Annotated in this window: 53 protein-coding genes (2 of these 53 cut by a window edge); 40 read left to right on the forward strand and 13 right to left on the reverse strand. The window is 67.6% G+C overall.

The window, feature by feature from the left end:
• Positions 1-376: the 5' end (the start) of a diguanylate cyclase gene (locus tag ASC95_RS03595; RefSeq protein WP_082567456.1), read on the reverse strand. It extends 629 nt beyond the left edge of the window; the window shows 376 of its 1,005 coding nt (coding positions 1-376); it begins with the start codon at positions 374-376; its stop codon lies beyond the left edge, outside the window.
• Positions 377-625: 249 nt separating this feature from the next.
• Between ASC95_RS03595 and ASC95_RS03600 the strand changes: the two genes are divergently transcribed.
• The 20 genes from ASC95_RS03600 to ASC95_RS03695 all read left to right on the forward strand — a co-directional run bounded on the left by ASC95_RS03600 (position 626) and on the right by ASC95_RS03695 (position 24,935).
• On the forward strand, positions 626-2,803 hold the full coding sequence (locus tag ASC95_RS03600) for a LamG-like jellyroll fold domain-containing protein (RefSeq protein WP_057297028.1): 2,178 nt from the start codon (positions 626-628) through the stop codon (positions 2,801-2,803).
• Positions 2,804-3,030: 227 nt separating this feature from the next.
• Positions 3,031-3,306 (forward strand): DUF2249 domain-containing protein, encoded by a 276-nt coding sequence (locus ASC95_RS32405; protein WP_057296389.1) that lies wholly within the window; start codon positions 3,031-3,033, stop codon positions 3,304-3,306.
• A 35-nt stretch (positions 3,307-3,341) separates the two neighbouring features.
• Positions 3,342-5,609, forward strand: coding sequence for a nitric-oxide reductase large subunit (locus tag ASC95_RS03610; RefSeq protein WP_057297029.1), 2,268 nt, complete (start codon positions 3,342-3,344; stop codon positions 5,607-5,609).
• A gap of 13 nt (positions 5,610-5,622) precedes the next feature.
• Entirely contained in the window at positions 5,623-6,078 is a 456-nt protein-coding gene (locus tag ASC95_RS03615; RefSeq protein ID WP_057296390.1) for an Rrf2 family transcriptional regulator, read from the forward strand.
• Complete coding sequence (locus ASC95_RS03620) at positions 6,075-6,407, forward strand: metal-sulfur cluster assembly factor (RefSeq protein ID WP_057296391.1); 333 nt, start codon at positions 6,075-6,077, stop codon at positions 6,405-6,407. The genes ASC95_RS03615 and ASC95_RS03620 overlap by 4 nt, the downstream gene beginning before the upstream one ends.
• A gap of 8 nt (positions 6,408-6,415) precedes the next feature.
• Positions 6,416-7,516, forward strand: coding sequence for a hypothetical protein (locus ASC95_RS03625; RefSeq protein WP_057296392.1), 1,101 nt, complete (start codon positions 6,416-6,418; stop codon positions 7,514-7,516).
• Positions 7,491-8,681, forward strand: coding sequence for an NnrS family protein (locus ASC95_RS03630; RefSeq protein ID WP_057296393.1), 1,191 nt, complete (start codon positions 7,491-7,493; stop codon positions 8,679-8,681). Before ASC95_RS03625 ends, ASC95_RS03630 begins: the two co-directional genes overlap by 26 nt.
• A gap of 17 nt (positions 8,682-8,698) precedes the next feature.
• Complete coding sequence (locus ASC95_RS03635; RefSeq protein ID WP_200960061.1) at positions 8,699-9,367, forward strand: hypothetical protein; 669 nt, start codon at positions 8,699-8,701, stop codon at positions 9,365-9,367.
• Positions 9,364-9,579 carry a DUF3079 domain-containing protein gene (locus ASC95_RS03640; RefSeq protein ID WP_057296394.1) on the forward strand — a complete coding sequence of 72 codons (216 nt, stop codon included), beginning with the start codon at positions 9,364-9,366 and terminating at the stop codon, positions 9,577-9,579. The genes ASC95_RS03635 and ASC95_RS03640 overlap by 4 nt, the downstream gene beginning before the upstream one ends.
• A 62-nt stretch (positions 9,580-9,641) precedes the next feature.
• Positions 9,642-11,510 (forward strand): type IV pili methyl-accepting chemotaxis transducer N-terminal domain-containing protein, encoded by a 1,869-nt coding sequence (locus ASC95_RS03645; RefSeq protein ID WP_057296395.1) that lies wholly within the window; start codon positions 9,642-9,644, stop codon positions 11,508-11,510.
• On the forward strand, positions 11,507-12,172 hold the full coding sequence (locus ASC95_RS03650; protein WP_057296396.1) for a response regulator: 666 nt from the start codon (positions 11,507-11,509) through the stop codon (positions 12,170-12,172). Before ASC95_RS03645 ends, ASC95_RS03650 begins: the two co-directional genes overlap by 4 nt.
• A 127-nt stretch (positions 12,173-12,299) precedes the next feature.
• Positions 12,300-13,565, forward strand: a complete 1,266-nt coding sequence (locus ASC95_RS32175; RefSeq protein WP_057296397.1) for a nitrate/nitrite transporter — start codon at positions 12,300-12,302, stop codon at positions 13,563-13,565.
• A gap of 19 nt (positions 13,566-13,584) precedes the next feature.
• Positions 13,585-15,234, forward strand: coding sequence for an MFS transporter (locus ASC95_RS32180; RefSeq protein WP_057296398.1), 1,650 nt, complete (start codon positions 13,585-13,587; stop codon positions 15,232-15,234).
• A 178-nt stretch (positions 15,235-15,412) separates the two neighbouring features.
• Complete coding sequence (locus ASC95_RS03665; RefSeq protein WP_057296399.1) at positions 15,413-16,750, forward strand: MFS transporter; 1,338 nt, start codon at positions 15,413-15,415, stop codon at positions 16,748-16,750.
• Positions 16,751-16,761: 11 nt separating this feature from the next.
• On the forward strand, positions 16,762-20,553 hold the full coding sequence (locus tag ASC95_RS03670; RefSeq protein ID WP_057296400.1) for a nitrate reductase subunit alpha: 3,792 nt from the start codon (positions 16,762-16,764) through the stop codon (positions 20,551-20,553).
• Positions 20,554-20,571: 18 nt separating this feature from the next.
• A complete protein-coding gene (gene narH / locus ASC95_RS03675) occupies positions 20,572-22,095 on the forward strand; it encodes a nitrate reductase subunit beta (RefSeq protein ID WP_057296401.1) in 1,524 nt (507 codons plus the stop codon).
• Between the two features lie 8 nt (positions 22,096-22,103).
• Positions 22,104-22,796: a nitrate reductase molybdenum cofactor assembly chaperone gene (gene narJ / locus ASC95_RS03680; protein ID WP_057296402.1), complete on the forward strand. Its 693-nt coding sequence runs from the start codon at positions 22,104-22,106 to the stop codon at positions 22,794-22,796.
• Entirely contained in the window at positions 22,793-23,488 is a 696-nt protein-coding gene (narI, locus tag ASC95_RS03685; RefSeq protein WP_057296403.1) for a respiratory nitrate reductase subunit gamma, read from the forward strand. The genes narJ and narI overlap by 4 nt, the downstream gene beginning before the upstream one ends.
• Positions 23,489-23,496: 8 nt before the next feature.
• A complete protein-coding gene (locus ASC95_RS03690) occupies positions 23,497-24,246 on the forward strand; it encodes a peptidylprolyl isomerase (RefSeq protein ID WP_082567457.1) in 750 nt (249 codons plus the stop codon).
• Positions 24,246-24,935, forward strand: a complete 690-nt coding sequence (locus ASC95_RS03695) for a carbonic anhydrase (RefSeq protein ID WP_057296405.1) — start codon at positions 24,246-24,248, stop codon at positions 24,933-24,935. The genes ASC95_RS03690 and ASC95_RS03695 overlap by 1 nt, the downstream gene beginning before the upstream one ends.
• Position 24,936: 1 nt before the next feature.
• Here the strand turns inward: ASC95_RS03695 and ASC95_RS03700 are convergent, their stop codons facing one another.
• Positions 24,937-25,473 carry a ribonucleotide reductase subunit alpha gene (locus tag ASC95_RS03700; RefSeq protein ID WP_235537676.1) on the reverse strand — a complete coding sequence of 179 codons (537 nt, stop codon included), beginning with the start codon at positions 25,471-25,473 and terminating at the stop codon, positions 24,937-24,939.
• On the opposite strand from ASC95_RS03700, the gene moaA reads away from it, so the two are divergent.
• The 4 genes from moaA to ASC95_RS03720 all read left to right on the forward strand — a co-directional run bounded on the left by moaA (position 25,472) and on the right by ASC95_RS03720 (position 29,887).
• Positions 25,472-26,572 (forward strand): GTP 3',8-cyclase MoaA, encoded by a 1,101-nt coding sequence (gene moaA / locus ASC95_RS03705; RefSeq protein ID WP_057297031.1) that lies wholly within the window; start codon positions 25,472-25,474, stop codon positions 26,570-26,572. The genes ASC95_RS03700 and moaA overlap by 2 nt on opposite strands.
• Positions 26,573-26,658: 86 nt before the next feature.
• Complete coding sequence (locus tag ASC95_RS03710) at positions 26,659-27,864, forward strand: nitronate monooxygenase family protein (protein WP_057296406.1); 1,206 nt, start codon at positions 26,659-26,661, stop codon at positions 27,862-27,864.
• A gap of 101 nt (positions 27,865-27,965) precedes the next feature.
• Entirely contained in the window at positions 27,966-29,408 is a 1,443-nt protein-coding gene (locus ASC95_RS03715) for a hypothetical protein (RefSeq protein WP_057296407.1), read from the forward strand.
• Between the two features lie 35 nt (positions 29,409-29,443).
• Positions 29,444-29,887 (forward strand): hypothetical protein, encoded by a 444-nt coding sequence (locus ASC95_RS03720; protein ID WP_057296408.1) that lies wholly within the window; start codon positions 29,444-29,446, stop codon positions 29,885-29,887.
• A gap of 3 nt (positions 29,888-29,890) precedes the next feature.
• Here ASC95_RS03720 and ASC95_RS03725 read toward each other — a convergent pair whose 3' ends face one another.
• From ASC95_RS03725 to nirK, 3 genes are read right to left on the reverse strand one after another with little or no spacing between them, the layout of a single operon-like run.
• Positions 29,891-30,454 (reverse strand): SCO family protein, encoded by a 564-nt coding sequence (locus ASC95_RS03725; protein ID WP_057296409.1) that lies wholly within the window; start codon positions 30,452-30,454, stop codon positions 29,891-29,893.
• On the reverse strand, positions 30,451-31,179 hold the full coding sequence (locus tag ASC95_RS03730) for a formylglycine-generating enzyme family protein (protein WP_057296410.1): 729 nt from the start codon (positions 31,177-31,179) through the stop codon (positions 30,451-30,453). The genes ASC95_RS03725 and ASC95_RS03730 overlap by 4 nt, the downstream gene beginning before the upstream one ends.
• On the reverse strand, positions 31,179-32,612 hold the full coding sequence (gene nirK, locus ASC95_RS03735; protein ID WP_057296411.1) for a copper-containing nitrite reductase: 1,434 nt from the start codon (positions 32,610-32,612) through the stop codon (positions 31,179-31,181). The genes ASC95_RS03730 and nirK overlap by 1 nt, the downstream gene beginning before the upstream one ends.
• 120 nt (positions 32,613-32,732) lie before the next feature.
• Here nirK and ASC95_RS30350 point away from each other — a divergent pair, with 120 nt between their 5' ends.
• The 3 genes from ASC95_RS30350 to ASC95_RS03750 are packed head-to-tail and all read left to right on the forward strand — an operon-like array spanning position 32,733 to position 33,777.
• Positions 32,733-32,948, forward strand: a complete 216-nt coding sequence (locus tag ASC95_RS30350; RefSeq protein WP_057296412.1) for a hypothetical protein — start codon at positions 32,733-32,735, stop codon at positions 32,946-32,948.
• Between the two features lie 4 nt (positions 32,949-32,952).
• Positions 32,953-33,495, forward strand: coding sequence for a 2'-5' RNA ligase family protein (locus tag ASC95_RS03745; RefSeq protein ID WP_162250708.1), 543 nt, complete (start codon positions 32,953-32,955; stop codon positions 33,493-33,495).
• Between the two features lie 60 nt (positions 33,496-33,555).
• The gene (locus tag ASC95_RS03750) at positions 33,556-33,777 is read left to right on the forward strand and encodes a hypothetical protein (RefSeq protein WP_057296413.1); all 222 of its coding nucleotides are present in this window, start codon (positions 33,556-33,558) and stop codon (positions 33,775-33,777) included.
• A gap of 1 nt (position 33,778) precedes the next feature.
• Here the strand turns inward: ASC95_RS03750 and ASC95_RS03755 are convergent, their stop codons facing one another.
• From ASC95_RS03755 to pxpB, 6 genes are read right to left on the reverse strand one after another with little or no spacing between them, the layout of a single operon-like run.
• Positions 33,779-34,762, reverse strand: coding sequence for a DUF72 domain-containing protein (locus ASC95_RS03755; RefSeq protein ID WP_057296414.1), 984 nt, complete (start codon positions 34,760-34,762; stop codon positions 33,779-33,781).
• Complete coding sequence (locus ASC95_RS03760) at positions 34,762-35,721, reverse strand: DUF979 domain-containing protein (protein ID WP_057296415.1); 960 nt, start codon at positions 35,719-35,721, stop codon at positions 34,762-34,764. The genes ASC95_RS03755 and ASC95_RS03760 overlap by 1 nt, the downstream gene beginning before the upstream one ends.
• Positions 35,718-36,434, reverse strand: a complete 717-nt coding sequence (locus ASC95_RS03765; protein ID WP_057296416.1) for a DUF969 domain-containing protein — start codon at positions 36,432-36,434, stop codon at positions 35,718-35,720. Before ASC95_RS03765 ends, ASC95_RS03760 begins: the two co-directional genes overlap by 4 nt.
• Positions 36,435-36,448: 14 nt before the next feature.
• Complete coding sequence (gene pxpA, locus ASC95_RS03770; RefSeq protein ID WP_057296417.1) at positions 36,449-37,183, reverse strand: 5-oxoprolinase subunit PxpA; 735 nt, start codon at positions 37,181-37,183, stop codon at positions 36,449-36,451.
• Complete coding sequence (locus ASC95_RS03775; RefSeq protein WP_057296418.1) at positions 37,168-38,100, reverse strand: biotin-dependent carboxyltransferase family protein; 933 nt, start codon at positions 38,098-38,100, stop codon at positions 37,168-37,170. Before ASC95_RS03775 ends, pxpA begins: the two co-directional genes overlap by 16 nt.
• Positions 38,097-38,756: a 5-oxoprolinase subunit PxpB gene (gene pxpB, locus ASC95_RS03780; protein WP_057296419.1), complete on the reverse strand. Its 660-nt coding sequence runs from the start codon at positions 38,754-38,756 to the stop codon at positions 38,097-38,099. Before pxpB ends, ASC95_RS03775 begins: the two co-directional genes overlap by 4 nt.
• A 57-nt stretch (positions 38,757-38,813) precedes the next feature.
• On the opposite strand from pxpB, the gene ASC95_RS03785 reads away from it, so the two are divergent.
• From ASC95_RS03785 to ASC95_RS03845, 13 genes are all read left to right on the forward strand, one after another.
• Complete coding sequence (locus ASC95_RS03785; RefSeq protein WP_235537677.1) at positions 38,814-39,317, forward strand: winged helix DNA-binding protein; 504 nt, start codon at positions 38,814-38,816, stop codon at positions 39,315-39,317.
• Positions 39,318-39,337: 20 nt separating this feature from the next.
• Positions 39,338-39,883 (forward strand): tRNA adenosine(34) deaminase TadA, encoded by a 546-nt coding sequence (tadA, locus tag ASC95_RS03790; protein ID WP_057296420.1) that lies wholly within the window; start codon positions 39,338-39,340, stop codon positions 39,881-39,883.
• Positions 39,883-40,872 (forward strand): LD-carboxypeptidase, encoded by a 990-nt coding sequence (locus ASC95_RS03795; protein ID WP_082567459.1) that lies wholly within the window; start codon positions 39,883-39,885, stop codon positions 40,870-40,872. The genes tadA and ASC95_RS03795 overlap by 1 nt, the downstream gene beginning before the upstream one ends.
• Before the next feature lie 150 nt (positions 40,873-41,022).
• On the forward strand, positions 41,023-43,212 hold the full coding sequence (locus ASC95_RS03800) for an ABC transporter substrate-binding protein (protein ID WP_057296421.1): 2,190 nt from the start codon (positions 41,023-41,025) through the stop codon (positions 43,210-43,212).
• A complete protein-coding gene (locus ASC95_RS03805) occupies positions 43,212-44,195 on the forward strand; it encodes an ABC transporter permease (protein ID WP_057296422.1) in 984 nt (327 codons plus the stop codon). Before ASC95_RS03800 ends, ASC95_RS03805 begins: the two co-directional genes overlap by 1 nt.
• The gene (locus ASC95_RS03810) at positions 44,192-45,631 is read left to right on the forward strand and encodes an ABC transporter permease (protein WP_057296423.1); all 1,440 of its coding nucleotides are present in this window, start codon (positions 44,192-44,194) and stop codon (positions 45,629-45,631) included. Before ASC95_RS03805 ends, ASC95_RS03810 begins: the two co-directional genes overlap by 4 nt.
• On the forward strand, positions 45,624-47,471 hold the full coding sequence (locus ASC95_RS03815) for a dipeptide ABC transporter ATP-binding protein (RefSeq protein WP_057296424.1): 1,848 nt from the start codon (positions 45,624-45,626) through the stop codon (positions 47,469-47,471). Before ASC95_RS03810 ends, ASC95_RS03815 begins: the two co-directional genes overlap by 8 nt.
• A gap of 224 nt (positions 47,472-47,695) precedes the next feature.
• Positions 47,696-50,530 carry a TonB-dependent siderophore receptor gene (locus ASC95_RS03820; RefSeq protein ID WP_057296425.1) on the forward strand — a complete coding sequence of 945 codons (2,835 nt, stop codon included), beginning with the start codon at positions 47,696-47,698 and terminating at the stop codon, positions 50,528-50,530.
• Between the two features lie 435 nt (positions 50,531-50,965).
• A complete protein-coding gene (locus ASC95_RS32295; protein ID WP_057296426.1) occupies positions 50,966-51,607 on the forward strand; it encodes a hypothetical protein in 642 nt (213 codons plus the stop codon).
• A gap of 79 nt (positions 51,608-51,686) precedes the next feature.
• Positions 51,687-52,511, forward strand: coding sequence for a MotA/TolQ/ExbB proton channel family protein (locus ASC95_RS03830; RefSeq protein ID WP_057296427.1), 825 nt, complete (start codon positions 51,687-51,689; stop codon positions 52,509-52,511).
• A 34-nt stretch (positions 52,512-52,545) separates the two neighbouring features.
• Positions 52,546-52,971, forward strand: coding sequence for a biopolymer transporter ExbD (locus ASC95_RS03835; RefSeq protein ID WP_057296428.1), 426 nt, complete (start codon positions 52,546-52,548; stop codon positions 52,969-52,971).
• A 14-nt stretch (positions 52,972-52,985) separates the two neighbouring features.
• The gene (locus ASC95_RS03840) at positions 52,986-53,423 is read left to right on the forward strand and encodes a biopolymer transporter ExbD (RefSeq protein WP_200960063.1); all 438 of its coding nucleotides are present in this window, start codon (positions 52,986-52,988) and stop codon (positions 53,421-53,423) included.
• 81 nt (positions 53,424-53,504) lie between these two features.
• Entirely contained in the window at positions 53,505-54,764 is a 1,260-nt protein-coding gene (locus ASC95_RS03845) for a hypothetical protein (protein WP_157255934.1), read from the forward strand.
• 219 nt (positions 54,765-54,983) lie between these two features.
• On the opposite strand, the gene ASC95_RS03850 is transcribed toward ASC95_RS03845, so the two are convergent.
• Positions 54,984-55,742, reverse strand: coding sequence for a 3-hydroxyacyl-CoA dehydrogenase (locus ASC95_RS03850; protein ID WP_057297033.1), 759 nt, complete (start codon positions 55,740-55,742; stop codon positions 54,984-54,986).
• Between the two features lie 95 nt (positions 55,743-55,837).
• Positions 55,838-55,904 carry the end of an adenylate kinase gene (adk, locus tag ASC95_RS03855; RefSeq protein ID WP_057296431.1) on the reverse strand. The gene runs 587 nt beyond the window's last position, so only the last 67 of its 654 coding nucleotides appear in the window; the start codon falls outside the window, past its right edge; the stop codon is at positions 55,838-55,840.

A 55,904-nucleotide genomic window follows, 5' to 3' on the forward strand; every position in this document is an offset into this window, starting at 1 on the left:
CAAGCGGTGGAACCGGCTTTATCAGGAAGTCAACCGCACCTGTTTCATAGCCTTGGAACGTTCGCTCGGTGTCGATGTTGGCCCCGGTCAGAAAAATGATGGGCACCTCATTTGTGCGTTCATCGCCGCGCATTGCCGCGGCGAGCTCGAAACCATCAACGCCAGGCATGTGCACATCGACCAGCGCCAAGGCGAACTCATATTGACGCAGGAGCTCCAGCGCCACCGCAGCGGACAGCGCAGAGACAACCTCAACGCCAGGACGATCCAAGATCAGCTTGGTCGTGGACAAGCTGTCAGGATGGTCATCGACATGGAGAACGAAGGCGATGTCGCGGGTAGGCAGCGCTAACTCCCGAAGGCGGTTTCTTTGCACGTTAGCAAGAGCCAGAGCCCACGATGTAGCTTGGGATAAGAATTTTTCAATGCGTTACTGATGACTGCCGTCGGATTCCGCAGCAAGAGCGAGAAGCGACGCAGGGCGGTGAAGCTCATCATCTGAAACGTTCCGTAAAAGAATCCCGTAGCGGGGTTCCTGCCACGATTTCTCGGGGCGCAGCCCCTACAAACGCGCGCTGACCGTGGTGCATGGGCCCGCGGCATTCAACGCAGTTTGAAGGACCTGATGACCGCTACGCACGACCCGCATCCCGCCCTCGCCAGGCGCTCCCTGCTTGCAGGCCTGGGCCTGCTGCCCGCCCTGCCGCTGCTGCGCAGCGCACCGGCGCACGCCCAGGCCCGCCCGGCGCCCGCCTCCGTCAGCGGCGTCTTCCGCCATGCCGGCCTGCTGGTCACCGAGGACGACTTCAAGCGCATTCGTGGTCATATCGCGGCCGGTGAGCAACCCTGGACGGGCTGGTGGAACAAGCTGTGCGCCGACCGCCTCACTTCACTGGACGCCTGGCCGAGCGCGCTGCCAGCGGTCTACCGCCAGGACAGAAGCAAGGCCTCGCTGTACCGGGACATCCAGCGCGCATGGTGCCTGGCGCTGCGCTGGAAGCTGTCGGACGACCCCCGCTATGCCGACAAGGCGGTGGAGACCCTGGATGCCTGGGCGCAAACGCTGAAATTGGTCGCGACCAAGGCCGAAGGCTCGACCGCCCCTGACGACCACACCTACATCCTGATGGCCGGCATGCAAGGCCACCAGTTTGCCCAGATCGGCGAGGTGATGCGCAGCTACCCGGGTTGGGCGCCGGCGAGCCTGGCGCGCTTCCAGCAAATGCTGCTGGAAGTGTTCGGCAGCATCTGCTCCGGGTTTCTCAAAAAGGTCTCCCTTGGCTCGCATGCCAACTGGGACATGGCCTCGTTGTGTGGCGCCATGGCCATCGGCGTGTTCTGCGACCGGCCCGAGCTGTACAGGCAGGCCTGCGACTACTACGCGGGCAACAACCGGGGCGAGCTGGCCACGTTCGGCAATGGCTCCATCGTGCACAGCGTGTACTTCATGCACCCGGGTCATTTCGGGCAGTGGGAGGAGAGCGGGCGCGACCAGGGGCATTCGACGCTGGGCATGTCGCTCGGCGGCGACCTGCTGGAGATGGCCTGGAACCAGGGTGACGACCTCTACGGCATGTACAACAACCGCTTCCTCGCGGCGGCCGAGTACGTGGCGCGCTCCAACCTCAAAGACGAGAACGGCAACGTCTACCCCATGCCGTACGCGCACGAGCACAATCCCTCGCAGCCCCACACGTCGCGGTGGACGGAAGTCAACCAGTCGTTCCAGAACTACCGCAACGCCTGGGAACCCATCTACAACCACTACGTGAACCGCATGGGGCTGGCAGCGCCCAACGTGGCGCGCATGCTGCCCCTGTGCGAGCCGAATTACGGGTCGGGCAATGGCGACGACATGGTCTACCCGACGCTGACGCAGCGACGGCGCGCCTATGCCGGGCCGATGAAGGCGCCCTCCGGCCTCACGGCCCCGGTGCACGACGGCCGCGTCGTGCTGTCGTGGTGGGGCAGCGTCGGTGCGACGTCCTACGTGGTCAAGCGCGCCGCCCGGGCCAACGGGCCCTTCACCCACCTGACGACCATCGCCGCCGACCAAATCCTCACCCACACTGACACGCCGCCCAAGGGCGTCTGGTTCTACCAGGTCACGGCCCTGGGCAGCGCCAGCGCCAGCGCCGCTTCCGCCGCGGTGCGGGCCGCCGTGCCCGGCGAGCGGCGTTTCTCGATGCCGCTGAATGGCAGCAACGGCACCGGCACCATCGGCGCGCTGCAGACTCCCGCCGGCCAGTGGAAGGCCGTCGCGGGCGAGCTGCTGGACGGCGCGACCTGGGGCGACGGGCGGCTGAACGACAAGGCCATCGTCTTCGACGGCAAGTCGGCCGGCCTGCAGCTGCCCGAGGGGCTGTTCAGCGGCCTGGGCGACTTCACCTTGTCCCTGTGGGCCAATGCCAATTCGCTGCGCACGGACAGCTGCCTGTTCTTCGCCGGGCACGACGGGTTTTCCTACATGCGCCTCGTGCCCAAGGGCCGCGTGGGGCTGCAGTTCGCCATCACCGGCGCGGGGTTCAACGACGAGCAGAACCTGGTCGCGCCGTGGTTCATGCCCATTCGCCGCTGGGTCCATCTGGCCGTCACGCTCAAGGGCACCACGGGCCGGCTCTATGTCGACGGCGCAGAGGTGGCGCAGTCCGACGCCATGCTGCTGTCGCCGCGCCAGGTCGGCGACCAGGTGGCCTTCCTCGGGCGCGACTGGGGCCATGCGTCATTCAACGGCCGCATCCAGGGCTTCCGCATCGAGGCGGGGGCCTTGAGCGCCGCCGAGGTCGCGGCGCTGGCGAAGTAGCGGTCGGCGAGGGCGCACCGGCGCGCTGTGCGCGTGCCGTGCGCCTCATTCCCGCAGTGATCACCGGCGCCGGTACCCGGCCCGGCAGGGCAGCTGCCGGGCGGCTGGCTAGCGACAGGTCACTGCCGACAGCCGGCTCTAGACGCTGGCATTTGATCTATGTCAAACCGCGTCACGGCGGCGTTTCTAGAATTTGATGCATAGAAAATGCATCTTTAGAGGCGCTCATGTCAGTCCCTTCCCTTCAATTCGACTCTCGTGGATTCGCGATGAGTGACCGCGCCCCAGCAATCGTCGCCAAGCTTGACGTCCTGGCCGCCAACGAAACGCTGGAGCTGTTGATGGACGGGGAGCCCGGTTCGCTGGAGGCCCTGCTCAACGTTCACAGACCGGGCCTGTTCAGCTGGCAGAGCGTCGAGCGCGGCCCGGACTTATGGCGAGCGAGGGTCACGAGGCTTGGCTCTGCGCGTGGCACGTGCTGCGGCGCTTGTGGCGGCGCCTGACGATCAACTGTTCCTGGCGTTCCAAGGAAATCAACATGAAATCCCGTAGCAATCTCTGGCGCTGGCTGGGGCTCATCTTCGTGCTGTCGTTCGGCGCCCTGGGCTATCTCGGCTGGCAGATCTATCTTTCCGCCCCACCCATCCCGAACCGGGTGGTCAGCGCCGACGGCGAGCTGTTGTTCACCGGCGAGCAGATCCAGCTCGGCCAGCAGGCCTGGCTGTCGGCCGGCGGCCAGCAGCTCGGCACGGTCTGGGGGCATGGCGCCTATGTCGCGCCGGACTGGTCGGCCGACTGGCTGCACCGCGAGGCTGTCGCACTGAAGGCCCGGCGCCTGGCGGAACAGCAGCAAAGCGGCCTGCCGGTCAGCGACGCCCAGCGCGCCGCCGTCGACCAGCTGGTGCGCGAGGAAATGCGCCGCAACACCTACGAAGAGAGCAGCGGCGAGGTGCGCATCACCGCCGCCCGCGCCCAGGCCATCCGCGAGGTCGCTTCGCACTACGAGGGCCTGTTCGGCACCGACCCGGCGCTGGACAAGCTGCGCGACCAGTACGCGATGACGGCCGGCGCGCTGCCCGAAGCCGAGCACCGCAAGGCGCTGGCGGCCTTCTTCTTCTGGTCGGCCTGGGCGGCCGTGACGGATCGCCCCGGGGAGACTGGCCTGTCCTACACCAGCAACTGGCCGCATGAGCCGCTCGTCGGCAACACGATGAGCACGTCGGCCGCGATGTGGTCGATGGTCAGTATCGTGCTGCTGCTGGCCGGCATCGCCGCGATGCTGTGGCTGCACAAGGGCGACGAAGAGCTCGCCGTCGTGCCCAAGGCCGACCCGCTGCTCGGCGCCAAGGCCACAACGTCGATGAAGGCCACACGCAAATACTTCTTCGTCGTCATCGGCCTGATGCTGCTGCAGATCGGCATGGGCGCCATCACGGCCCACTACGCGGTGGAAGGCCAGGCTTTCTTCGGCATCCCGCTGGCGCAGATCCTGCCGTACACCGTCACCCGCACCATCCACACGCAGATCGGCATCTTCTGGATCGCCACCGCCTGGCTGGCCACCGGCCTGTACGTCGCGCCGCTGCTGTCGGGCGCCGAACCCAAGTTGCAGAAGCTCGGTGTGGACGCGCTGTTCTGGGCGCTCATCGTCGTCGTACTCGGCTCGACGATCACCGGCTGGCTTGGCACGCTGCAGCACCGCGGGTTCGATTTCAGCTTCTGGTTCGGCAACCAGGGCCTGGAGTTCACGAGCATGGGCCGCTTCTGGCAGATCCTGCTCTTCGTCGGCCTGCTGTTCTGGGTCTTCCTGCTCGGCCGTGCGCTGTGGCCGGCGCTCAAGCGGCCTTCGGAAACCCGGGGCCTCATCGCCATGGTCTTCCTGTCGGCGACCTGCATCGGCGGTTTCTACGCGAGCTCGCTGACCTGGGGCCAGCACACCCACTACTCGATGGTCGAGTACTGGCGCTGGTGGCTGGTGCACCTGTGGGTGGAGGGCTTCTTCGAGGTCTTCGCCACCGCCGTGGTCGCACTGATCTTCACCAACCTGGGCCTGGTGCGTGCGGCCTCCGCCAACCGCGCCATCGTCGCCGAGACCATCGTCTTCCTGTTCGGCGGCATCCTGGGCACGCTGCACCATCTGTACTGGACGGGCACGCCCACGTCGGTCATCGCAGTCGGCTCGGTGTTCTCCGCGCTGGAAGTGGTGCCGCTGACGCTGATCGGCCTGGAAGCGCTGCAGACCTATCGCCGCGCCAAGGGCGTGGCCTGGCTGGGCGCCTACAGGTGGGTGATCCTGAGCTTCGTCGCCGTGGGCTTCTGGAACACGGTGGGCGCCGGCCTGCTGGGCTTCGCCATCAACCCGCCTGCGTCGCTGTACTACGTGCAGGGCCTGAACATGACGGCGGCCCACGGCCACGCGGCGCTGTTCGGCGTCTACGGCATGCTGGGCATCGGCCTGATGCTGTTCTGCCTGCGCGGCCTGTTCGATCGTTCACTGCATGCCGACCGCTTCCTCAAGCCCGCCTTCTGGAGCCTGAACATTGGCCTGGCCATGATGGTCTTCCTGTCGCTGCTGCCGGCCGGCATCTACCAGGCCTACCAGAGCATCACCAAGGGCCTGTGGTACGCCCGCTCGCCGGAAGTCATCCACTCGCCCGTGATGGAGACCTTGGTGTGGCTGCGCGTGCCGGGCGACATCGTGTTCGCCGCCGGCAGCGTCTTCCTGGCCGTGTATGCGCTGTACCTGCTGCGCCGCCCCGCGGCGGACCGCCTGCCGGCGGGCGCCGCCCCGGCCCGCGGGCGCTGAAAGGAACGTCGCCATGAGACTCACCGCCTTCACCGACTACAGCCTGCGCGTGCTGATGTTCCTGGCCGCCGAGCCCGACCGGCGCGCCACGGTGGGCGAAATCTGCGCGGCCTTCGACGTGAAGGCCAACCACCTCACCAAGGTCGTGCACCACCTGGCCAAGCGCGGCTGGGTGAGCACCGTGCGCGGCAAGGGCGGTGGGCTCACGCTGGCGAAGCCGGCAGAGCAGATCCGCATCGGCGAGGTTGTGCGCGACACCGAGGGCCAGGCCCTGCCGGCCGAGTGCTTCTCGGCCGAGGCCAGCCATTGCGCCATCGTCAGCCACTGCCGGCTCAAGGGCGTGCTGGGCGAGGCGGTGCAGGCCTTTCACGCCGTGCTGGACCGCTACACGCTGGCCGACATCACGGCCAACCGTCAGCAGTTGGTACAGCTGCTGCACTTCATGGCACCGGCGAGGTCGGCGGCATGACGGGCACGCCCTATCCCTACCAGGGGCCGGAGGAACTTCGGCAACCCATCCTGGCGGCGCTGCGCCGCGTGGTGGACCCCGAGGTGGCGATGTCCATCGTCGACGTTGGCCTGGTCTACGGCGTGACCGTCGAGGCCGAGCGCGTCAAGGTGCTGCTGACCATGACCTCGGCCGCCTGCCCGGTGGTGGACGTCATCGTCGACGACGCCTGCACCGAGCTCGACAAGGTCGTGCCGGTCGACCAGCGCATCCATGTCGAGGTGGTGTGGGAGCCGCCCTGGACGACCGATCGCATGAGCGACCGGGCCAAAGCCTTCATGGGCTGGTAGGGCAGGGGATGCGACCCGCTCCGGGCCTGCTGCCGCGACTGGCCTTCGCGGGCCTCGCGGTGGTGGCTCTGGTGGCCGGCATTGCCGGCGGCCTGGTGCGCGCCGGGGTCGCCGTGCCCGTGGCGAGCGCGGCCGTCGCTGCCCATGCCTTCCTGATGATCTGTGCCTTCATGGGCACCGTCATTGGCATCGAGCGCGCGGTGGCCTTGAAGCATCCGGCAGCCTTTGCCGGCCCGCTCGCCTCGGGCGTCGCAGGCCTGGTGATGCTCTCGGGCGCACCAAGCCTGGCCGCTTGGCTGGCCGCGGGCGCGTCGCTGGCCTTTGTCGGCGTGAACCTGGCCGTGGTCAGGCGGCAGCGGGCCGCGCACACGCTGCTGTTGCTCGCCGGCGCAGTAGCCTGGGCGGCCGGCAGCCTGCTGCACGCGCTCGGCCTGATGGCCGGCGCCGTAGTGCCGCTGTGGTTCTGCTTCCTCGTGTTCACCATCGCCGCCGAGCGGCTGGAGATGACGCGGCTGATGCGCCGCCATGCCGGCGCCGGCCCGGCCTTGCTCGCCATCCTGGCCGCGGTGGCCTGTGGCGCGGTGCTGTCCGGCCTTCTCGCGGACGTCGGCGGCCTGCTGTATGGCTTGTCTTTGGCCGCGCTCGCCGCGTGGCTCGCGGTGTTCGACATCGCCCGCCGCACGGTCCGCGCCGCGGGGCTGAGCCGCTACATGGCCCTGTGCCTGCTCACCGGCTACTTCTGGCTGGCCGTTGCCGGCCTGGCCTGGGCGGGCACGGCGTTGGGCCTGCCGTGGCGGGATGCCGCCCTGCATGGCCTGGCGCTGGGCTTCGTCTTCAGCATGGTGTTCGGTCATGCCCCGGTCATCCTGCCCGCCGTCGCCCGCGTGAAGCTGGCGTTCGGCTGGCCCTTCTATCTGCCGCTGGCGCTGCTGCACGCGTCGCTGGCCGTGCGCCTCTTTGGCGGCTTGTTCGACGCCCGACTGACGGCCACAGGTGCCACCGGCAACGCGCTGGCCATCGCGTCGTTCTTGCTGACGCTGGCCGGAGCAGCCATCGCCTGGCGAGCCCAACGGAAACCAACACATGACGCCCTTGCTGAGAATCGATGAACCCCCGCGAGCCGCGCCCGCGGGCTTTGCGCTGTTCGCGCTGGGCTTTCGGCCCTTCTACCTGCTGGCCAGCGTGTTTGCCGCGCTGTCCGTGCCGCTGTGGGCGTTGCAGTTCTCGGGCCTGCTAGGCCACGCCTATCTGGCCGGCCCGATCTGGCATGCCCACGAGATGCTGTTCGGCTTCACGCTGGCCGTCATCGTCGGCTTCCTGTTCACGGCCGGCCGCAACTGGACCAACCTGCCCACGCCCACGGGCTGGAAGCTCGCCGCGCTGGCCGCGCTGTGGGTGGCTGCCCGCGTGCTGGTGCTGACGCCCTATGCGCTGGCCGCGGCCATCGCCAACGTCGCCTTCCCGCTCGCCGCTGCCATCAGCCTGGCCGTGCCCTTCGTGAAGGCGGGCAGCCGGCGCAACTATTTCTTCATCGGACTGCTCGCGCTGCTGGCGCTCGCCGCCGGCTGCGTGCACCTCGCGCAGTTCAGCGTCGTCGCGGTGCCGGGCTGGCTTGGCATCCAGGTGGCGCTGGACGTGGTGCTCTTCATCCTGGCCGTCATGGGCGGGCGCGTCATCCCGATGTTCACGAACAACGGCGTGCCAGGTGCTGACTCGAGCCGCAACGCGTGGGCCGAAAAGGCGGCGCTTGGCGGCGTGCTGGCCCTGCTGGCTGCCGATGCAGTGGGCTTGCACGGCTGGCCGCTGGCCGTTCTCGCGGCTACCGCGGGTGCCGCCCACGCGTGGCGCTGGGCGCTGTGGCGGCCCTGGCGCACGCTGCGTGCGCCGCTGGTGTGGGTGCTGCACCTGGCCTACCTGTGGGTGCCGGTGCATCTGCTGCTGCGCGCGCTGGCCGAAGCCGGCTGGCTGATGCCGTCGCTGGCCACGCATGCGCTCACCGTGGGCGCCGTCGGCGGCCTCGTCATCGGCATGATGACCCGCACCGCGCGCGGCCACACCGGTCGGCCCTTGAAGGCTGACCGCTTTGAGGTCGCCTGCTATCTGCTGGTCGCCGCTGCCGCCGCCGTGCGCGTGCTTCTGCCCTTGATCGCGCCGTCCCAGATCGTCCACGCGGCCCTGGCCTCGGCGCTGCTGTGGTCGGCGGGCTTCGGCCTGTATGCAGTGCGCTACTGGCCCGTGCTGTCCCGCCCCCGCGTCGATGGCCGCCCCGGCTGAACTCAACGAGAACCAACATGAAACTGCCCGCCTACTTCGACGAAGTTCCTCGCCTAAAGATGCAAGACCCGCTGGCCCGCGTGCTGGGCTGCGCCGAGGACGGCATCCTCGACTACGGCTTCGCCGACGCCGTGCGGCTGACGGGCCATTCCTGCGTGGCCGTCGCGTCGGCCTACTGGCTGACCTGGCTGGCGCTGGAGCAGCTCTACCCGGATGGCCTGCCGCAGCGCGGCGGCATCAAGGTGGAGTTCCGCGACGATGCGCGCTCCGGCGGGACCGGTGTCGTCGCGACGGTGGTGCAGATGCTCACGGGTGCGGCGGGTGGCTCCGGCTTCAAGGGCCTGGGTGGGCGCTTCAGCCGGGCCGGCCTGATCCGCAGCAAGCCCGACCTGGTGCTGGCGCTGCGCTTCACCCGGCTCGACACGCAGGCCGCCGTGGACGTGGGCGTGGACACGACCTCCCTGCCGGGACAGGCGGAACTGGATGTGCTGGTGGCGCTTCTCGCCTCCGGCAAGGCGACGCCTCAGGACGAAAAAGACCTCGGCGAGCTGTGGCAGGCGCGCGTGCGCTCGCTGCTGCTGGAACGCGGGCGCGATCGCACCGTGTTCATGGTCCGGCCGGTGCATCGTCTGGGCGGCGCGGCCGGCCTTCCCCACAGCCCGGAGGCCGCGGAGGCGTTCGCGTGAGCCGGAGGTTCCCGATCCGGCCGGCGAACCCCGGGCGCATCTGCTGGGGCTGCGACCGCTACTGCTCGGCCGATGCGCTGCAATGCGGCAACGGCTCGGTGGCCACGCCGCATCCGAGCGAGCTGTTCGGCGACGACTGGATGAACTGGGGCCTGGACGCCCCTGCGGCCGCGGCCGAACCCGCCGGGCCAGCGGGAACGGTGGCGGAGTGATTCGTCGCCGCGCTTGCGCGAGATCAAGCTCACGCGGGAACGGCCTGCCCAGAATCCGCCGCATGTCCAAAGGCTGGAATCGCGCCCGTCTCGCCACCAAGGTCGGCATCCTCGGAGCCGCCTTGCTGTGCATCGCGCTGGGCTCGATCGGCCTGACGCTGTGGATAGGCTGGCAGCTCGAAGGCGGTGCGGCGGCGGTCAACGAAGCGGGGCGGCTGCGCATGCAGACCTGGCGCCTCGCCCACCAAAGCGTGGGTGCCGGCAGCGATGCCCTGCGCCCGCTCACCCAGGCCTATGACGCCTCCCTGCAGCTGCTGGTGGACGGCGACCCCGCGCGGCCCCTCTTCCTGCCTCGCGATGAGCACACCCTGCAGGCCTGGCGCGGCGTGCGCGAGGGCTGGCAGCAGCTGAAGTCGACCGCGGCCGATGGCCTGCCGGCGCCCACCGGCGCCCAGGCCGAGGCCCAGGTGCAGCGCATCGACGTCCTCGTCGACGCCGTCGAGGCGCGCATGGCAGGCTGGAGCTCGCTGCTGTCCAGCGTGCAGCTGGCGCTCGTCGGCATGGCCATCGCCGCGGCCATGATCTTCCTGTACGCCTCGCACCTCGTCGTGTTCGCGCCGGTGGACCGGCTGCGCCGCGGCCTGCAGGCGCTGGAGCAGGGCGCGCTTGGCGCCCGCGTGGCCGAGGACTCGCAGGACGAGTTCGGCGACCTGGCGCGTGGCTTCAACCGCATGGCGCAGCGTCTCGAAGCCGTCTATCAAGGCATGGCCGACGAAGTGCGCGCCAAGACGGCCGACCTGCGCCTGGAGCAGCAGCGGCTGGCCACGCTGTACGAGGCCACGTCCTTCGCCGCCGGGGCGTCGTCCGTGCGCGACCTGGGTGCCGGCTTCGCCGAACGCATGCGCCGCGCGGCCGGCGCCGATGCCGTGGCGATGCGCTGGCTGGACCCGAGCCAGCAGCGCATGGTGCTGCTGGCTTCGCAGGGCATGCCGCCCGCCATGGCCGAGGCCGAACGCTGCGTGGCGCCCGGCGCCTGCCATTGCGGCAGCCCCGGGCCTCATGCCAAGGTCATTCCGATCACCCGCGAGAGCGATCACAGGTCGCACTGCGCCAAGGCCGGCTTCGTCGCCGTGACGGCGGTGGCGTTGACGGTGCAGGGCCGTGTGATGGGCGAGGTCGACCTGCTGTTTCGCGACCCGCCCCAGCCCACCAAGGCCGACCGCGAGCTGCTGGACAGCCTGGCGAGTCACCTGGCCAGCGCGATGGACAGCTTGCGCAACGAGGCGTTGCAGCGCGAAGCCGCCGTGGCCGAGGAGCGCGGCATGCTGGCCCGCGAGATGCACGATTCCATTGCGCAAAGCCTGGCCTTCATGAAGATCCAGCTGCAGCTGCTGAAGGATGCGCAGCGCGGCGGCAAGCCCGACGCAGCCGTGCGCCTCATCGACGAGCTGGAGCTGGGCCTGAAGGAATGCACGGCCGACGTGCGGGCGCTGCTGATGCACTTCCGCACCCGCACCGATGGCGACGACCTGCTGCCCGCGCTGCAGCAGACGCTGCAGAAGTTCCGCCTGCAAAGCGGCCTGCAGGCCGAGCTGGAAGTGGACGGCCACGGCGCACCGCTGCCGGCCGACGTGCAGGTGCAGCTGCTGCACGTGGTGCAGGAGGCGCTGGCCAATGTGCGCAAGCACGCGCAGGCCAGCCAGGTCCACGTGCGGCTGGCGCACCAGCCGCACTGGCAGATCGACGTGCGCGACGATGGCCGTGGTTTCGACCTGGCCACGGACTCGCCCGACGACAGCCACGTCGGGCTGCGCATCATGCGCGAGCGCGCCGCCAAGGTGGGTGCCGCCGTGGCGCTGGAATCCCAACCCGGGCGAGGCACGCTGGTGCGTGTCTCCCTGCCCGAATACGAGACGGCCAATCCATCATGAATGCCGAACCCATCCGCGTCCTCGTCGTCGATGACCACACGCTATTCCGCCGCGGCCTGATCGCGCTGCTGGCCACGCAGTCGCAGCTGCAGGTCGTTGGCGAGGCCGGCGACGCCGGAGCGGCCGAGCGCCTGGCCGCCGAGCTGCAGCCGCAGGTCATCCTGCTGGACAACCACCTACCCGGCGTCACCGGCGTGCAGGCCCTGCCGGCGCTGAAGGCGGCCGCGCCGGGTGCGCAGGTGCTGATGCTGACGATGAGCGAATCGGAGGCCGACCTCGGTGCCGCGTTGCGAGCCGGCGCCTGCGGCTATTTGCTGAAGACGGCGGACAACCACGAGCTGACCCAGGCCATCGAGCGCGCGGTGCGCGGCGTGTCCAGCTTCAGCGCCGAGATGGCCGGCAAGCTGGCCACGGCCTTCCGCCACGAAGCCGAGGCGGCCTCCACGGCCGCCGCTGCGCCGCCCGATCCGCTGGGCACGCTGTCGCCGCGCGAGCGCGAGATCGTCGACCTGATCGCCCGCGGCGACTCCAACAAGCACATCGCCCGCGAGCTCGGCATTGCCGAGACGACGGTGAAGATCCATGTGCAGCACCTGTTGCGCAAGCTGGACCTGGACTCGCGCGTGCAGGCCGCCGTGCTGGTGACGCAGCAACGCGTGTAGTTCTTTAGGACGAGCCCGCCCGGGCCGCCGTCCTCCCTGCGGGCGGTGCCCTGCTGATCCTCCGGTGAATGGGCAGCGCGCAGGCTGAGCGGGACAGTCTCCTCATGTTCACTGAGGAGGAAACCGCATGACTGCGCCCCCTGTCGACCGCAAGGCCTGGTCGGTGCTGATCGTCAGCACCCTGGCCTTCACCGTCTGCTTCATGGTCTGGATGATGTTCGGCGTCATCGGCATCCCGATCAAGAAGCAGCTCGGCCTGAACGCCACCGAGTTCGGCCTGCTCACGGCCATGCCGGTCCTGACCGGCTCGCTCGTGCGCGTGCCGCTGGGCATTTGGACGGACCGCTACGGCGGCCGCATCGTCATGACCCTGCTGATGCTCGCCACCGTGCCAGCCATCTGGCTGATGGCCTACGCAACGCAGTACTGGCACTTCCTCGTCATCGGCCTGTTCGTCGGCCTAGCGGGCGGCTCGTTCTCCGTCGGCACGCCCTACGTCGCGCGCTGGTTCCCCAAGAGCCGCCAGGGCATGGCCATGGGTGTTTACGGCGCCGGCAACTCGGGCTCGGCGGTCAACAAGTTCGTCGCACCCGTGCTGCTGGTCAGCTTCGGCTGGACCATGGTGCCCCAGGTCTACGCCGCCATCATGGCCGGCACCGTCGTGCTGTTCTGGCTGTTCAGCAGCAGCGACCCGGCCCACCTGGTCACCAGCAACGTGAGTTTTCGGGACCAGCTCAAGGCCCTGAAGGACCCAAGGGTGCTGAAGTACTGCCAGTACTACAGCATCGTGTTCGGCGGCTACGTGGCGCTGGCGCTGTGGATGGTGCAGTACTACGTCGGCGAGTTCAGCCTGGACATCCGCGTGGCCGCGCTGCTGGCGGCCTGCTTCAGCCTGCCGGGCGGCGTGTTGCGTGCCATCGGCGGCCTGCTGTCGGACAAGTACGGTGCCCACAAGGTCACCTGGTGGGTGATGTGGGTGAGCTGGATCTGCCTGTTCCTGCTGAGCTACCCGCAGACCGACTTCACGATCGTGACGCTGGCCGGCGCCAAGACCTTCCACATCGGCCTGAACGTCTACGCCTTCACCGGGCTGCTGGCCGTGCTGGGCGTGGCCTGGGCCTTCGGCAAGGCCTCGGTCTTCAAGTACATCAGTGATGACTACCCGGAAAACATCGGCGCCATCAGCGGCATCGTAGGCCTGGCTGGCGGCCTGGGCGGCTTCGTGCTGCCCATCCTGTTCGGCGCGCTGCTGGACCTGACCGGCATCCGCTCCAGCGCCTTCATGCTGATGTACGGCGTCGTCTGGGTCTCGCTGATCTGGATGTACTGGACCGAGGTGCGCCGCACCGAAGTCATGGGCCGCAACGCGCCCGAATTCCACCTCGCCGGCTGACCGGCACAAGGACTCCATCATGAGCAAGAACCCGAGTGCCGCCGTTGCGACAAGCGGTGCCGACATCGCGGACTGGCGCCCCGAGGACGACGCCTTCTGGGAGAGCACCGGCAAGCGCATCGCCTACCGCAACCTGTGGATCTCCATCCCGGCCCTGCTGTGCGGCTTCGCCGTCTGGGGCATGTGGGGCATCATCGCCGTGCAGATGCTCAACCTGGGCTTCCCGTTCAGCCAGGCCGAGCTCTTCACGCTGACGGCCATCGCCGGCATCTCGGGCGCCACGATGCGCATCCCAGCCTCCTTCCTGATCCGCATGGCCGGCGGGCGCAACACCATCTTCCTCACCACAGCCATGCTGCTGGCGCCGGCCATCGGCACCGGCATGGCCTTGCAGCACAAGGACTGGCCGCTGTGGGCCTTCCAGCTGATGGCGCTGTGGTCGGGCGTGGGCGGCGGTAATTTCGCCAGCTCGATGTCCAACATCAACACCTTCTTCCCCAAGCGCCTGCAGGGCACGGCCCTGGGCCTGAACGCGGGCCTGGGCAACTTCGGCGTGACGACGATGCAGGTCGTCATCCCGCTGGTGATGACGGTCAGTTTCTTCGGCCTGAGCGGCGACTCGATGACGCTGGTGAAGGCCAGCGGCTGGATCTTCGGCAAGATCCCCGCCGGCACGCAGACCTGGATCCAGAACGCCGGCTTCGCCTGGCTGCTGTCACTCGTGCCGCTGTCCGTCCTGTGCTGGTTCGGCATGAACAACCTGAAGACGGTGACGCCCAACGCCGGCCATCCGGTGGTCGCCTTCCTGAAGATCACCTATCTGTACTCGCTCGCATTCCTGCCGACCATCGGCATGCTCTATCTCTACCTGCCGGCGCCAACGGGCCTGGGCCTGCTCAGCATGTGGGTCGCCATCCCGCTGGACATCATCGCGGCGCTGCTCGTCATGCGCCTGGCGGCCTTCGGCGCGATGAAGGAGAACGTCGCCAAGCAGTTCGCCATCTTCAGCAACAAGCACACCTGGAGCCTCACGGCGCTGTACGTCGTCACTTTCGGCAGCTTCATCGGCTTCTCCATGGCCCTGCCGCTGGCGATCACGGTGATCTTCGGCTTCCAGCACGTGCCTGATCCGAATTCGGCAGCCGGCCTGCTGACCCACACGCTGAAGAACCCGAACGCCCCGTCTGCGCTGACCTACGCCTGGATCGGACCCTTCGTCGGCGCCGCGGTGCGGCCCGTCGGCGGCTGGATCTCTGACAAGGTCGGCGGCTCCATCGTCACGCAGGTCATCTCTGCGGTCATGGTGTTCGCGTCCGCCGCGGTCGGCTATGTCATGCAGCAGGCCTACGGCTCAGCCACGCCGGAGCAGTTCTTCCCGGCCTTCATGGGCCTGATGGTGCTGCTGTTCGCGGCCAGCGGCGTCGGCAACGGCTCGACCTTCCGCTCGGTGGGCGTCATCTTCGACCGAACCCAGGCCGGCCCAGTGCTCGGCTGGACGTCGGCCGTCGCGGCCTACGGCGCCTTCGTCGCGCCGGTGCTGATCGGCGAGCAAATCAAGGCCGGCACGCCGCAGTTCGCCTTCTACGGCTTCGCGGCCTTCTACGCCGTCTGCCTGGTGCTGAACTGGTGGTTCTATCTGCGCCGTGGCGCGGAGATCAAGAACCCCTGAGGCGAGCCAAAGGCCGCTCATAAAGGCCCGGAGGCATCGCCTTCGGGCCTTCTTGCTTCTCAGGCCTGGCGCGCGCGCCTCGTCCGAAAGAACGATGCCTTCACTTGCCCGCCTCCTCCTTCCGCGCCGGTCCACCCCGACCGGCGGTGGATGGGCAGAGAAGCCCCCGCCGCGGAGCATGACCATCGTGCCAAAGACCCTCTCACTTCCACTGCGCTGGAATCCGGAAGACCCGGATTTCTGGACCGGCCATGGCCGGGCGGTGGCGCTGCGCAATCTCTGGGTTGCCATCCCGGCGCTGGCGCTGTCGTTCGCGGTGTGGATGCTGTGGTCGGTGCTCGTCGTGCACCTGCCGGCGGCGGGTTTCCGTTACAGCACCAACCAGCTGTTCTGGCTGAGCGCGTTGCCGGCCCTGTGCGGCGCCACGCTGCGTATCTTCTATGGCTTCGCCGTGCCCTGGGTCGGTGGGCGGCGCTGGACGGCCTTGTCCACCGCCAGCCTGCTGTTGCCGGCTGGTGGCATCGCGCTGGCGGTGCAGGACCCTGCCACGCCCTACGAATGGATGGTGGTGCTGTCCCTGCTGTGCGGCCTGGGCGGCGCCAACTTCGCTAGCGGCATGGCCCACATCAGCGCCTGCTTCCCGGTGCGCGAGCAGGGCAGGGCGCTGGGCCTGGGCGCCGGCTTCGCCCACCTGGGCGTCGGCCTCGTGCAATGGGCCGTGCCGGTGGTCATTACGCTGGACCTCTTCGGCCTGCCCGCTCAATCGGGCGGCCTGTGGCTGGCCAATGCCGGCCTGGTGTGGTTGCCGCTGATCGCGCTCGCCAGCATGGCGGCCTGGTTCGGCATGGACGACCTGCCCTCGGCCGGTGTTGGCATGGCCGAGCAGGCCCAGCTCTTCACGCACCGCCACAGCTGGCTGATGAGCTGGCTCTACCTGGGCAGCTTCGGCAGCTTCATCGGCTTCGCGGCGGCCGGCCCGCTGCTGTTGCGCAGCCAGTTCCCCGGCTTCGAGGGCGCGCAGTACCTGGTGTGGCTGGGTCCGTTGCTGGGCGCGCTGGCGCGGCCGCTGGGCGGCTGGGTGGCCGACGACTTCGGCGGCGCGCGCGTCAGCCTGGCCTGCTTCGGCGGCCTGGCGCTGGGCGTCGTCGGCGTGCTGGCCAGCCTGGGCGGCGGCGGGAGCGCGTGGCTGTTCGCCGCCAGCTTCGTGCTGCTCTTCGTCGCCGCCGGTATCGCCAACGGCAGCACCTTCCGCATGGTGCCGCTGGGCTTCGTGCGCGAGGCGCAGCAAAGCCGACGTACCTTGCCCGAAGCGCAGGCCCAGGGCGCCGCGGCACTCGGCCTGTGCTCAGCCGTCGGTGCCTACGGCGGCTTCTTCATTCCCAAGAGCTTCGGCAGCGCCATCACGCTGGCCGGCGGCCCCGAGGCCGCGCTCTATTGCTTCCTGGCGTTCTACCTGAGCTGCATGGCCATCTGCTGGTGGTTCTACGGCCGTCGCCACGCCCCCCTGTCCTGCTAACGGAGAAATCAATGTCCCATTTCCTGGATCGACTGACCGCCTTCCAGCTGCCCAAGGAGGTCTTCGCCGGTGGCCACGGCGTGAGTACCGGCGAGGACCGCACCTGGGAGGACGCCTACCGCAACCGCTGGGCGCACGACAAGATCGTGCGCAGCACGCATGGTGTGAACTGCACCGGCTCCTGCTCGTGGAAGATCTACGTCAAGGGTGGCATCGTCACCTGGGAGACCCAGCAGACCGATTACCCGCGCACGCGCCCCGAGCTGCCCAACCACGAGCCGCGCGGCTGCGCCCGCGGCGCCAGCTACAGCTGGTACCTCTACAGCGCCAACCGCGTGAAATACCCGATGGTGCGGGGCCGCCTGCTCAAGCGCTGGCGTGAGGCGCTGGCGGTCTCCAAGAGCCCTGTCGATGCCTGGGCGCTGATCCAGAGCGACGAGAGCGCACGGCGCGACTACCAGCAGCTGCGCGGCATGGGCGGCTTCGTGCGCTCCACCTGGGACGAGGTCAACGAGCTGATCGCTGCGGCCAACGTCTACACGATCAAGCAGCACGGCCCGGACCGCGTCATCGGCTTCTCGCCCATCCCGGCGATGTCCATGGTGAGCTACGCAGCGGGCAGCCGGTATCTGAGCCTGATCGGTGGCGTCTGCATGAGCTTCTACGACTGGTACTGCGACCTGCCGCCGGCCAGCCCGCAGGTCTGGGGCGAGCAGACTGACGTGCCCGAGTCGGCCGATTGGTACAACAGCAACTACATCATTGCCTGGGGCAGCAACGTGCCGCAGACGCGCACGCCGGACGCCCACTTCTTCACCGAGGTGCGCTACAAGGGCGCGAAGACGGTGGCGGTGACGCCCGACTACTCCGAGGTCGCCAAGCTGGCCGACCTGTGGCTGCATCCCAAGCAGGGCACCGATGCAGCACTCGCGATGGCCATGGGCCACGTCGCGCTCAACGAGTTCTATTTCAAGCAGCGCAGCCCCTACTTCGACGACTACGCGCGCCGCTACACCGACCTGCCGCTGCTCGTCATGCTGGAAGAGCAGACCCTGCCCGACGGCCGCAAGACCCGCGTGCCCGGCCGCTACCTGCGCGCCAGCGACCTGGCCGGCCAGATGGGCCAGAGCAACAACCCCGAGTGGAAGACGCTGGCCTATGACGCCACTGGCCGCCTCGTGCTGCCCCATGGCTCCATCGGTTTCCGCTGGGGTTCCGAGGGCCGCGACGACACCGGCAAGTGGAACCTGGAGGCCAAGGAGGCCGAGGGCGGCGGTGACGTCAAGCTCAAGCTGTCCCTCGTGGAGGACGGGGCGCAGGCGCACGAGATCGTCGATGTGGCCTTTCCCTACTTCGCCGGCAGCGCCAGCCAGCACTTCACGCCCAACCCGCAGCAGGACGGCGTCAGCCACTGCGCCCGCGTGCCAGCCACCACGCTGAAGACGCAGGACGGCGAGGTGCTCGTCGCCACAGTCTTCGACCTGCAGGCCGCGCAGTACGGCATCGACCGCGGCTTCGGCTCGGGTGCCGCGAGCTACGACGACAACGCCCCCTACACGCCCGCCTGGCAGGAGGCCATCACCGGCGTGCCGCGCGCGCAGGTCATCCGCGTGGGGCGCGAGTTCGCCGAGAACGCGCACAAGACCAAGGGCAAGTCGATGATCATCATCGGCGCCGCGATGAACCACTGGTACCACTGCGACATGAACTATCGCGGTGTCATCAACCTCTTGATGATGTGCGGCTGCATCGGCCAGAGCGGTGGCGGCTGGGCGCATTACGTGGGCCAGGAGAAGCTGCGCCCGCAGACCGGCTGGGTGCCGCTGGCCTTCGCCACCGACTGGGTGCGCCCGCCGCGCCAGATGAACAGCACCAGCTTCTTCTACGCCCACAGCGACCAGTGGCGCTACGAGAAGCTGGACGTGGACGAAGTCCTGTCGCCACTGGCGACAGACGCCCAGCGTGCCGAGTTCGCCGGCAGCCTCATCGACTGCAATGTGCGCGCCGAGCGCATGGGCTGGCTGCCCAGCGCGCCGCAGCTCAAGACCAACCCGATGCAGGTGGTGAAGGATGCCGCTGCCGCCGGCATGGAGCCCAAGGACTACGTCGTGCGCGGCCTGCGCGACGGCTCGCTGCAGATGAGCTGCGAGGACCCCGACGCGCCGCAGAACTGGCCGCGCAACATGTTCGTCTGGCGCTCCAACCTGCTGGGCTCCAGCGGCAAGGGCCACGAGTATTTCTGCAAGCACCTGCTCGGCACCGAGAACGGCGTGCAGGGCAAGGACCTCGGCGTGGACGACGCCAAGCCCAACGAGGTGCGTTGGCATGCCCAGGCGCCGCAGGGCAAGCTGGACCTGCTCGTGACGCTGGACTTCCGCATGAGCACGACCTGCTTGTACTCGGACATCGTGCTGCCCACGGCCAGCTGGTACGAGAAGAACGACCTCAATACCAGCGACATGCACCCCTTCATCCACCCGCTGTCCGCGGCGGTGGACCCGGTCTGGCAGTCGCGCAGTGACTGGGAGATCTACAAGGGCTTCGCCAAGGCCTTCAGCAAGGTCTGCATCGGCCACCTGGGCGTGGAGAAGGAAGTCGTGCTGTCGCCGCTGATGCATGACACGCCGGCCGAGCTCGCCCAGCCCTTCGGTGTGAAGGACTGGAAGAAGGGCGAGTGCGACCTCATCCCCGGCAAGACGGCGCCCACCATCGCCGTCGTCGAGCGCGACTACCCGGCCACGTTTGAGCGCTTCACGGCGCTCGGCCCGCTGATGGAGAAGCTGGGCAACGGCGGCAAGGGCATTGGCTGGGACACCAAGACGGAGGTGGCCCAGCTCGCCGAGCTCAACGGCGTGAACGCCGAAGGCCGCGCCCGCATCGTCAGCGACATCGACGCCTGCGAGGTCATCCTGCAACTCGCGCCCGAGACCAACGGCCACGTCGCCGTGAAGGCCTGGGAAGCGCAAGGCCGGGCGACTGGACGCGAGCACGCCCACCTGGCCCTGCACCGCGAGGACGAGAAGATCCGCTACCGCGATATCCAGGCGCAGCCGCGCAAGATCATCAGCTCACCGACCTGGAGCGGGCTGGAGAGCGAGAAGGTCTCCTACAACGCCGGCTACACCAACGTGCATGAACTGATTCCATGGCGCACGCTGACCGGCCGCCAGCAGTTCTACCAGGACCACGCCTGGATGCGCGCCTTCGGCGAGGGCTTCAGCAGCTACCGCCCGCCGGTGGACCTGAAGGCCACGGGCGGCATCCACGGCATCAAGCCCAACGGCAATGTCGAGATCGTGCTGAACTTCATTACGCCGCACCAGAAGTGGGGCATCCACAGCACCTACAGCGACAACCTGCTGATGCTGACGCTCAACCGCGGCGGTCCCGTCATCTGGCTCAGCGAGGACGACGCGAAAAGCGCCGGCATCGAAGACAACGACTGGGTGGAGCTGTTCAACATCAACGGCGCCATCGCGGCCCGTGCGGTGGTGAGCCAGCGCGTGAACCCCGGCATGACGCTGATGTACCACGCGCAGGAAAAGATCATCAACACGCCCGGCAGCGAGATCACCGGCGTGCGTGGGGGCATCCACAACTCGGTGACGCGCATCGTCACCAAGCCCACCCACATGATCGGCGGCTACGCCCAGTACAGCTACGGCTTCAACTACTACGGAACCATCGGCACCAACCGCGACGAGTTCGTCGTGGTGCGCAAGATGAAAAAGGTGGACTGGCTCGACACGCCCCGCGACGACCACCTCGCCCCCGCCTTCCAGGCGCAAGGCGAAAACCCCTGAAACGCGAGGAGCAATCAAATGAAGATTCGCGCACAGATCGGCATGGTCCTGAACCTGGACAAGTGCATCGGCTGCCACACCTGCTCGGTGACCTGCAAGAACGTCTGGACCAGCCGCCCCGGCGTCGAGTACGCCTGGTTCAACAACGTGGAGACCAAGCCCGGCATCGGCTATCCCAAGGAGTGGGAGAACCAGGACAAGTGGAACGGCGGCTGGATCCGCAAGCCCGACGGCAAGCTGGAGCCGCGGCAGGGCGGCAAGTGGAAGCTGCTGATGAAGATCTTCGCCAACCCCAACCTGCCGGAGATCGACGACTACTACGAACCCTTCACCTTCGACTACGACCACCTGCAGTCGGCCCCCGAGATGAAGCATGCGCCCACGGCCCGCCCGCGCAGCCTCATCACCGGCCAGCGCATGGAGAAGATCGAATGGGGCCCGAACTGGGAGGAGATCCTCGGCGGCGAGTTCAGCAAGCGCAGCAAGGACAAGAACTTCGACGACATCCAGAAGGACATCTACGGCCAGTTCGAGAACACCTTCATGATGTACCTGCCGCGGCTGTGCGAGCACTGCCTGAACCCGGCGTGCGTGGCGAGCTGCCCGTCGGGCTCGATCTACAAGCGCGAGGAAGACGGCATCGTGCTGATCGACCAGGACAAGTGCCGCGGCTGGCGCATGTGCGTATCGGGCTGCCCCTACAAGAAGATCTACTACAACTGGAAGAGCGGCAAGGCCGAGAAGTGCATCTTCTGCTACCCGCGCATCGAAGCGGGCCAGCCCACGGTCTGCTCTGAAACCTGCGTCGGCCGCATCCGGTATCTCGGCGTGCTGCTGTACGACGCCGACCGCATCCTCGAGGCCGCCGCCACGCCCAACGACAAGGACCTCTACCAGGCCCAGCTCGACCTCTTCCTCGACCCCTTCGACCCCGCTGTCATCGAGCAGGCGCGGCTGGACGGCATCCCGGAGAACTGGCTGGAAGCGGCGCGCAACAGCCCCGTCTACAAGATGGCCGTGGACTGGAAGGTGGCCCTGCCGCTGCACCCCGAGTACCGCACGCTGCCCATGGTCTGGTACGTGCCGCCGCTGTCGCCCATCAGCGCGGCGGCCAACGCCGGCCAGCTGGGCGAGGTGGGCGAGCTGCCCGACGTGAAGCAGCTGCGCATCCCCGTGCAGTACCTCGCCAACCTGCTGACCGCGGGCGACACGGTGCCCGTCGTCGGCGCGCTGGAGCGCATGCTGGCCATGCGCGCCTACCAGCGCGGCGTGCACGTGGATGGGGTGAAGAACCTGGCCGTGCTCGACCAGGCCGGCCTCTCCGAAGCCCAGGTGCAGGACATGTACCGCGTGATGGCCATCGCCAACTACGAGGACCGCTTCGTCATTCCGACGACGCACCGCGAGTACGCCGAGAACGCCTTCAACGTGCGCGGCGGCTGCGGCTTCAGCTTCGGCAACGGCTGCTCCGAGGGCGTCACCGAGACCAGTCTCTTCGGCTCGGAGAAGAAGCGAACCATCCCCATCAAGGCAACGATCTGAGGGCCGCCATGTTCAACAAGCTGACACCCGCCCCCCTGAGCCTGCGCGTGCTCGCCGCGCTGCTGCGCTACCCCGACGCGGATTTCCGCGCCGCCGTGCCCGAGCTTCAGCAGGCGCTGCGCGCCGAGGCCGCGCTGCCTGCTGCGCGCATCGACGAGCTGTGCGCGCTGCTGGAGCATTTGCATCGCGATGACCCCTTCGCGGTCGAGGCCGACTTCGTCGACCTCTTCGACCGTGGCCGCGGCACGGCGCTGCACCTGTTCGAGCACATCCACGGCGACTCGCGCGAGCGTGGCCCGGCCATGGTCGACCTGCAGCAGACCTACGAGCGTGCGGGCCTCTACCTCGCGCCCGGCGAGCTGCCCGACCACCTGGCCGTGGTGCTGGAGTACGCCAGCACCCAGCCCGTCCGCGAGGCCCGCGACTTTCTCGCTGAGATCGCCCACATCACGCGGGCCATCTTCAGCGCGCTCAAGCGCCGCCAGAGTCCTTATGCCAGCGTGCTGGCCGCCACGCTGGAGCTGGCCGGCGAGCGCGCCGAGCGCGTGGAGATCCCGCCCGAGCCCGAGCTCGACGAAGACTGGGCCGAGCCCGAGGCCTTCGGCGGCTGCTCGTCGGCCGGCCAGTCGCGGCCCGAGCAGCCGCAGCCCATCCACATCGTGCGCAAGCCCAGTGCGCAGCAACCGGGAGCCCAGGCATGAACGCCATTCACAACTTCCTGTTCGTCGTCTACCCCTACATCTGCCTAGCCGTCTTCCTGATGGGCAGCCTGGCGCGATTCGACCGCGACCAGTACACCTGGAAGAGCGACAGCTCCCAGCTGCTGCGCAGCCGCGGCATGAAATGGGGCAGCAACCTCTTCCACGCCGGCATCCTGTTTCTCTTCGTCGGACACACGGTGGGCATGCTGACGCCGCACGCCGTCTACGAGCACTTCATCAGCCCTGCAACTAAGCAGATGCTGGCCATCGTCGCCGGCGGCGTGGCGGGCACGTTCTGCTTCATCGGCCTGAGCATGCTGATCTGGCGCCGCATGACCGACCCACGCATCCGCCTCACCAGCCATCGCACGGACCTCGCCATCCTGTGGATCCTGTGGGTGCAGCTCAGCTTGGGCCTCATCACGCTGCCGTTCTCGCTGGCGCACGCCGACGGCACGGTCATGCTGGTGCTGAGCGACTGGGCGCAGCGCATCGTCACCTTCAACCCCGACGCGAGCGGCCTCGTGGCGCTGGCCTGGCCCTACAAGGTCCACATGGTGCTGGGCATGACGATCTTCCTGCTGTTCCCGTTCAGCCGCCTGGTGCATGTGTGGAGCGGCCTGGCCTCGGTGTTCTACGTCTTCCGCCCCTACCAGGTCGTGCGTTCGCGCCGCCTGAACCTGCCGAAGTGAGGTCCACCATGGCTCATGTGAACCACATCGAGATCGCCGCCGTCGAAGAGGCGCTGGACGAGGCCGCGCTGCGCCAGCGCGCCTGCACGGAGCTGCTGCGCCAGCGCGCCATCGCGCTGGGCCTGCTGGCCGCCGACGACCCCGCGCCGCGCGAGGGTGCGGTCAGCGAGGCAGCCAGCCAGGCCATCGAGGCGCTGATCGCCCAGGAGCTGGCCGGCCCCGAGCCGGACGAGACGGCCTGCCGGCGCCACTACGAGGCCAACGCACGGCACTACGCCCAGGGCGAGCGCGTGCAGGTGCGGCACATCCTGTTCGCCGTCACGCCGGGCGTGGACGTGGGCCTGCTGCGCCAGCGCGCCGAAGGCCACCTGATCCAGCTGCGCGCCAGCGAGGCCGCCGCCTTCACCGAGGCCGCGAAGACGCTGTCCAACTGCCCGAGCGGCGCCGAGGGCGGGGTTCTCGGCTGGCTGACCGCGGACGACTGCGCGCCCGAGTTCGCCAAGGAGCTGTTCGGACGCAGCGAGATCGGCGTGCTGCCGCAGCTGCTGCACAGCCGCTTCGGCCTGCACATCGCCGCCATCGACGCGCGCGAGCCGGGCCGGTTGCCGGCCTTCGAGCAGGTGCGCGAGGCCGTGGCGCAGCGCATGCGCCAGCTGCATCAGATCAGCGCGCTGCGCCAGTATCTGCAGACGCTGGCTGGCGAAGCGCGCCTGCAAGGCGTGGAACTACAGCAGGCGAGTTCACCGTTGGTGCAGTGATGCCCGACGAGCTGCTCGAACGCCTGCGCCGCTTCCAGACGGACGCCTTCCCGCAGCAGCGCTCGCTGTTCCGGCATCTCGTCGATGACGGCCAGCATCCGCTCACGCTGTTCATCGGCTGCTCGGATTCCCGCCTCGTGCCCTATCTGCTGACCGGCGCCGGCCCCGGCGAGCTTTTCCTGGTGCGCAACGTCGGCGCCTTCGTGCCGCCGTATGACCAGAGCCAGGGCTTCCACGGCACGGCGGCGGCCATTGAGTACGCGGTGCTTAACTTGCAGGTGCGCCGCGTCATCGTCTGCGGCCACAGCCACTGCGGCGCCATCCGCGCGCTCTACGGCGAGGTGGCGCCCGCCGCCCAGAACCTCGCCCGCTGGCTGGACCTGGGCCGTGAGGCCGCGCTGCCGGTGGCCGAGCCCGGCCCCGAGGTGATGCGCCGCACCGAGCAGCGCGCCATCGTTTTGCAGCTGGAGCGGCTGATGGACTACCCGATGGTGCGCGAGCGCGTCGAGGCGAGGGCGCTGACGCTGCACGGCTGGCACTACGTCATCGAGGACGGTGAGGTGCACGTCTTCGACGTGGCCGTCGGCGCCTTCGTGCCGGCCTCTCGCGCCGACAACGCCGGCACAGGGCCCTATTTGCTCAGCAGCGAGGAAGACGGGCTGGACGCCAGCGGCGTGCCGCTGGCTTAGGTCAGTCGATCAGGACCACATCGCCAGCGGGATTGAACGGCAGCAACCCGCCGAACTCACCAGTCTCCACGCGCTTGGTCAGCAGCTCCAACATGCGCTGGATCTCGCTCGTGGTCGTGCGGCCGGCCAGGGCGGCGGTGAACATCAGCTGCCAGGCCGGGCCGGCATGGCGCGCCTCGGCGGCCAGCGTCGCGAAGTCCTGCAACTCGGCCGGGTCCTTGTCCACGCACATCAGCGGGCGCAGCACGCCGCCTTCTCCGGCGGCATGGGCGGCGCGCTGCTCGGGCGTTGCGTCGGGTTCGCATTCGGCCGTGGTGAAAACCATCAGCAGCCGTTGCGGCTCGGGCTGGGCACGGGCCATGGCCAGCAGGTCGTTGAAATGCTCGATGTTCATGGCCGACACCGTAACGCGCTGCCGCAGCGGCGTGCGCGGCGGGCGAACGAGGGCGCCATCGCCCGAAAGGAGTAGGTCGCCGCCGCCCTCGTCATGCCACGGCCGGATGCGCTGGGCCGGGGCCGCTGCCCAGAATGCCGGCATGGATGCAAGGACCGCCCCTTTGCTATGGATGCCCCGCGTAGCGCCCCTGGCAGTGCCGTTGGAGGGCCAACTGCGCGACCGCCGCCAACGCCCCTGGCGCGACCTGCGCATTTCGCTGACCGACCGCTGCAATTTCCGCTGCAGCTATTGCATGCCGCGCAGCCGCTTCGGCCCCGGCCACCGCTTCCAGCCGCAGGCGCAGCTGCTGAACTTCGAGGAGATCACCCAGGTCGCCCGCGAGGCTCTGGCGTTGGGCGTACGCACGCTGCGCCTGACCGGCGGCGAGCCGCTGCTGCGCCGCGATCTGGCCGGGCTTGTTCGCCAGTTGGCCGCGCTGCGCACGCTGGATGGCACGCCGCCCGACCTGGCGCTGACGACCAACGGCAGCCTGCTGGCCGGCCAGGCGGCGACGCTGCGCGACGCCGGCCTGAATCGCCTCACGGTCAGCCTGGACGCGCTGGACGACGCCGTCTTCCAGCGCATGAACGACGTCGGCTTCCCCGTGGCCGAGGTGCTGCGCGGGCTGGCAGCGGCACAGCGCGCGGGCTTCGAGCGCATCAAGGTCAACATGGTGGTGCGCCGTGGCGTCAACGACGGCGAGGCGCTGCCGCTGGCCGGGCACTTCCGCGAGCACTTTGGCTCAAGCGTGGTGCTGCGCTTCATCGAGTTCATGGACGCCGGTTGCCACAACGGCTGGAAGATGGACGAGGTGCTGCCCAGCGACGAACTGCGCGCGCGCGTCGCCGCCCGCTGGCCGCTGCTGCCCCTGCCCGCCACGCGCGGCGGCGAGACGGCCCAGCGCTGGCGCTACGCCGACGGCGCGGGCGAGATCGGCTTCATCAGCAGCGTCAGCCACGCCTTCTGCGGCGACTGCACGCGCGCCCGGCTGACGGCGGACGGCCGCCTCTTCACCTGCCTGTTCGCGCCCCAGGGCCACGACCTGCGCCCGCTGCTGCGCGCTTCCCGGGGCGGCGAGACCGAGCTGCGGGAGCACCTGGCGGGCATCTGGGCGCAGCGCGGCGACGCCTACTCCGAGCAGCGCGAACGGCTGCGCCTTCTTCAGCCCGAGCGCACCGACATGCATGTGTTGGGCGGCTGACGAATCCACCAGACCTTGCACCAGATCAAAGCGGTGCGAGGCGCTTTCGCCCAGCATCGCCCCTTTCGCCCTTCATCCGCCAAGCCATGACCACTTCCTCGCTGTTCGACCGTTTAGCCACGGCTGGCCTCCGACCCCTGCAGATCCGTGGCCGACAGTTGCTGCCCATCGTGCAGGGCGGCATGGGTGTGGGCATCTCTGCCCACCGGCTGGCCGGCAGCGTCGCCGCCCAGGGCGCCTGGGGCACCATCGCCTCGGTGGACCTGCGCCGCCACCACCCCGACCTGATGGCCCGCAGCGAAGGCATGCGCGATAGCGACGAGAACAAGAAGACCGTCATCCAGCAGGCCAACCAGGAGGCGCTGGCGCGCGAGATCCGCCAGGCCCGCGAGATTGCCGGCGGGCGCGGCGTGCTGGCCGTCAACGTGATGCGCGCGGTGAGCGACTACGCGGCCTCGGTACGCACCGCCCTGCAGGAGGGCGTGGACGCGCTGGTGGTGGGTGCCGGCCTGCCGCTGGACCTGCCCGAACTGGCGCAAGACCACCCCGACACGGCGCTGGTGCCCATCCTGAGCGACGCGCGCGGCGTGGCGCTGCTGTGGCGCAAGTGGGAGCGCCGCCAGCGCCTCCCCAGCGCCATCATCATCGAGCACCCGGGCCACGCGGCCGGCCACCTGGGCGCGGCCCGTGTGGCCGACCTGGGCGATGCGCGCTTCGACTTCGAGACCGTGCTGCCCGCGGTGCGCCAGCTGATCCGCGACGCGGGCGTGGAGGGCCAGGTGCCGCTGATCGCCGCCGGCGGCGTGCGCAGCTGCGAGGACATCCAGCGCCTGCAGTCCTTGGGCGCCGACGCCGCCCAACTGGGCACGGCCTTCGTCGCCACCGAGGAGTGCGACGCCCACCCCAACTTCAAGCAGGTGCTGGTGGAGGCGCGTGACGAGGATCTTGTCGAGTTCACCAGCGTGGCCGGCCTGCCCGCCCGCGCGGTGATGACGCCGTGGCTGCGCAAATACCTGAAGGCCGAGGAGCGCCTGCAGGCCGTGGCCCAGCTCAAGCAGCGCTGCACGATGGCCTTCGACTGCCTGGGGCAATGCGGCCTGCGCGACGGCCTCAAGGGCTGGGGCCAGTTCTGCATTGACCAGCGCCTGGGCTCGGCGCTGCGCGGCGAGGTCAACAAGGGCCTGTTCTTCCGCGGCCGCGGCGGGCTGCCCTTCGGCAGCCAGATCACCAGCGTGCGGCAATTGCTGGAGCGCCTGTTGACACCCGGCATCGCCGTTGGAACTCCTGCGTGATGCCGGTGTCCTGGCTTGACCGTTGTCACGGGGAGCTCCTATCCTCGCGCCCCATCCCGCCGGAAGCCCTGCGGCCTTGACGCCCCGAAGGAGCGCTCTCCATGTCCACGCCGCCCGACCAGTTGCCCAAGCAGGGAAGCGGCAAGACCGCCGTGCGCGAGGTGCTGGAATCGGTCGACACCAAGCCCGCGAAGAGCGACCCGGTAGCCACGGCCAAGAGCAAGTACGACGCTGCCAAGCTCAAGCTCGAGCAGGATGATCTGGCCAAGGTGCCCGGCGTGGCGCCGCCCGGCGTGGAGTCGGCGCATGCCGCCGTGCAGAGTGCCCGCAATGGCCTGGTGGCTGACCCGAAGACGCTGCCCGACTGCGCCCGGGCCGTCAAGGCGCTGGACGTGCTGGCCAGGAAGGTGGCCGACTATCTCAAGGCCGAGACCAAGGCCGTGCAGCAGCTGAAAAAGAAATACGACGACGCCAAGGCGGAGATCGACAAGGCGCTCAAGGCCCTGCCAGCGACGGCGCCGACCGGATTGGCGGCTGCATTCGATGCGGTCACCCAGGCCCAGGCCAAGCTGCCTGCCGATCCCAAGACCATCACGGCCTATGTCGACGCCATCAAGGCCTTGCCGGCATTCAAGACCGCCGTGGCCGACTACGCCAAGGCAGTGGCGCGCAAGGCCAATGTCGACAGCGGCACGGCAAAGTTCGGCTCGACGGGCACCGAGCTGAGCAAGCTCAAGGGCTCCGCCAAGCTCAACGGCGAGCAAAAGCGCATCCTCGACCAGGCGCTGAAGGACCAGCTCGGCAAGACCGACAAGGCGATGTCTGACAGCGAGCTGAAGAAGTTTGCCCAGACCGTGGTCGACAAGACCAACCAGCTGGCCGAAACCCCGCTGGAAAAGGTGCCCAAGGGCAGCAAGACCATCAAGAAGGGGCTCAAGGGGATCAACGAGAAGCTGGCCCAGTCGCCCACGCTCAAGACCAATATCGTCAAGCTGCAGCAGGACAAATGGGTCATCAAGCTCAACGAGCCGGGCGGGGGCAGTTATTGCGACAAGGTCAACAAGACCATCGCCATCGACCCCAACGACCCGCTCGACGAGGCGCTGGGCGGTCTCGCGCATGAGACCGGCCACGCGCTGTTCACGCCGCCGCCCAAGCCCACGCTGAACAGCGTGGCGGACGGGCTGGAGTATGTGCGCAAGGCCACCGAGGTGGACTTCATCGACGAAGGCGAAGCCCAGCTCGTGGCCTGCCGGGCCGCCAAGGAGCATGCGGCCGAGGGCGTGGTGAGCGAGGTGCCGGCCGACGCCTCCGGCAAGTTCATGGCCATCTACGACAAGCTGGAAAAAGGCGACATCGACGAGGCCACCGCGCGCCAGGAGATGGCCAAGGAGTTCGGCGACCTCATCACCAGCACGACCCATGAAGACTACAAGACCTACTATGGCCGCGGCCATATCGACACCTGGAACAGTGCCCATGCGTCCGATCCGGCCAAGCAGCTCGATTACGCTGACTTGAGCGGCGTGACCCTCTTCCCCTGACCCCGCCAAGCCCAGCACCCTGGAGAGCGCCAGCCATGAGCGACCCGAACCTCTTTGCAACGATTGACCAGCTGCTGGCCGAGCCGGCGCTGGCCCCCGACAAGGTCGGGCACCTCCTGGGTGTCACCCTCGTGCGCGACCCGGATGCCGACACGCCCGCCGTCGAGGCCTGGGCGGCGGCGGCAGGCAAGGGCGGGGCGTATGAGGTCATCGACCTGCGCATGCCCGACCCCGACATAGGCGACGGCACGATCTTCCTCAGCGCGACACCGCGCGGGGACGGGGGCATCGACGGCACGGCCATCGGCGCGCACTACGGGCTCGACTTCAAGACCGAGATTCCGTCGCCGCGCTTTCGCCCTGGCAGCGTGCCGGTCTATCTGGTGTACGAGCGGGACTGGGGCACGCTGTCCTTTGGCGTCACTGCGGACGCGCAGCGCCGGCTGGTTCGCTTCGTGGTGTCGACGCGCCGCCGCTGAGCCTCAGGGCTGGCGCGCCGCCACTTGTTTGCGGATCGCGTTGACCATGTTTGCATCCGCGCCGGCCAGCATGGAGGTGCGCGCCGTGATGCGGCCTTCGCCGTCGAGCAGGATGAGCTCCGCGCTGTGATTGAACTCGCCGTCGGGCAGGGCGCGGTACTGGAACTTCAGCAGCGCGGCGATCTTGCGCACCGTGGCCGGGTCGGTGCGGGCCAGCGTCCATTGCGAGGCGTCCAGGCCACGCTCCTTGGCCATGGCTTCCAGCTTGGCCGGCGTGTCGCGCGCCGGGTCGAAGCTGATCAGCAGCACCTTCACGCGCTTGCGCTCGGCTTCGGTCAGCGCCGCCTCGGTGTCGCGCGCCGCGTCGATGAGCATCGGGCAGACGAACTGGCAGGAGGTGTAGAACATGCTGACCAGCACCGGCTGGCCGCGTCCGCCATCCAGGCGGATCACCTGGCCCTGTTGGTTGGTCAGCCTGGCATCCAGCTGGTAGACCGAATCGCCGGGCAGGGCGGCCATGGCCGCGCCGGCCAGCAACAGCCAGGCCCAGATCAGAAATCGCTTCATGGCTTCACCTCGCGAGCACATCGAAAGCCCAGGCTGCCGGTGCTGTCGGCCGCGCTGAGAGAGGAAAGCAGTGCCACGCGCATCAGCACGGCGTAGTTCTGGCGGTCCTGCAGGTCGATGGCGCCGGCGCCACAGAACTTCAGCCGGTCCGGGTCACTGGCGCTGCGGCTGTCGGCGTTGACGAGCAGGGCGTTGAAGTCGTCCACCCATTCCCAGACCACGCCGTGCAGGTCGCGCACGCCGTAGACGTTCGCCGAGCCCCCTACTGCTGGCAGCGCGCGGTTGGCCGGGCGGGCATACCAGCCCAGGATGCGCGCCAGCCAGGCCGGGTCGCCGCGAGCGTCGGCGCGCGTGGCGTCGGCCGCGGCGGCGTATTCCCATTCGTACCAGGTCGGCAGTCGGCCGCCTTCGGACTCGCAATAGGCCTGGGCGGCGAACCAGCTGACCTCGGTGACGGGGGTGTCGTCACCGCCGGCCCCGGCCCAGTGGTGCAGATAGCCAGCGCCGGCGAAGGCCTGAGGCGCGCGGCTGGCCTGCCATTCGGGGTGGGTGGACAGAAAGTGACTGAACTCGTTGCGCGTGACGGGCGTCTCGCGCATCTGGAAGGCCGCGACGCGCGTCGGCTCGCGGTCGGTGTCGCGGGCCAGCACGCTGTTGAGCGTGCCCGCCGGCAGGGCCACATAGGCCGCGCCGGCCAGGCCCAGCAACGCGCTGGCCAGGGCCATCAGTGCGCTGCCTGATTGGTGGTGGCAGGCTTGGCGGCGCGCTGCTTCTTGACCTCGTCGGCCGAGACGCTGCCGCCCGCGTTGCCCCAGCTGTTCAGCACATAGGTCAGGATGTTGGCGACCTCGTCGTCGTTGAGCTGGTTCATCGGCGGCATGACCGAGTCGTAGTCCTTGCCGTTGACCTTGACCTTGCCCGACAGGCCGTGCAGCACGACACCGACGGCCCGCTTGGCGTCCTGCGCCAGCCAGTCGGACTTGGCCAGCGGCGGGAACACGCCGGGCAGCCCGGCGCCATTGGCCTGGTGGCAGACCGAGCAGGTGCCGGCGAACAGCGCCTGGCCGGCGGCGATCTGGTCCTTGACCGTCAGGGTGCCGCCCGCGGCGGCCGCAGTGGCGGTGGTCACGGCGCCGAGGTTGGGCGCGGCGCGGTCACCGAGGTAGACCGAGTCGACCTCCTTGCCGGAATAGATGCTCTTGTCCTCGGGGCCGTCGATCTTCAGGATGGCCAGCGCGCCCTTGTTGAAGGCGCGGAAGATGGAGTGGTCGACCATCACATAGCTGCCCGGCACCTTGGCCTTGAAGTCGACGATGGCCGCGCCGCCGGCGGGGATCAGCGTCGTCTGCACGTTCTTCTGCGCCAGCGTGCCGCCCTCGAAGCGCACGTTGTCGAAGATGGCGCCGATGACGTGGAAGCTCGACACCAGGTTGGGGCCGCCGTTGCCGACGAACAGGCGCACGCTCTCACCCACCTTGGCCTTGATCGCCTTGTCACCGGTCAGCGCGCCCTCGGCGCCGTTGAACAGCACATAGGTCGGCTGCTCGGCGATGGCCTTTTCCATGTCGAAGGGCTGCTGGCCCTTCTCGCGGTACTTGCCGGTCGTGTAGAAGTCGCCCTGCATGACGTAGAACTCATGGTCCACCTTGGGCAGGCCTTGGGGCGGCTCGACGAGGATGAGGCCGTACATGCCGTTGGCCACGTGCATGCCCACCGGCGCGGTGGCGCAGTGGTAGACGTAGATGCCTTCGTTGAGGGCCTTGAAGGTGAACTGCGATTCATGGCCCGGCGCCGTGAAGCTGGAGGCCGCGCCGCCGCCCGGACCGGTGACGCCGTGCAGATCGATGTTGTGGGGCATCTTGCTGCTGGGGTGGTTCTTCAGGTGGAACTCCACCGTGTCGCCCTGGCGCACGCGGATGAAGCTGCCCGGCACGGTGCCGCCGAAGGTCCAGAAGGTGTAGCTGACGCCCTCCGAGATGGGCATTTCTTTCTCGACGACCTCCAGCTCGACGATCACCTTGGCCGGCGACTTGCGCCCGGTCGGTGGCGGCACGAACGGCGGGCTGGTCAGCTGGGCCTGTACCACTGGCAGAGCGGGTGCGCCCTGGGCCAGCGTGGACGTGGTGATCGCGGCGAGCAGAAGCAGGCGCAGCAGCATGGCGGGTCTCCGTTGTGGTTCGGGCCATGCTAGGCAGCACAGGTAGGTGCGGCCTTGCGCTGGATCAAGCGGGAGCCCTGGCGGCTATGCTCTTCGCCAGGTCAACCCCACCTTTCTGCCATGCGAGCTGCCTTCAGTCTCCTTGCCCTCGTCATCGTCGCGGCCATCGTGCTGTCTCTGGCCAAGAAGCAGGCCACGGCGCTGAAACCGCTGCCCGGTTCGCCCGCAGCCAGTGCCGCGCTGCCCATGCCAAAGGCGGTTGGCGAGCAGGTGCAGAACAGCGTCGACGAGGCCGCCCGCCGCGCAGCCGAGGCGGCCTCCGCGGCCACCAATTGAGACCGTGGCCGGCCACAAGCTCTTCTTCGCGCTGCGGCCGGACGAGGAGGCGGCCGAGCGCATCGCGCGCACCGCTGCCGCCGAGCATGTTGCGCGCGGCCTCGTGCCGCGCTTCAGGCCGAGCCACATCTTCCACATCACGTTGCATTACTTCGGCCGCTTCGAGGGTGAGCCCAACCCGCAGCTCGTGGCGCGGGCAATGCGCGCTGCGGCCGAGCTTGTCTGGCCGGCCTTTGATGTCGGCTTCGAGCGCTTTGCCAGTTGGGGCCGCGAAGGCGCACGCCAGCACCCTTTTGTCCTGACCGGTGGCCAGAGCCTGGAGGCGGTGCGCGAGCTGCGCGACGCGCTGGCCGATCGACTGATCGCTCATGGTCTGTCGGCCGCGAAGGACTATGAGCCCCATCTGACGCTGCGCTACGACAAGCGCCCGGCGCCGGCTTGGGAGGTTGACCTGACGGGTTGGACAGCAAGCGAGTTCTTGCTCGTCAAAAGCCCTCAGGGCCTGACGCGGCATGACGTCATCGCGCGTTGGCCGCTGCAGGGCTGAGGGCCCGCTCCTACAGGCGCTGAAGCCACCGGCCGACGGACGCGTGGTGGCGAATCAACCATGATCAATCAATCCCTGCCAGCGGAGGCCACCATGATCCTCAAGCCCATCCTTGCCGTCCTCGCCACCTCGGCCCTGACCATGAAGCTGGTCCAGCACCTGGGCCAGAAGCATCAACAGCGCCGCGTGCGCCACGACGGTAAGCAGCATCGCGAAGATGTCAGCCGCTGGGAAGCAGAGGGCGGCAATCTGCCGGAGCCCCAGCTGCCGGCCAAGCGCTGAGTCAACTGTCGATGAGGGCTTTAGCCAGCGCCCGAACGCTCAATGGCGCCGAGCCTTCGGCCTTGTTGGAGATAGTGATGAAGGCGTCCTGCCCGGCGCCCGCCGTGCCGCGGATGATGCGGGCCAGTTCGGCGCGCGTCTCGGAGTCGGGGTCCAGCATTTCGTTGAACTCGCCATAGCGCTTCTCGGCCTCTTCATAGCCATAAGGGCCGTGCAGGCGGTTCAGGTTCCAGCGCACCACCAGCGGCCCCGGCCACAGCGCACGCAGCAGCGGCAGTTGTTCGGCCAGCGGTGGCAGCTTGGGATGCAGGCCGACGCAGTAGCGCGCGCCCGCGTCGCGCAGCAGGGCGACCAGGTCAGGGCATAGCCAGGCCGCGTCGCGTACCTCGACAGCGATGACGCCGGCGGGTGGTTTGGGCAGGGCCAGCAGCAGTGCATGCAGCCGGTCGAACTGCTCGCTCATACGCGCAAGCAGTGGCCCGGGCAAGGGGCTGAGCTGGAAGACCAGCGCGCCTATCGTCTTGCCCAGGCCTTCGAAGGCGGGCGCGATGAAATCCTGCATTGCCGCGGTTGGGTCCAGGAAAAGCGGGTTGAGTTCCTGGCCGCGTCCGTCCTCGCTGCGCAGCAGCGCATCCGTGACGAGGCTGGGTGCCTTGACCGTGAAGCGAAAGCCCCGAGGCACCTGCTGAGCGTGGCGCTCGAAGTCGCTGGCCGCAATCGGCCGGTAGAAGCCGCGATCGATGCCCACGGCGCGCAGCAGCGGATGGGCGGCATAGGCCGTGAGGCCGGTCTTGGACAGCGTCGCCTCGCTGTGCCTGCCAGCCCAGACCAGCCCCTCCCAGCCCGGGTAGCTCCAGGTCGAGGTGCCGAGGTGGATGTGCGGCGACAGCGCTGCGGCCAGGGCTTCGTCCTCGGCCGCGGGCGGCGCGGGCTGTACGCCGCGCGGGCGCTTTTCAGGCGGGCCGCCAAACAGCTCGTCCTGCATCAGAACATCAGGAATTTCAGCAGCACGATGTTGACGCCCAGCAGCAGCAGCGCCGTGGGCCATTGCGCGCGGATGACGGCGTTCTTGTCCTTCAGTTCGAGCAAGGCGGCGGGGATGATGTTGAAGTTGGCGGCCATGGGCGTCATCAGTGTGCCGCAGTAGCCGCAGAACATACCGATGGCGGCCATCACAGCCGGGTTGCCGTGGTGCATGCCAAGCAGGATGGGGATGCCGATGCCGGCCGTCATGACCGGGAAGGCCGCGAAGGCATTGCCCATGACCATGGTGAACAGGGCCATGCCCAGGGCATAGGCCGCCACCGCGAACAAGGCGTTGTCGACCGGGATATAGCTGGTGGTGAGATGGGCCACGGCCTTGCCGACGCCAGCGTCGGTGAACAACAGGCCCAGCGTGGCCAGCAGCTGCGGCAGCAGGACTGCCGGCCCCATGGTCTCCAGCAGGCGGCGCGCCTCGCGCAGGGCCTGCATGGGGCGCTCGCGCGTCATCCACAAGGCGCCAACCAGGCCGACCAGTGCGCCAAGACCGACGCTGATCAGCGTGACATTCTTGGGTTCGACGAGCAGCAGGCCGCCGACGCGGACGTCCTTCAAGGTCAGCGTGCCGACCAGGGCCAGTGTCGTGATCGCCAGGATGGGCAGGAAGAGTTTGTTGCCCAGGCGCGCGGCGCTGGCCTGGCGCTCTGCGGGCTCCCGCTGGCCATGCTTGCCGAGGGACACGCCGCCCAGGCCGCCGAGTGCGGCAAGCATGAGGACGATCAACCCGCAGACGACGGGCGGCAGGTTGTCGCCGACCAGGTAGATGACGGCCCACAAGGCCCAGAACAGGCTGCTGCTCCAGCGCCGCGGGTTGCTGCGGTCGCGGCAGGTCAGCCATGCGACGATCAGCAGCGCGGCGCCGGTCAGCAGGAAGAGCTGGTCGAGCTTGAGGAGGGCGTTCATGGCTTGGCTTCCTCTTCAGCACGGGCGCGGGCGATGTCCTGCGGCAGGCGATGGTCCATCCGGATCAGCCGCGCGGCGTGGATGACGAAGGCGGCAATGGCCGTCGGGATGCCCCACAGCGCGATGTGCAGTGGGTCGGTGACGATGCCGTTCTCGGCCAGGAAGGTCTGCATCAGCACGATGGAGCCGAAGGCGACAAAGATATCCTCGCCGAAGAAGAGGCCGACGTTGTCGGTCGCCGCGGCCATGGCCTTCCATTTGTCGCGCACCGCCTGTGGCACGAGGCCGTGGGTCTTCTCGGCGGCGGCCTCGGTCATGGGCGCAACCAGGGGCCGAACCATCGGGGCATGGCCGCCGAGGGACGTCAGGCCCAGCGCCGCGGCGGTCTCGCGGATGAAGAGGTAGACGACGAGCAGACGACCCGCCGTCGCCGAGCGTATGCCTGCGATCCAAGCCTGGGCACGTTCGCGCAGGCCGTGGCGCTCCAGCAGGCCGATGATGGGCAGTGGCAGCAGCAGGGTCAGCGGCAGGTTGCGCGTCTTGACGAAGCCGGTGCCGAGCTTGGCGAGGATGAGGTCCGGCGGCAGCTTGGCCGCCAGGCCGGTCGCGATGCCCGCCACCGCGACGACCAGGACGGGGTTGAAGCGCAGCACGAAGCCGACGATGACGACGGCGACGCCGATCAGCGGCCACAGGGAAACATCTGCAGTCATGAAAAAGACTCCGGTCAGGGGCGCAGTTGCACGCCGGCTTGGGTGAGGGCTTGGTTCAGCGCCCGGGCGAAAGCGAGGGCGTGGGCGCCGTCGCCATGCAGGCAGATGGTCTGGGCCTGCAAGGGAACGATCTCTCCGGTGACGGCTTGCACGACACCTTCGCGCACCATGCGCAGCGTGCGGGCGACGGCTTGCGCCGTGTCCTCGACGAAGGCGCCGGGCTGGCTGCGCGGCACCAGGCTGCCGTCGGCGCGGTAGCCGCGGTCGGCAAACACCTCGGCCACGGCGCGCAGGCCGGCGCGCTCGGCGGCCTTCAGCAGCTCGCCGCCGGCCAGGCCGTAGACGGCCAGCGCTGGATTGACGTCGAACACGGCGGCGGCTATTGCCGAGGCAAGTTCGGGATCGCGCGCGGCCTGGTTGTAGAGGGCGCCGTGCGGCTTGACGTGATGCAGTCGGCCGCCGGCCGCGCGCACCAGCGCGTCGAGGGCACCGATCTGGTAGATCAGGTCGGCTTTCACATCGGCCGGCGCGAGCTGCATCTCGCTGCGGCCGAAGTTCTCGCGGTCGGGGTAGCTGGGGTGGGCGCCGATGGCCACGCCGCGTTCCAGTGCTGCGACCACGGTCGTCTGCATCAGCCGCGCATCGCCGGCATGCCAGCCGCAGGCGATGTTGGCGGAGCTGACGAGGGCCAGCAGCTCGGCGTCGTCGGGTGCGCCTTCGCCGAGGTCGGCGTTCAGGTCGACATGCATAGGGCAGTCCTCAATCGGGCTAGCGTGGCCTGGCGATCGCGCAGTGCGGCGATGGCCTCGTCGGTGGTGCAGGGCGTGAAGCGCAATGTGGCGCCGAGGCGCAACTGCCCCAGCTTCCACAGGTCGGCGCGGATGACGACGCCGATCTTGGGATAGCCGCCTGTCGTCTGCGCATCGGCCAGCAAGACGATGGGCTGGCCCGAGGGCGGCACCTGGATGACACCGGGCAGCACGCCGTGCGAGGCCAGCTCGGTGTCGCGCTCGCGCCGCAGTTCGGGCCCGGCGAAGCGGTAGCCCATGCGATTGCTCTGCGGCGTCAACTTCCAATCGGCGACCCAGAAGGCCTCGCGCGCCGCGGTCGAAAATTCTTCGTATTCCGGGCCGGGCAGTACGCGTACGGTCGCATCCCAGTCCGGGGCGTGGATGCCGATGCGGGGAGCAGGCAGGCGCTCCGGCACGGCGAGCGGCAGAACGTCGCCATCGCGCAATGCACGCCCATCGAGCCCGCCGAAGCCGGCCTTCAGGTCGGTGCTGCGCGAGCCCAATGCTGCGGGGAGGGCGATGCCACCCGAGATGCTGAGATAGCTGCGCATGCGCTCGCGCGGTGCGGCGAGCTTGAGCGTTTGGCCGGCCTGCACGCGCTGCCGCCACCAGGGGCGCAGAGGGCGGCCGTCGAGGCTGGCATCGGCATCGGTGCCAGTGACTGCGATGCAGCAATCGGCATCGAAGCGCAGTGTGGCGGGGCCGAGGGTGAACTCCAGGCCGGCGGCATCGACAGCATTGCCGACGAGCAGATTGCCACAGGCGAGCGCGATGTCGTCCAGCGCCCCGCAGCGGCTGATGCCGCGGTCGCGCCAGGCCTCGCGGCCGAGGTCCTGCACGGTGGTCAGCGGGCCGGCGCGCAGCAACTCGATCATGCGAGGTCCGCCACGAAGCGCACGCGGTCGCCCGGCGCCATCAGCGTGGGCGGCTCGGCCGTCGGATCGAAAAGGGGCAGGGCGGTGTGGCCGATCAGCTGCCAGCCGCCGGGCGTGGCCAGCGGGTAGATGCCGGTCTGCGCGCCGCCGATGCCGACGCTGCCGGCGGGCACGGCCACGCGCGGCTCACTGCGGCGCGGCGTGTGCAGCGAGGCGTCCAGCCCGCCGAGATAGGCAAATCCAGGCTGGAAGCCAATGAAGTAGACGATGTATTCGGCCTGGCTGTGACGCTGCACGACCTCGTCGACCGACAGGCCGCAATGCGCGGCAACGTCGCCCAGGTCGGGGCCGTGCTCGCCGCCGTAGCGGACCGGGATCTCGACGAGGCGGCCGGCCTGCTGGCGCCGCAGCGGCCGCGCCCACAGCGCAAGTGCGGCCTGTTCGATGGCCTCGCCGTCGGCGTGCAGCGGGTCGAAGGTCAGCGTCAGGTTGTTCATGCCCGGGATCAGGCCGAGCACGCCCTCGGTCTGGGCCAAGGCGGCGGCGAGCTGCCAGATGCGCTGCTGGTGTTCGAGCGCAATCGTGCCGTCCACCGCACAGCACAGCGCCGCTTCGCCAAGTGGGCGAATGAGGAGATCGGGCGGCGCGTTACTCATTTGGATTTCAATAAAACGTATACGATTTGTATTCGAGACGTGTTTATCATGTCAATCATGGTTCGCAGCATCGTGTCGTCCTCGCATCTGGTGTCTGAAAAGAGCGCCGAGCTGTCGGAGTTCGAATTCGGCCTCATCGTCGTCAGCAATGCCTTCAACCGCTGGATGGTGCGCTGCATGGCGGCCGCCGGCATGAAAGACCTTGCCGCGCTGGACATCTCGCTGCTGCATCACGTCAACCACCGCGACCGCAAGAAGAAGCTGGCCGACATCTGCTTCGTGCTGAACGTGGAGGACACGCACGTCGTCGCCTACTCGCTGCGCAAGTTGGTCGGCATGGGGCTGGTTAGCAGCGAGAAGATTGGCAAGGAGGCCTTCTTCTCGACGACCGAGCAGGGGCAGGCCCTGTGCGAGGCTTACCGACAGGTGCGCGAGCGCTGCCTGATGGAGGCGCTGGCGGATAGCGGCCAGCAGAACCAGGACATCGGCGACAGCGCTCAGCTGATGCGGCTGCTGTCGGGCCTGTACGACCAGGCGTCGCGGTCGGCGGCCTCACTGTGAGCCTCTAAACTGCCGGCTCGATGAACGAGCCGACGACCTTCACGCCATCCGATGAATTCGCCATGCGGCTCGCGCTGGACCAGGCGCAGAACGCCTGGCTGGTGGGTGAGGTCCCGGTCGGCGCCGTCATCATGCGCGGCGATCAGGTCATCGCCACCGGCTACAACCGTCCGATCACGACGCACGACCCGACGGCGCATGCCGAGATCGTCGCGTTGCGCCACGCCGCCACGTTGCTGGAGAACTACCGCCTGCCCGAGTGCGAGCTCTTCGTGACGCTGGAGCCCTGTGCGATGTGCGCGATGGCGCTGATGCATGCGCGCTTCAAGCGCGTCGTGTTCGCGGCGCGCGACCCGAAGACGGGCGTGGCCGGCTCGGTCATCGACCTGTTCGGCCAGGCGCAGCTCAATCACCACACCGTCGTAGAAGGCGGGCTGTTGGCGGACGCGTCGGCACAGCTGCTGCGCGACTTCTTCACCGAACGCCGCGAGGCCGCACGTGCACGCCGTGCCGAACGTCAGGGTTTGATCCCGACCGGCGAAGCCACCGAACTGGACGAATCCTGATGACCTCACTCACGCTGTTCACGCCTTCGGGTGCCCTGGCCAAGGCCGAGCCGCTGAAGCGCGCCGCCAAGCGGCTGACGCAGCTTGGCTTCGAGGTCAGCGTCGATGCCAACGCGCTGGCCCGGCAGCAGCGCTTTGCCGGCGACGACGCGTCGCGACTGGACGCGCTGCATCGCATCGCCGATGCGGCGCCGTCGGTGGCGCTGGCCACACGCGGTGGCTACGGCCTGACGCGCCTGCTCGACCAGCTCGACTGGGGCCGCATCGCGCGCAGCATCGAGCAGGGCACGCGCTGGGTCGGCTACAGCGACCTCACGGGGCTGCAGAACGGCCTGATCGCTCGCCACAAGGGTTTGTCGACGTGGGCTGGGCCGCTGGCCTGTGACGACTTCGGCCGCAGTGAGGCCGATGGCGGTGTCGACGAGATCACGCGCGACTGCTTCCTGGAAGCCATGAGCGGCGCGCTGGAGGCCGTAGGTTTCCGCGAACCGACCGGTGGCTTCGATGGCCTGGAGGCGCGCGGGCGGCTCTGGGGGGGCAACCTGACCGTGCTGTGCTCGCTGCTCGGCACGCCGCATTGGCCCAAGGTCAAGGGCGGCATCCTGTTCCTGGAAGACATCAACGAGCATCCCTACCGCGTCGAACGCATGTTGCTGCAACTGCAGCAGGCCGGCGTCATCGATGCGCAGGCCGCAGTGCTGTTGGGCGACTTCAGTGGCGCGGCCAAGTCGCCGCTGGACCGGGGTTATGGCATCAAGGACGCCGTCGCAGCGTTGCGTGCGCGGACCAAGACGCCGGTGCTGACCGGATTGCCTTTCGGCCATGTGCGCACCAAGGTCTGCCTGCCCGTCGGGGGCACGGTGGAGCTCTATGTGCAGCGGCGCGAGGCCATCCTGGGCTGGCAGTCGGACCCGCGCCTGGCGCACGGCGCGCATGACCACGATGAGGACTGCGGCGACGACTGCGGTCACGACCATCACCATCACTGAAGTCACCCCGGGTTTTCCACGCCGCTTTCTCGGGGGCGGGCAGCGTTGTATAGACGAGCGCCCGACTATGATTCCCGCTAACGCCTCGGCCTGCCGCCGGGGCGCTTGTCTTTTGAAGGTGTCGGCGTGGCGGGAGTTTTCGGTGGGGCGGTGAGAGCCTTGAGCGCGTTGGCGTTCGGCCTGCTGTCCGGCTGCAACAACAGCCCCCATCCGCTCGGTGCCGAGCGCGAGAACACGCTCTACATGGCCTTTGCCGAGCGCTCGCCGCGCTACCTGGATCCGACCTCGTCGTACACGGCGCCCGAGAGCACCTACACCTACGAGATCAGCGAGCCGCCCTACGGCTACCACCCGCTCAAGCGGCCCTACACGCTGATCCCGCGTTCCGCCGCCGAACTGGCACAGCCTTACTACCTCGATGCCAAGGGCCAGCGCCTGCCCGACGACGCGCCGGACGAGCAGATCGCCGAGGCGGTCTACGACGTTTCCATCCGCCCGGGCCTGAAGTGGTCGCCCCACCCGGCCTTTGCGAAAGACGCCCGGGGAAATTACCTCTACCACCACCTCAAGCCCGGCGAGCTGGGTGACAAGCGCAGTCCCTTCGACTTCAAGCAGCTGGGCACGCGCGAGGTGGTCGCCGAGGATTTCGTCTATGCGCTCAAGCGCCACGCCAACCCACGCATCGAGACGCCTGTCCAGGCTGTGTTCTCCGAGCATGTCCTGGGCCTGAAGGACTATGTTGCGCAGATGAAGCGCGAGAGTGCCAGCGAGTTGGCCGGCCAGCCCGAGAGCCTGGCGGACAAGCCCTTCCTCGACTTGCGCCGCTGGCCGCTCGCCGGGGCGCAGGCCGTGGGCGACCACCTGCTGCGCATCCGGCTCAAGGGCCGCTACCCGCAGTGGCGTTACTGGCTGGCCACCAACTTCACGGCCGCCATCCCCTGGGAGGTGGACGCCTTCTATGCTCAGCCCGGCATGGCCGCCAATTCGCTGAGCTGGAACCAGTGGCCGGTGGGCAGCGGCCCCTTCATGATGACGGAGTACGTGCAGGACCGCCGGCACGTCATGAGCCGCAATCCCAACTACCGGCCCGACACCTACCCCTGCGATGGCAGCCCCGGTGACGCCGAAGCCGGGCGGCTGGCGGACTGCGGCAAGCGCGTGCCCTTCGTCGACAAGGTCGTGGCGATCAACGTCAAGGAGAAGGTGCCCATCAAGGAGCTGTTCAAGCAGGGCTATCTCGACCTGCCCGAGATGGATCGCGCCGACTGGGGCGTGAACCTCGCCGTCGACCGTGACGACTCCGACGAGGTGCGCGCCTTCTTCGAGCATCGTGGCTTCCAGCTGCCGATGGATGTCGACATCAGCAGCTGGTATCTCGGCTTCAACTGGCTGGACCCGGTCGTCGGCAAGGGCGACACGCCCGAGCGGCAGAGGCGCAACCGCGCGCTGCGGCAGGCCATCTCCATCGCCATCGACTGGGAGGAGGGCTATGGCCGCATCTTCCGCGACAAGGGCGGCGACGCGGCCCACGGCCCCATTCCGCCGGGTGTGTTCGGATCGAAGGAGGGCGAGCCCGGTGAGTTCAACCCGGTGACGCACACACTCGTCAACGGCAAGCCCGTGCGCCGGCCGCTGCAAGACGCCCTCAAGCTGATGGCCGAAGCCGGCTACCCCGACGGCCGTGACGCCAAGACCGGCAAGCCGCTGGTGCTGAATTACGACTTCCAGCGCGTCATCACGCCTGAGCTCAAGGCTGAGAACGACTGGATGGTGCGCCAGTTCGCCAAGCTCGGCATCCAGCTCGACATCCGGGCGACCGACTTCAACCAGTTCCAGGAAAAGATCCTCAAGGGCAAGCACCAGATCTTCTGGTGGGGCTGGTTCGCCGACTACCCGGACGCCGAGAACTTCCTTTTCCTGCTCTACGGTCCCAACAGCAAGAGCCTGCACGAGGGCGAGAACACGGCCAACTACGTCAACCCGGAGTTCGACCGCCTGTTTCGCAAGCTGCAGTCGCTGGAGGACGGCCCCGAGAAGGCGCGTGTCATGGCGCAGATGAACGACATCGCGCGCCAGGATGCGCCCTGGGCCTGGGGCTTCTGGAGCTACTCGGGGGTGGCCTTCCAGCGCTGGGTGCACAACGGCAAGCCGGGCGTCGTCGTGCGTGACCGCGCCCGCTATCTGCGCGTGGATGCGCAGGAGCGCACGCGCAGCATCGCCGAGTGGAACCGGCCGGTCTGGTGGCCGCTGCTGCTGCTCGCGGGCGGCGCGCTGGCGATCTTCATCGCGACCCGTCGCGCCTGGCAAGCCCGTGAACAAGCCACCGTGAGGGAAGCCTGATGCTGGGCTTCGTGCTGCGCCGCCTGGGCTATGGCCTGGCCATCCTCGTCGGTGTCAATCTCTTCACCTTCTTCCTGTTCTTCTCGGTCAACACGCCGGACGACATGGCAAGGCTGAACATCGGCGGCAAGCGCGTGACGCAGGACCAGATCGAGAAATGGAAGACCGAGCGTGGCTATGACAAGCCGCTCTATTTCGACGCCAGCAAGTCTGGGGCGGAGCGCGTCACGCACACCATCCTGTGGGACCGTTCCATCAGCCTGTTCGCACTGGACTTCGGCAAGAGCGATGCACGCCAGGCCGTCAACATAGGCCACGAGATCAAGGTGCGCATGGGCGTCAGCCTGCAGCTGGCACTGCCTCTCTTCATCCTGCAGGTTATCGTCAGCATCGCCTTCGCGCTGCTGCTGGTGTTCTTCCGGCACAGCAGGATCGACTTCTGGGGCGTGGTCCTGTGCGTGCTGATGCTGTCCATCAGCAGCCTGTTCTACATCATCGTCGGGCAGTTCCTGTTTGCGCGTGTCCTCAGGCTGGTACCGATGAACGGCTTTGCGCCGGGGCTGGATGCGGCCAGGTTCCTGGCCCTGCCCATCCTGCTGTCGCTGCTGTCGCGCCTGGGCGGCGAAGCGCGGCTGTACCGCGCCATGTTCCTGGAGGAGATGGGCAAGGACTACGTACGCACCGCGCGTGCCAAGGGCCTGAGCGAGGGCAGGGTGCTGAGCCGCCATGTGCTGCGCAATGCCCTCATCCCCATCATCACCAGCGCCGGCAGCTATCTGCCCTATGTCTTCCTCGGTAGCCTGGTGTTCGAAAGCTTCTTCGGCATCCCGGGCCTGGGCGCCTTCGTCATCGAGGCCATCACGGGCCAGGATTTCGCCATCGTGCGTTCCATGGTCTTCCTCGGCGCGCTGCTCTACATCGCCAGCAATGCGTTGATCGACATTGCCTACACCTGGGTCGATCCGCGCGTGAGGCTGTCATGAAACTGGTGCTGCTCTGGACCGACCTCGCGCTGTGGCTGGTGGCAGCGGCTGTCCTTGCCTACGCGTTGCGGGTGAGGGGCCAGGCCCATCTGCGTGCGACCTGGCGGCGCGTGCTGCGTGATCCGGTCGCCGCGTGTGCCGGCGTTGTCATGGCGCTCTTCCTGCTCCTCACGCTGGCTGACAGCATTCACCTTCGACACGCGCTGCTGTCGGGCCAAGGTGAGGCCGCCGTCTACGACACGCGCACGCTGTCGCTGCTCGACCTGGTCCTGCAGCGCCAGATCGGCATGCGTGAGGTCAGCTACTCATTGCCGCTGGGCACGCGTGGCTTCAACAAGGAAAGCGTCTCCGACGCCCACGGCCAAGTGAGCCGCGACTACCCGCGCCTGCAGTTCGGTGGCGCGCACCTGACCGACCCGGCAACGCAATGGTCGGCCGACGTTGCGGCGCGCGCTGGCCTGGGCCTGGCGGGCGGCCTGCTGGCCGTCGGGGTGATGGTCGCGCTGACCGCAGCGGCCCTGGCCCGTCATCACGGCGGCTGGCGCCACGGGCTGGCCGATCTCGCCGTCGACCGCACCTACTATCCGCTGCGCGCCATGCTGATCACGCTGGCCGTCATCGCGCTGCTGGCCGGACCCGTCATCGCGCTGATGCCGCACTACCACGTCTTCGGCACCGACCGCACCGGCAACGACGTGCTCGTGCAGGCCCTCAAGAGCGTGCGCACGGCCTTCGTCATCGGCGCGCTGTCGACGCTGGCCACGCTGCCCATCGCGCTGCTGCTCGGTGTGCTGGCCGGCTATTACAAGGGCTGGGTCGACGAGGCCATCCAGTACCTCTACACGACGCTGAGTTCGGTGCCCAATGTGCTGCTGATTGCCGCATGCGTGCTGATGGTGCAGGTCTTCCTGGACAAGAACCCTGAGCTCTTCGAGACGGCCGCCGAGCGCTCGGACCTGAAGATGCTGATGCTCTGCCTCATCCTCGGTCTGACCGGCTGGGCCGGCCTGTGCCGCCTGGTGCGCGCCGAGACCCTGAAACTGCGCGAGCTCGACTATGTGCAGGCGGCGACGGCCTTTGGCGTCGGCGACTTGGCCATCATGGCCCGCCACATCGTGCCCAACGTCATGCACCTCGTGCTGATCACAGTCGTGCTCAGCTTCTCCGAGCTCATCCTGTACGAAGCCGTGCTGACCTACGTCGGGGTCGGTGTCGACCCGACCATGAACAGCTTCGGCAGCATGATCAACCTGGCCCGCGCCGAGATGTCGCGCGACCCGGTGGTCTGGTGGAGCTTTGCGGCGGCCTTCGGTTTCATGGTTGGCCTGGTGTTGGCGGCCAATCTGTTTGCCGATGGCGTGCGCGACGCTTTCGATCCCAAGGCCCGCTCCACCCGGCCGCGCGTCTTCCAGCGCAAGGGGGTGGTCGATGCTTGAGATCGACGACCTGAGGGTTCAGCTGGATGCGGACGCAGGCCTCGTGCGTGCCATCGACGGCCTGCATCTCGCGCTGACCCGCGGCGAGACCTTTGCGTTGGTGGGCGAAAGCGGCTGCGGCAAGAGCATGACGGCGCTGGCATTGATGCGCCTGCTGCCCGAGAACGGCCGCATCGCCGCTGGTGCCGTGCGCCTGGACGGGCAGGACCTGCTGGCGCTGCCGGAGAGCCGCATGCGCGAGGTGCGCGGCGGGCGGGTGTCGATGATCTTCCAGGAGCCCTCGACCAGCCTGAACCCGGTCATGCGCGTGGGTGACCAGATCGTCGAGGTGATCGAAGCCCACACGCCGCTGCGCGGCAAAGAGGCGCGTGCCAAGGCCATCGATTGGCTGGCCCGGGTCGGCATCCCCGAGCCGCAGCGGCGCATCGACGACTACTCTTTCCGCCTGTCCGGTGGCCAGAAGCAGCGCGTGATGATCGCCATCGCACTGGCAGCTGAGCCCGACTACCTGATCGCCGACGAGCCGACGACGGCGCTGGACGTGACCATCCAGGCGCAGATCCTCGACCTGATCCGCGATCTGCAACGCGAACGCCGGCTCGGCGTGCTGTTGATCACCCATGACCTGGCCGTCGTCAGTGGCATGGCCCACCGCGTGGCGCTGATGTATGCGGGCCAGATCATCGAGGTGGCGCCGGCCGCCGAGTTCTTTGCGGCGCCCAAGCATCCTTACGCCCGGTTGCTGCTGCAGGCCCTGCCCGGTGCCGTCCGGCGCGGCGAGCCGCTGGCGGCCATCGCCGGCACGGTGCCGCCGCTGTGGATGGCATTCGCCGGTTGCCGCTTTGCGCCGCGTTGCGACAGGGCCATGAGCCACTGCGCAACCACCGCGCCTACGCTGACCGAAGAAGGCCCGCAACACCAGGTGCGCTGCCTGCTCTACAGCCAGCCGGGCGAGGCACTGGCGCGTGAGCCAGTCACCGCAAGGGTTCGGGCGGCGGGATCGCCGGGGCAGGGCGAGCCGCTGCTCGACGTGCGTGACCTGCGCGTGCGCTTCGCGCTGAAGGCGCCGCTCTTTCACCGCGGCCCGCGCTATTTCAACGCGGTGGACGGCATCAGCTTCCAACTTCATTCCGGCCGGACGCTGGCCCTGGTCGGCGAATCCGGTTGTGGCAAGACGACGTCGGGCAAGGCCATCGTGCAGTTGCTGCGTCGCCAGGCCAGCATCAGTGGCCAGGCCCTCTTCGAAGGCCAGGACCTGTTCAAGCTGGCCGGCCCGGCGCTGCAGCAGGCGCGGCGCCACATCCAGATCATCTTCCAGGACCCCTTCGCATCACTGAATCCGCGCATGCGTGTCGCCGACGTGCTGGAGGAGGGGTTGATCGCGCTGCGCCCGGACCTCGACGCCACCGCGCGCCGCGAGCGCCTGCACATCCTGGTCGACCAGGTCGGCCTGCGCCGCGACGCCCTGCAGCGCTGGCCTCATGAGTTCTCCGGCGGCCAGCGCCAGCGCATCGCCATTGCCCGCGCGCTGGCGGTCGAGCCCAGGCTGATCGTCTGTGACGAGCCGACGTCGGCGTTGGACGTCTCCGTGCAGGCCCAGATCCTCAATCTGCTGCGCGAACTGCAGCGCGAGCAGGGCCTGGCCTATCTCTTCATCACGCACAACATCGGCGTCGTGGAGTACATCGCCGATGAGGTCGCCGTGATGCAGGCGGGCCGGGTTGTGGAACGAGGAAGCTGCGACACAGTTCTCAGACAGCCAGCAGCAAGTTTCACGCAAGCTTTGCTAAGGGCGGTACCTCGCCTTGTCGGCGGCTCGTCGCGCGCGGACAACGACTAGGGGTTTTACTCTAGGGGGCGTAACTCCTGGAAATCCTTTTAAATCAAAGGCTTGCAGCTTTCCCTGGCGGCCCTAGGGGCATCTACGGGGCAGAGCCAATGTTGCAGCCGCACAAACTTCCGCCACCCCCAATCTGAGCCGATCGCTCAGGCCAAGGATTGGCCTCATCCCGGGCCAGCACCGCCTCACCACACCGGCGGGCATCCATCTATTCAGGAGTGTCAATGTTTAAAACAACCACCATCACTGGCGCCATCCTGGCGCTGGCCGCAACAAGCGCGCTGGCCCAGGAAGCACAAAAGCTGGAGCGCATCGAAGTCACCGGTTCGAGCATCAAGCGTGTCTCGGCCGAAACCTCGCTGCCGATGACCACCTTCACCAAGGAGGAGATCGCTCGCACCGGTGCCACCACCGTGCAGGATCTCGTGCAGCTGCTGCCGTCCAGCTTCGGCGGCGGCGTGGTCGCGAACAACGTCGGTGCCACCGGTGGCGCCTCGACGGCCAATCTGCGCGCCCTGGGCCCCAAGTACACGCTGGTCCTGTTGAACGGTCGTCGCATGTCGAACTTCGCGTTCGGCAACAACCCTGTCGACCTGAACTCCATCCCGCTGGGCGCGGTGGAGCGTGTGGAAATCGTGCGTGACGGCGCTTCGTCCACCTACGGCGCCGACGCCGTCGCAGGCGTCATCAACTTCATCCTGAAGAAAGATTACAAGGGCGCGGAGGTTTCGTGGGCCGAGTACAAGGCCGACAAGCCGGGCGGTGGCAATGTCAGCAACGTCAACGTCGTGGCTGGCTTCGGCGACCTGGCCGCTGATCGCTACAACATCATGCTGACGGCGAGCAAGGAATCCGTGACGCCGCTGAAGGCCAAGGATCGCAGCTTCGCGAACACTGCCGTGCGTCCGGATCTGGGCATCAACAAGTCCTCGCCCCGCAATGGCATCCCGAACCTGAACTTCACCGACACCCTGGGTAACGCCTACACCAACGTCAACCCGCTGCGCTACAACGGTTGCAATGCCCCCGAGTTCGGCCTGAGCACGTTCGGCTTCCCCGCCGACCCCAAGCAGTGCGGCACCGACTACGTCAAGTTCATCGACCTGATCCCCGAGCAGTGGCGCGCCAACTTCAGCGCCCGCGGTGTGGTGCAACTGGACAACGACAATCAGCTGATCGTCGAGGGCATGCACAACCGCGACCGCCAGCAGTCGTACTACTCGCCCGCACCTTATACCGACCCGACCAAGGTCGCCCCCTATCCGGTCACCGGCCGCTTCTACCCCAAGACCATCACGCTGCCCAAGGGCATGACACTGCCAGTCGGCTACACCATGCCAAACGGCACCAAGCTGACTGCCGCCACGGTGCTGGCCGCCGACATGGCCGTTACACCGACCGGTCCGATTCGCGGCAACTGGCGCACCGTTGCCGGCGGCGGACGTTCGGATATCACCGAAACCCAGACCGACCGCCTCCTGATGGGCGCCAAGGGCACCCTGGCGGGCTGGGACTACGACACCGCCGTGACCTTCTCGCGCAACAAGGGCGAGATCTACTTCGGCCCGGGCAAGTTCAGCTATGAAAAGCTGCAGCCGCTGCTCAAGTCCGGCGACATCAACATTTTCGGCCCACAGGACGCCGCCAGCCAGAAGCTGCTGGACAGCGCACTGCTGACTGGCGAGCGCCAGCAGGCCGCCGAATCCAAGTCGACCGAGTTCGACTTCAAGGTTTCGCGTGAAGTCATGGAAATGGCTGCTGGCCCGCTGGCCGTCGCTGTGGGCTTCAACTATCGCCAGGAGAAGCTGAACCAAGTTTCCGACCCGGTCCTCGAGTCCGGCGACGAAGTCGGTGGCGGCGGCGCCGTTCCGACCGTGAGCAGCGGCCGCAAGGTCTACGGCGTTTTCGGTGAAGTCAACATCCCGGTCATCAAGGACCTGGAAGTGAACCTGGCAGCCCGTTACGACAACTACAAGAACGACTTCGGCACCAGCTTCAACAACTTCAGCCCCAAGGCCAGCGTGCGCTTCCAGCCGACCAAGGACATCGTGGTCCGCGGCTCGGTGGCCAAGGGCTATCGCGCCCCGACGCTGTACGAGAACCTGCGTCCGCTGACCACCAGCGGCAACACGGCCGCCAACTGGAGTGACCCGGTCCGCTGCCCTGGTGGCGTGCCCATCACCAACACGATCAACCCTGTTGGCGACCTCTTGGACGAATGCACGGTCCAGCTGACCACCGGCACCGCGGGTGACCCCCATCTGAAGCCGGAGAAGTCCAAGCAGTTCTCGCTGGGTATCGTGTTCTCGCCCATCAAGGACATGACGATGGGCGTGGACTACTGGAACGTCCAGATCACCGACCCCATCGTCCAGAAGTCCGAAATCCAGGTGCTGAGTGACGCCGCGAAGTACACGCAGCAGTTCTACCGCTTCGATCCGAGCAAGGGTGACAACGATCCGGGCGGCTTCAACAAGCCCATCCAGGGCAGCACAAACAAGGACTTCCCGCTGGCATATATCTATCTGCCCTATGAAAATACGGCGAAGACCTATGCCTCGGGCCTGGACTTCAATGCCCAGTACCGCACCAAGATGGCAGGCGTGGGTACCGTCGGCTTCAACTTTGACGGCGCCCTGATGATGACGCACGGCTACCAGTACACCGGTATTGCGAAGACCAGCGACCTGGGCAAGTTCAAGGACTTTGGTGCCGTGCCGCGCTGGCGCCATGCCATCACGGGTACTTGGTCTACCGGCATGTTCAACGCCTCCCTGACCAATAACTACACCCACAGCTACGAGGACTACACCGACCCGACGGCGGTCAGCGCCGAGTACCCGTTGGTGCGCAAGGTCGCGGCCTACTACACCTGGGACGCCACCTTCGGCATCAACCCGACGAAGGCCCTGTCGCTTACCGTGGGCGTGAAGAACCTGCTGGACAAGGATCCGCCGTCGTCGCGTAACTCCCTGTACTTCCAGACCGGCTATGACCCGACCTACACCAACCCGATCGGCCGCCAGTTCTACGGCCGCATCAACTACAGGTTCTTCTGAGCTTGAGCTGATGGGTTGTTGAGATCAGCCGCGCCGAAAGGCGCGGCTTTTTTGTGTCGGGATGCATGTAATCCGGCTGTCGCACTTGCCCGGGTTAGCCCCAGGAAGTCGTGACAAAACCGACAGCTAAGATGACTGCATGGCCAGGTTTGGCCGGAGGTGTGGTTTCTCACTGCACTTGGTTCGTGGCGATGAAACGCGTGCCCGACGGCCAACTGCCACCGGGCGTTTTTTTTGCCTTGAGCAGGTGTAAAGAGCCTTTACACACCGGCTGCACTGCGTGTTTTCGACGAGGCGGAATCGTTGTTTCCGCGATCTAGAATCCACGCCCTTCGGGAACCAGTTCACGGCAGGAGCGCAACTTTCGCCGTGGCGGTGGCCGCTTGTCCGAGAAGAGTCATTGACTGTGATTTGTAGTTGCAAGAAGGAGCGCGCATGAATTTTGCGCAGGAGAAGCAGGGCGCATCCCGGTTCACGGGCTTTGGCATCGTCGTCCTGATCCACGTCGTGGCCATCTACGCGCTGGCCAGCGGTCTGGCTCGCGATATCGTCAAAAAGGTCACCGGCCCCATCGACGTGAAGGTGATCGAAGAGAAGGTCAAACCGCCGCCGCCGCCTGAAAAGGTGGTGCCCCCGCCGCCGGATCTCAAGGCGCCGCCTCCGCCGTTCGTGCCGCCGCCCGAATTCCAGGTGACCGCACCCGCGCCGCCGGCCCCGGCCATTCAGTCCACCCAGGTTGCGCCGCCTGCCGTGACGGAAATCCGTCCTGCACCGCCGCCGGCCCCTGCGGCTCCGCCCGTGGCCAAGCCCGCCAAGGTCACTGCGGCCATGGTCTGCACCAAGATGGGCAAGCCTGAAATGCCGTCGGTCAACTGGAGCGGCGAAGCCCTCTACAAGGCTGTGGCCACCGTGAAGGCGGGTCGCGTCACGGCTGTTGAAATCACGTCGCTGCGTGGCGGTGTGGATCGCAAGGCGCAGCGCGCCCTGATCCAGGCCGTCGAGGCAACCCTGCGTGACACCTACGAATGCCCGGGCGATCACGTGTTCGAGCAGGAGTTCCAGTTCAAGATCGACTAAGAGACCTGCTTAGAACCCGGCGCCAGACCGGCGCTTCCAGAACCGTATCAAAACAGAATTTTTCCTAGGAGTTGACTCCATGATTTCTCGCATCACCGGCTTCCTTGCCGCCATCGCCATGGTCGCGACCTTGGCCGTTTCGCCCGCCCACGCGCAAGATCAGAAGCCGGCCGACGCCGCCTCGGCCGCCGTGGTTGACGCAGCCACCGCTCCGGCTGCTGCCGCCTCCAAGCCTCAAGACAACCCCTATGGTCTGGCCAACATCGTCGCCCACGGCAACGTTGTCGACCAGGTCGTGCTGTTCATCCTGGCCATGATGTCCATGGGTTCCTGGTACATCCTGGTCGTGCGCCTGTGGGACACGAGCAAGCTGTCCTCCGAAGCCAAGGAAGTCCGCGCCACGTTCTTCAAGAAGGCCAGCCTGGCCGATGGCGTCCGTAGCCTGAAGGAAGAAAGCGCCTTCCGCTACATCGCCACCACCGCCATCGAGGCTTCGGAGCACCATGAAGGCGCCCTGACCGAGAACATCGACCACAGCAGCTGGGTGACGATGAACGTCGACCGCGCCGTCGCCGACGTCAACACCAAGATCTCTGCCGGCCTGGGCTTCCTGGCCACCGTCGGCTCGACCGCTCCCTTCATCGGCCTGTTCGGTACGGTGTGGGGCATCCTGAACGCGCTGACCGCCATCGGTCTGGCCGGCCAGGCCTCCATCGACAAGGTGGCCGGCCCTGTGGGTGCCGCGCTGATCATGACCGCCATCGGTCTGGTCGTTGCCGTTCCGGCCGTGCTGGGCTACAACTGGCTGGTCAATCGCAACAAGGGCGTCATGAGTGAGGTTCGTTCCTTCGCCGGCGATCTGCACGGCGTGCTGATGGGCAACCGCTCGGTCGCTAAGCGCTAATCCCTGAGCTGCCGCTCGTAAAGGAGCCAATGCCATGGGCATGAACGTCGGATCCTCTTCCGGCGATGACGAGGTGGTCTCGACCATCAACACCACGCCCCTCGTGGACGTGATGTTGGTGCTGTTGATCATCTTCCTCATCACCGTGCCGGTGGTGACGCAGTCGATCGCGGTGAATCTCCCCAAGGAGACCAACCAGATTCGCGTCACCAAACCGGAAAACATCGAAATCTCGGTCAGCAAGGACGGCGACGTCTATTGGGGTACCAAGCTGGTTCCCGACATGGAGGAGCTCGTGAAGCGCCTCGGCAAGGAGTCGGTCAAGAACCCGCAGCCCGAGGTGCATATTCGCGGCGACGACAAGTCCCGCTATGAGTCGGTCGGTCGCGTGATCTTCGCCTGCCAGCGTGCTGGCATCATGAAGATCAACTTCGTCACCGAGCCGCCGGCTCGCAACTGATCCCAGGAGTCAACATGGGAATGAATGTCGGAAGTTCGTCAGGCAGCGGTGAACCCGAAGTCATGATGGACGTCAACACGACGCCGCTGATTGACGTGATGCTGGTGCTGCTGGTGATGCTCATCATCACCATCCCGATCCAGCTGCACACGGTCAACCTGGACATGCCGCCGCCGAGCACCACGCCGCCCCAACAGGATCCGGTCGTGCACACCGTCATGATCGACTTCGATGGCACGGTCTACTGGGACGAAGCTGCGCTGCCGAACATCGACGCCGTGAACGCCAAGATGCAGGAAATCGGCACCATGCCGATCAGCGACCAGCCGGAAATCCACATCAAGCCGAACAAGCTGGTGGACTACGGCGTCGTTGCTGCGGTGATGGCCTCGGCCCAGCGCAACAGCGTCAAGAAGATGGGCATGGTTGGTAACGAGCAATACGTCAAGTGACGTCTGCGGGACCGCTGACCACGATACTGTGATGCGCGCTGCCCGAAAGGGCGGCGCGTTTTTGCTTTGCAGGAGAGCAAGTTGAAGACTCTGAAAACCATGGTGGCCGTCGCCGTTGGCGCCTTGGCCCTGACCCTGAACGGCGCACCCGGCGCGGAGTTCGGCTTCAGCCAGGCGGCCGCGCAGGACAGCGTGCGCAAGGAAGTCGGCACGCCGCTGACCGAGGCCAGCAAGTTGGTCAAGGCCGGCAAATACAAGGAAGCCCTGGGCAAGCTGCGCGACGCCGAAGCCGTGGCTGGCCGCACCGCGGGCGAAACCAACGCCATCGAAGGCGTGCGCTTCTCAGCCGCAATGGGCGCCAACGATCCCGACACGATGGCTCGGTCGTTTGACGTGCTCAAAGGCGCGGGCAAGCTGAGCCAGGCCCAGCAGCTGCAGTACATGGAAGCCATCGCCGGCACCTATCTGCGCAACCGCGACAACGGCAAGGCCTTGACCTGGGCGCAGCGCTACTTCAAGGAAGGCGGCAACAGCCCGACCATGAAGCAGGTGCAGCAGAACGCGCAATTCCTGTCCGGCGACATGACGTCGACGATCAAGGACACCCTGGACGAAATCGCCGCCGACGAGCGTGCGGGCCGTGCGCCACCCAAGGACAAGCTCAATCTGCTGCTGTTCGCGGCCCAGAAGAAGGGCGACGCCAACGCGGAAGCCGTGGCGACCGAGAAGCTGCTGAACTTCTATCCCGATCCCAAGCTGTGGGCCCAGATCCTGGGCGGCCTGCCGCAGAAGAAGAGCTTCGACAGCAACCGCTATGCGCTAGACCTCTATCGCCTGCGCCTGGCCACCGGCAACATGTCGCGCGGTGCCGAGGACTACATGGAGATGGCCCAACTGGCCGCTCAGGCCGGTTATCCGGAAGAGGGCAAACAGGTCGTCGACAAAGGCATGGCCGCCGGCGTACTGGGGCAGGGTGCCGAGGGCGCCCGCCACAAGCGCCTGGCCGACCTGATGGTCAAGAAGATCGCCGAGGCCAAGGCCGCTGCAGCAGCCAGCGAGAAGGCTGCCGCGGATGCCAAGGACGGCAACGAGTTCGTGAAGCTGGGCCTGGCCAATGCCTTCGGCGGCAACGCCAAGAAGGGCGTCGAGCAGATCGAGCAAGGCATCGCCAAGGGCGATCTGAAGCGCCCCGAAGATGCCAAGCTTTATCTTGGCCTGGCCCACCAACTGGCTGGCGAAAGCGCCAAGGCCCAGGCGGCCTGGAAGTCAGTCAAGGGCAACGAAGGCGCCGCTGACCTCGCGCGCCTGTGGATCATCCAGTCGCGTTCAGCCAAGCGCTGATCGACGGAGACCTCCAAATAAAAAGGGCCCGGTATTGCCGGGCCCTTTTTTATTCCGCTGTCCGTTCGGCTTTTGTATTCCGGGCCGAGCGCTGGGCCGCTCCCGAGCCGGCCCGCTCTGGCGATGTGCTTGCCGGTCAATCCGGTAAGCATCGCCGTCCCCTAGGGGGACCGATCAGACCTGCCGGCGTTCAGCCGGAGTAGGACTGAGCGAGGGGCATCATTTCGGTGCCAGGCGGATCGCGCCGTCCAGGCGGATGACCTCGCCGTTCAGCATGTCGTTGGTGATGATCTGGTGCACGAGCTTGGCGTAGTCCTCGGGCTTGCCCAGGCGGCTCGGAAAGGGGACGCTCGCGGCCAGCGCGTCCTGCACTTCCTGGGGCATGCCAAACAGCATCGGCGTGCCGAAGATACCGGGCGCGATGGTCATGTTGCGGATGCCATTGCGGGCCAGGTCGCGGGCGATCGGCAGGGTCATGCCGACGACGCCACCCTTGGACGCCGAATAGGCCGCCTGGCCGATCTGGCCGTCATAGGCCGCGACCGAGGCCGTCGAGATCAGCACGCCGCGCTCGCCGGTCGGTTCCGGCTCATTCTTCGCCATCGCTTCGGCGGCGAGGCGGATCATGTTGAAGCTGCCGATCAAGTTGACGGTGACCGTCTTGCTGAAGGCGGCCAGTGGATGGGCGCCGTCCTTGCCTACGGTCTTGATGGCCGGCGCGATGCCGGCGCAGTTGACGAGGCCGACCAGCTTGCCCAAGCCCGTCGCCGCGGCCACTGCAGCCTGACCGTCGGCTTCCTGGCTGACGTCACACTTGATGAAGAGGCCGCCGAGTTCGGCGGCCACGGCCTGGCCACGTTCGGCCTGCAGATCGGCGATGACGACCTTGGCGCCGTGCGCCGCCAGCATGCGGGCCGTGCCTTCGCCGAGGCCCGAGGCGCCGCCGGTGACGATGAACACCTTGCCTGCGATTTCCATGATGAGGATCTCCTGGTTGACGTAAACGTCAATTGTGGCCGACAAAAAAAGCCGCGGGCCTCAAGCGCCGCGGCTTTGTTCGGAGAGATCGGGGCTCAGGTCAAAGCGGCCAGGGCCTTCTTCATGATGTCGTCGACCGAGCCGACACCTTCGATGCGGCGG

It is taken from the genome of Pelomonas sp. Root1217 (assembly GCF_001425705.1).
GTDB lineage: Bacteria > Pseudomonadota > Gammaproteobacteria > Burkholderiales > Burkholderiaceae_C > Pelomonas.

Bases quoted from the DNA above. Each gene is read 5' to 3' on its own strand.
- ASC95_RS03670 (WP_057296400.1), top strand. From the start codon at position 16,762: ATGTCCCATTTCCTGGATCGACTGACCGCCTTCCAGCTGCCCAAGGAG.
- ASC95_RS03620 (WP_057296391.1), top strand. From the start codon at position 6,075: ATGACGGGCACGCCCTATCCCTACCAGGGGCCGGAGGAACTTCGGCAA.
- ASC95_RS32180 (WP_057296398.1), top strand. From the start codon at position 13,585: ATGAGCAAGAACCCGAGTGCCGCCGTTGCGACAAGCGGTGCCGACATC.
- ASC95_RS03835 (WP_057296428.1), top strand. From the start codon at position 52,546: ATGGGCATGAACGTCGGATCCTCTTCCGGCGATGACGAGGTGGTCTCG.
- ASC95_RS03805 (WP_057296422.1), top strand. From the start codon at position 43,212: ATGCTGGGCTTCGTGCTGCGCCGCCTGGGCTATGGCCTGGCCATCCTC.
- pxpA (WP_057296417.1), bottom strand. From the start codon at position 37,183: ATGCATGTCGACCTGAACGCCGACCTCGGCGAAGGCGCACCCGACGAC.
- ASC95_RS03695 (WP_057296405.1), top strand. From the start codon at position 24,246: ATGCCCGACGAGCTGCTCGAACGCCTGCGCCGCTTCCAGACGGACGCC.
- ASC95_RS03715 (WP_057296407.1), top strand. From the start codon at position 27,966: ATGTCCACGCCGCCCGACCAGTTGCCCAAGCAGGGAAGCGGCAAGACC.
- ASC95_RS03795 (WP_082567459.1), top strand. From the start codon at position 39,883: ATGACCTCACTCACGCTGTTCACGCCTTCGGGTGCCCTGGCCAAGGCC.
- ASC95_RS03850 (WP_057297033.1), bottom strand. From the start codon at position 55,742: ATGGAAATCGCAGGCAAGGTGTTCATCGTCACCGGCGGCGCCTCGGGC.
- pxpB (WP_057296419.1), bottom strand. From the start codon at position 38,756: ATGAGTAACGCGCCGCCCGATCTCCTCATTCGCCCACTTGGCGAAGCG.
- ASC95_RS03625 (WP_057296392.1), top strand. From the start codon at position 6,416: ATGCGACCCGCTCCGGGCCTGCTGCCGCGACTGGCCTTCGCGGGCCTC.
- narJ (WP_057296402.1), top strand. From the start codon at position 22,104: ATGTTCAACAAGCTGACACCCGCCCCCCTGAGCCTGCGCGTGCTCGCC.
- ASC95_RS03665 (WP_057296399.1), top strand. From the start codon at position 15,413: ATGACCATCGTGCCAAAGACCCTCTCACTTCCACTGCGCTGGAATCCG.
- ASC95_RS03710 (WP_057296406.1), top strand. From the start codon at position 26,659: ATGACCACTTCCTCGCTGTTCGACCGTTTAGCCACGGCTGGCCTCCGA.
- ASC95_RS32405 (WP_057296389.1), top strand. From the start codon at position 3,031: ATGTCAGTCCCTTCCCTTCAATTCGACTCTCGTGGATTCGCGATGAGT.
- tadA (WP_057296420.1), top strand. From the start codon at position 39,338: ATGAACGAGCCGACGACCTTCACGCCATCCGATGAATTCGCCATGCGG.
- ASC95_RS03630 (WP_057296393.1), top strand. From the start codon at position 7,491: ATGACGCCCTTGCTGAGAATCGATGAACCCCCGCGAGCCGCGCCCGCG.
- ASC95_RS03650 (WP_057296396.1), top strand. From the start codon at position 11,507: ATGAATGCCGAACCCATCCGCGTCCTCGTCGTCGATGACCACACGCTA.
- ASC95_RS03750 (WP_057296413.1), top strand. From the start codon at position 33,556: ATGATCAATCAATCCCTGCCAGCGGAGGCCACCATGATCCTCAAGCCC.
- ASC95_RS30350 (WP_057296412.1), top strand. From the start codon at position 32,733: ATGCGAGCTGCCTTCAGTCTCCTTGCCCTCGTCATCGTCGCGGCCATC.
- ASC95_RS03635 (WP_200960061.1), top strand. From the start codon at position 8,699: ATGAAACTGCCCGCCTACTTCGACGAAGTTCCTCGCCTAAAGATGCAA.
- ASC95_RS03760 (WP_057296415.1), bottom strand. From the start codon at position 35,721: ATGAACGCCCTCCTCAAGCTCGACCAGCTCTTCCTGCTGACCGGCGCC.
- ASC95_RS03690 (WP_082567457.1), top strand. From the start codon at position 23,497: ATGGCTCATGTGAACCACATCGAGATCGCCGCCGTCGAAGAGGCGCTG.
- ASC95_RS32175 (WP_057296397.1), top strand. From the start codon at position 12,300: ATGACTGCGCCCCCTGTCGACCGCAAGGCCTGGTCGGTGCTGATCGTC.
- ASC95_RS03645 (WP_057296395.1), top strand. From the start codon at position 9,642: ATGTCCAAAGGCTGGAATCGCGCCCGTCTCGCCACCAAGGTCGGCATC.
- ASC95_RS03765 (WP_057296416.1), bottom strand. From the start codon at position 36,434: ATGACTGCAGATGTTTCCCTGTGGCCGCTGATCGGCGTCGCCGTCGTC.
- ASC95_RS03720 (WP_057296408.1), top strand. From the start codon at position 29,444: ATGAGCGACCCGAACCTCTTTGCAACGATTGACCAGCTGCTGGCCGAG.
- nirK (WP_057296411.1), bottom strand. From the start codon at position 32,612: ATGCTGCTGCGCCTGCTTCTGCTCGCCGCGATCACCACGTCCACGCTG.
- ASC95_RS03820 (WP_057296425.1), top strand. From the start codon at position 47,696: ATGTTTAAAACAACCACCATCACTGGCGCCATCCTGGCGCTGGCCGCA.
- ASC95_RS03830 (WP_057296427.1), top strand. From the start codon at position 51,687: ATGATTTCTCGCATCACCGGCTTCCTTGCCGCCATCGCCATGGTCGCG.
- ASC95_RS03730 (WP_057296410.1), bottom strand. From the start codon at position 31,179: ATGGCCCTGGCCAGCGCGTTGCTGGGCCTGGCCGGCGCGGCCTATGTG.
- ASC95_RS03810 (WP_057296423.1), top strand. From the start codon at position 44,192: ATGAAACTGGTGCTGCTCTGGACCGACCTCGCGCTGTGGCTGGTGGCA.
- ASC95_RS03725 (WP_057296409.1), bottom strand. From the start codon at position 30,454: ATGAAGCGATTTCTGATCTGGGCCTGGCTGTTGCTGGCCGGCGCGGCC.
- ASC95_RS32295 (WP_057296426.1), top strand. From the start codon at position 50,966: ATGAATTTTGCGCAGGAGAAGCAGGGCGCATCCCGGTTCACGGGCTTT.
- ASC95_RS03755 (WP_057296414.1), bottom strand. From the start codon at position 34,762: ATGCAGGACGAGCTGTTTGGCGGCCCGCCTGAAAAGCGCCCGCGCGGC.
- ASC95_RS03815 (WP_057296424.1), top strand. From the start codon at position 45,624: ATGCTTGAGATCGACGACCTGAGGGTTCAGCTGGATGCGGACGCAGGC.
- narH (WP_057296401.1), top strand. From the start codon at position 20,572: ATGAAGATTCGCGCACAGATCGGCATGGTCCTGAACCTGGACAAGTGC.
- ASC95_RS03610 (WP_057297029.1), top strand. From the start codon at position 3,342: ATGAAATCCCGTAGCAATCTCTGGCGCTGGCTGGGGCTCATCTTCGTG.
- ASC95_RS03840 (WP_200960063.1), top strand. From the start codon at position 52,986: ATGGGAATGAATGTCGGAAGTTCGTCAGGCAGCGGTGAACCCGAAGTC.
- narI (WP_057296403.1), top strand. From the start codon at position 22,793: ATGAACGCCATTCACAACTTCCTGTTCGTCGTCTACCCCTACATCTGC.
- moaA (WP_057297031.1), top strand. From the start codon at position 25,472: ATGGATGCAAGGACCGCCCCTTTGCTATGGATGCCCCGCGTAGCGCCC.
- ASC95_RS03785 (WP_235537677.1), top strand. From the start codon at position 38,814: ATGGTTCGCAGCATCGTGTCGTCCTCGCATCTGGTGTCTGAAAAGAGC.
- ASC95_RS03615 (WP_057296390.1), top strand. From the start codon at position 5,623: ATGAGACTCACCGCCTTCACCGACTACAGCCTGCGCGTGCTGATGTTC.
- ASC95_RS03700 (WP_235537676.1), bottom strand. From the start codon at position 25,473: ATGCCGGCATTCTGGGCAGCGGCCCCGGCCCAGCGCATCCGGCCGTGG.
- ASC95_RS03775 (WP_057296418.1), bottom strand. From the start codon at position 38,100: ATGATCGAGTTGCTGCGCGCCGGCCCGCTGACCACCGTGCAGGACCTC.
- ASC95_RS03600 (WP_057297028.1), top strand. From the start codon at position 626: ATGACCGCTACGCACGACCCGCATCCCGCCCTCGCCAGGCGCTCCCTG.